Here is a 56608-nt window from a genome sequence, read left to right on the forward strand (position 1 = left end):
GTGCCTCGTCGAGCCAGAAGTCGTCGAACGCCAAGAAGGCCAGCGAAGTTGCCAAGGAAATCGAAGAGGTCGGCAAGGACGCGCCGTGGTACATCCAGACGCTCGACATGCTGTTTGGTTTTAACGGCGTCGAGGGCCAGACAGTTGTGTCCAATGGCGAGTAGCGCCCGGAGGGGGGCCGCAATGACGAATTGCAAACGATATAAGGTGGCGGCGATTGACCTGGGAACGGTGTCGTCGCGACTGGTGCTGGCCCAGGTCGAGGACGGGGCGATCGTGGAATCGTCCAAGCATACCGAGATTACCGACTTGGGCGAGGGCGTGGACGCAACGGGGCGCTTTTGTGAGGCGGCCGTTGGGCGCGTGCTCGCTGCGTGCCGAATGTTTGTGGACGAGGCCCGTGCCTTTGGGGCCGCGTGCATCTGCACCACGTGCACGAGCGCCGCGCGCGATGCGTCCAATGCCGCGCTGCTGCTGGACGGCCTGCGCGAGCTGGGGCTCGAGCCGCAGGTGATTCCGGGCGAGGTCGAGGCGCGCCTGACGTTTTTTGGCGTGGCGCACGACTTTACCGGCGAGCGCATCATTGTTACCGATTCGGGTGGCGGATCCACGGAGCTCGCGACGGGCGTCTATGCGCCGGAGCGTGGGGTCTTTGCGCTGGAGGGAACGCGCTCGCTGGACATCGGCTGTCGCCGCGTGACGGAGCGGTTTTTCTCGGCGCTGCCGCCAACGGGCAGCGAGCTTGCCGCCGCTGGCGCGTGGGCAAACGAGCAGTTTGCGGGCTACTTTAAGAGCTTGCCGGTCGACTTTGAGCGAGCCGAGCGCCTGGTCGCGGTGGGTGGCACCGTCACCACGCTCGTTGCGCTCGTTCACGAGCTGGAGCCGTATGATTCGAGTTTTGTGCACCTGCGCGAGCTTTCGCTGGACCAGGTTTCGGCCGCTATCGAGCGCATGTCCTCGCTGGATGTCGCGGGCATCGCCGCGTTGCCAGGCGTGCAACCCAAGCGTGCGGGCGTGATCCTGGCTGGTGCTGTGGTGATTCGCGAGCTCATGCGAGCCGGCGGCTACGACGCGCTCACTGTAAGCGAGAACAGTCTGCTCGCCGGAATGGCTGCCACCATCAACGAGGTTCTCGACGGCGCGACCCCCACCATCGCCTGGACCCCCAGCCTCAGCGTCCTTTAACCATCCCCTCATAAGTTGCGGTGAAATAGTTCCTAAATGGGCTGATAAACTGCCAAAACAGGAACTATTCCACCGCAACTTAGAGGCTTGACGGTGTCCAAAAGAAACGAGCTCGCATTCCAAAGGGACACGGGCTCGTAAACAATACGTGGTAGGGGCGGTGGGACTCGAACCCACAATCCTTGCGGCGAGAGATTTTAAGTCTCCTGCGTATGCCAATTCCGCCACGCCCCCGTAAGACTAGAAGTCTAGCACAAGCCGTTCGTTACGCGTTGACGGCCATCGAGTGTTGGCCCGACTTCTCGAGGAACTCTTGGAACTTTGCCTCGTCGCCCTTGTTTTGGTACTGCAGGGCCAGCAGGTACTCCAGTCGGCAGCGCTTGACCGGGTCGTTGCCGACATCCTCGAGCATGCGCTCCAGCTCGGGAATGTCGTTGTGGCGCTTGAGGATCATCGTGTCGTACATCAGCTGGCATTCGTGCGCGACTGCCTCGGCTTGGCCACCCTCAAAGCCCTTGATCTCGTGCAGCAGCTCCTTGGACTTTTTGCGGTTCTCCTGGCCAACGTAGTAGTTAAAGGCCTTGATCACCAGATCGACGCGCTGCATCTTGGGCAGGTTGAGCCCCAGCAGCAGGTCAAACATCTCGTCGGCGCGCTCGTGGTCCTCGCGCAGCAGATAGGAGTTCAGGCGCAGGTAGTCGCGGTTGTAGCGCGGGTACAGCATGCTGGTGAGTTTGCCGTCGAGCAAACGATCGAACTCGTCCCACTGTTTGGCGGCCATGAGCCGCTGCAGGCGTTTAAACGTGGTGCGTTTTTTGATGCTAAAGAGCAGCGACACGACGATACAGATGACAACGACGACGGTCCAGAGTGTGCGGGAATCGGGCATATTGAGCTCCTCGGTCGCTCGTAAAACAAGCGGTATGACAAAACGTACTAGATGTATTATACGCAGCGTGCAAGCAAACTGGCACAAAAGTGCATCGAGGCCGAGCGCCATCGCTCGCTGCGGTACACTTACCTAAAGTAAACCATGAAGGGAGACATTACCTATGAAGAAGATCGTTTTGGCTTGCGGTGCTGGCGCTGCTACTTCCACGCTCGTTGCCCAGAAGGTCGCCACCATGCTCGACGCCAACGGTTACGCCGGCAAGTATGAGATCGTGCAGTGCGCCATTTCCGAGGCCAAGGACGCTTGCGACGAGGGCGCCGACCTGCTGATCGCCACCACCGTTGCCCCCGAGGGCCTCACCTGCCCGTACGTGAGCGGCGTGCCCTTTATGACCGGCATGAACCGCGTCGCTGCCGAGAAGGCCGTTCTCGACGTCATGGCTCAGTAGGCGCTGCCTGTATGAACGAGCAGAACGCCAACCCGGTCGAGCTCTTTGGCATGCGCGTTGCCCATGTGGGCATTAACGCCACCGACCCGGCAGACGCCCTGGAGATCGCGGAGCTGTTCTCGACGATGATGGGCCTGCCCGTCAGCGAGACCCCGATTTCGTACTTTAACGACTCGCTGGTCGAGATCATGAAGCAGAACGGTCGTGGCGCCAAGGGCCACATAGGCTTTGCCGTCAACGACATCGATGCTGCCGAGAAGTGGTTTGCCGAGCACGGGCTCGAGGTCAACGAGGAGTCGCGCGTGCTGCTGCCCGACGGCGGCACCAAGCTTGTGTACTTTAAGCGCGAGTTCGCCGGCTTTGCCGTGCACCTGTGTCGCGAGTAGCGCACAATCTGCTATAACGAAAAAAAGGGATAGGGCCGCATGGCCCTATCCCTTTTTTATGCCGAGGGGTCGACCTTTTGAGGGGGCATGAAATCGGGGTCTAATACTTTTCCCGAGAAGTGAACGAGCAGAATTGGACCCCCGAAGCATCGACACTTTGAGGGTACCGTTTCCTGCGGTTTTGATGCTGGAATCCTGCGATTATCCCGTCGAAAAATGTGGATGCTTCAGGGGTCCAAATACGCTCGTTCACTTCTCTGGAAAAGTATTAGACCTCGATTCACGAGGGGGCTTCCTACCGTGGCAGGCGAATCGTAAAGCGGCTACCGACGCCCTCGACCGAGGTCACGCCAATGGCGCCGCCATGGCTATCGACAATCCACTTAGCAATGGCAAGCCCCAGGCCCGAGCCCTGCGCGCCGGCATCGCGTGCGTTGTCGGCGCGGTAGAACCGTTCAAACGCGTGAGCTGCGGACTCCTGGTTCATACCGATACCCTCGTCCTCAACACTTATGTCGATCGCGCCCGTGCCCGTATCGGGAGTTATGGCAAACGTGACGGTCGTTCCCGCGTTCGAATACTTGGCGGCGTTCTGCACGATCACGCGCAGAGCCTGCTTCACAAGCGCCACGTCGACAGGTGCGTCGCAGCGCGGATCGTTGGCAAATGCAGCGTCAAAAGTCAGCCGATATGTGTGCCCGGCATCAATCATCTGCGATTCCTCGCACACTTCGCCGGCCAGTGCGGCCAGGTTGGTATGCGCACGCCGCAGGACCGTGCGCCCGGCATCGCCGCGTGCCAAAAACAGCAGCTGCTCCACGAGCTCCTGCATATGCTCGCTTTCGGCCTTGAGGGACGCGATGGATTCCGCCAGCACGTCCGGGTCGTCTTTGCCCCAGCGGTCGAGCATGTTTACGTAGCCCTGAATCACCGCGATGGGCGTGCGCAGCTCGTGGCTTGCATCGTTGACAAAGCGCATCTGCTGCAGCTTGGCCTCTTGCATCTGGCGCAGCAGCCGGTTGAGCGCGACCTCGATGCTTGCCAGGTCGGCGTCGCCGGTGGTGACGCTCGGCGAGTCGACACTCGCGCGCTCGATGGCCTGCTCCAGTGTTTCCATCTTGCCGCCGGAGAGTTGCATGCGGCCGAGTTCGTCCACGCGCAGGGCCAAGTCGTTGAGCGGCGCCATGGTGCGACGCACGTGCCTCGCGCCGCCGAGCATGTTGAGCACGCTGATGACCTGCCAACCCACAACGACAAAGTAGAGAGGCCATAGCGCGACGAGGTCCTGCGCGAGGGGGAAGGTCTTGGTGGTACGCGCAAGTTCGACGGTATAGGTGAGCGTTGTCAGGTCCCAGTCGCGCGCGGGCTTCAGCGACATGCCGTGAACGGCGGCGCTGGGGATCCATCCTGCGGTAAACGCGCCTTCGGGCAGCGTCTGGTTGTATCCATAGACGAGGATCGCCGCCGCAATCACCATCAGCAGCAGATCGAGCCAGACGTAGCTCATCAGGCGGCGCCATATATAGCTCCAGTTGATGGCGCGGGCGATGGAGGTGACACGCTTGGCCTCGGCGTTACGCACGGCAGACATAGCCCACCCCGCGCACGGTCTGGATGATGCGGGCGCCGCCGGCGTCCTCGATCTTGGCACGCAGGTGCGCGATGTGCACGTCGACGTTGTTGGTGTCGCCCACGTATTCGTAGCCCAGCGCCTCGTGCGCGATGCGCTCGCGTGTGAGCACGGTTTCGGCATGTGTCATAAGCAGGGCGAGAACGTCGAACTCGCGGGCCGTGAGCGCGATGGGCGAGCCGCCGACCGTGACTTCGCGGCGGTCGGGGTCGAGCACGACCGAGCCCACGGTGAGCGCGGCGGGGGAGGGCGCGACGGAAGCCTTGGTCGACTTGCTGACCGGGGGCACCGCAGCGGCGTCGCCGCCCGCGCCGCCCGCCATGCCCGCCCCAGCGCCGGCGCCACCAACGCCCGAAGCCGCCCGCACGGCCTCCGCGCGCTTCAGCGCCACGCGAATCCGTGCGAACAGCTCCTCAATCGCAAACGGCTTGGTCAGGTAATCGTCGGCACCGGCATCGAGGCCGGCCACCTTGTCCATCACGGCATCGCGCGCGGTGACCATAATCACCGGCACATCCTTGTGCTTGCGGACACGCCGCAAGACCTCCATGCCGTTGAGCTGCGGCAACAGCACATCGAGCAGAATCAGATCGTAGTCGTGCTCCAGCGCCAGGTCCACGGCGGTGCGGCCGTCGGCGGCGTGCTCCACCTGGTAGCCCTCGTGCTCCAGCTCGAGCGTCACAAAGCGGGCGATTTTCTCCTCGTCCTCTACAATCAGGATCTGTGTCATGCGTGTCCCCGTCTGCGATTACTTGTCGTCGTTCAGGTTTTGCTTGATGTCGTCCGCGGCGTCAGCGGCGTGATTCATAAGGTTGTTGATGCTGCCGGGCACGTCGCCGTCGCTATCGATGCGGTAGCGCATGCCAAAGAACAGGCCAATCAGCATGAGCCATATCGTGGCGCCCCAGGCAAACAGGGCGACGATGGGGATCAGGATGGGGATGTTGAGGATGATGGCGTCGCGGCGCGTGGCGATAAACTTGGTGTCCAGGCTCAGGCGGAAGAGCTTTTTGAGGTACTCCCACACGCTGTCCATCTTCTTGGAAAAGTCAGTCTTTTCGCTCGACTTCTCGTAGGCTGCCTGCGCGGCGACCATCTCGGCCGAGGGTTCATCGGCCGGCTCGGATTCGGTGGCGGCGTGCGCCGATGTGGTCTGGGTCTTGCCTTGCGACTCGAGCCAAATGATGGCATCCAGAACGTTGCCGTCGGTGGCGTCGAGCGCGGCCTTGGCATCGGTGTAGCTCACGTTGCACTTGGTGCGGATGGTTTCAACTTTTTCGAGGTCGTCCATGACCTGTCCTTTCGTTCGATGGGCACGACGCCAGGCGATCTGCCCGGGCGCGAGCGTTGCGTTCGGCGATCTGCGTTGCGCGGCGCCGCCCCGCCCTTGGTCGAACTTTATAGTGCAGGTTATAGATTAAGCGATTCTTGAGCCAAGATTAATGTTGGATGAGTTTTTGGGTGGTGTGAGGGAGGAGCGGAATGTGTCCATTGGGTTGCGCGGGGGAGAAACGACTCGCCTTTTGGACTGCTGCCGACGAGGTCTAATACTTTTCCGAGAAGTGAACGAGCTAAATCGGACCCCCGAAGCATCGACACTTTAGAGGTGCCGTTTCCTGGGGTTTCGGTGCTGGAATCCTGCGATTTTGCCGACGAAAAATGTGGATGCTTCAGGGGTCCAAAAACAGACGTTCACTTCGCGGAAAAGTATTAGACCTCGATAGCGGGGGATGGGGTGCCGGTGCAAAACGGCGTTAAGGGTTGGTCGAGCAGGTGGTTTTCAGGCGACTGGGACATGGCGGGCGGTTGATCACCTATACTGGTTGGGCTCAACTGGAGAGGTGATAACTAGTTATGAAATCAATCAATGTTGCAGCAGCGGTTATTCAGAAGGACGGAAAAATTCTGAGCTGCCAGCGCAGCTATGGCGAGTTTAAAGACGGCTGGGAATTTCCGGGCGGCAAGCTCGAGCCGGGCGAGACCGGCGAGCAGGCAATTGTGCGCGAGATTCAAGAAGAGCTCGAGGTCACGATCGGTAACCTCGACTATCTTTGCACGGTCGAACACGATTACGAGACGTTCCACCTGTCGATGCAGTGCTACCTAGCTACCATTCTTTCGGGGGAGTTCAAAGAGCATGCTCACGAGGATATGAAATGGCTTGATACCAATAACCTGTGGGATGTCGATTGGCTTCCGGCAGACGTTAAAGTCGTTAAGGAGCTCGAAAAGAAACTCGGGCTTATGTAAGAAAGGGGCGGGCGCCACATGGCGGCCCGCTCTTTTTTACTCGGCCTCGCTCAAATCGCTGAGCATAAACTCGTAGATGTCCTGTCGTACAGGCACATTGAGCTCATATTCGATTTCAACGGCGTTGTCGCCGCTCTTAGTTTTAATAGCTTCGAACTCACCGGTCGGATGCATTTCGCCTAAGAAATAGAACTCCTTGCCACCCTTATCGTCCTTATTCTTTCGCATAAACAAATACGTTTTCAGGCCGTTTTCCGGCCATACCTGCAGTCGCAGAATCTCGGGAGAGTTGAGCGTACGGTTGCCCTTGGAGATTGCGATAAGCTTGCTCGGCGAAACAAAGCGATCTTCATACTGAATTGACTCACTAATGTCGGGCGCCTTGTCATAGTTAATAAACACAGGGAATGTATTGGTCTTTTCGTCGTAAAAATAGCCGCCAAGATTTTGGCCGTTGATGTTCTTTTCCCAGTTCATCAAGCGGCAAACCTCTTCGTACGTGTACTTGGCGTTGAGAACGAAATTTGTGTTTTCGTACGTCTCGGCATAGTCGAGTCGGTTGCGCGCGATACCAAAATCCAGCACCTCAAGAATCTGACGTTTGAACTCTGCGTTGCGCAGAGCGGTCGCAAACACTTCGGTCAGACGAGGTCCGGTTCCATCGTCAATGAGCAGGGAAACGAAATCCTTAGGAGTGGCAAAGTCGCCCTTAAGGACTGCGATTGCCGACCTAACGGCGCTGTCCTTAAGCTGTGCGCGGTAGTTCCTAAGCGCAGCCTCGCGCATATGCCGGTAGCCCTCGTGTCCGGCTTCGACGAGCGTTTGAAGTAAATAGAGGTCTTCGAATCGCTTGCCCGCGGCAAGTTTTTGAGAAATAAATTTGAGAATCTTGGTTTGATCAGAGGAAAATTGAACCGTGTAGTCCGGCTCGTATTTGGAAAGAAATACGTGGTAGGAGCCCAGGCCGCTATTCTTGAAGATAAGCAGCGGATCGATGGAGCCGTTACGATCAAATTCGAGCAGCGAGGGAATCTTGCCGAGTTTTTGGCGCAAGTCGAGATATTCGTTTTTCAAAAACCTGACGGAGGTGAAATCGCCGCCGTCGATGGCCTTGTAAATGCGTGCCTCGGAAATACGATCGAAGCTCACGGTCGAGCATCCGGGGATCGCCGAATCGCCCTCTTGAACAAGACGGCGCAGGCGGTCTTTGTTATATGTCTTGTCACCCGAAAGCGCGATGGGCACCAGGAAGTTGCTCTGGTAGTTGCCAATAAAGTCGAGCACCAGTGCGTATTCCTTACCATCATTCAAGCGCAAACCTCGTCCGAGCTGCTGAATAAAGATGATTGCGGAGTCGGTGCGTCGAAGCATGATGATTTGATTGAGCGAGGGTATGTCGACGCCTTCGTTCATGATATCGACCGAGAAAATGTATTCGAGCTCGCCGGCTTCAAGTCGGCTGATCGCGGCATCGCGGACCTCATCGGGATCTTGACCGCTAATCGCAACCGTTCGATATCCGAGAGCGTTGAATTTGCGTGACAGTTCCTTGGCCTCGGCGTTTCGATTGCAAAAAATTAAGCCCCTGCGATTGCTTTTGGTGACGCTATATTCTTCGATCTTCTCGGTGATATGACGCACGCGCTCGTCGGACGTCAAGCGCCCGAACAGGGCGATATCTTCGACCGTTTCGTCGTCAATCTCCAGATCGTGAATGCCAAAATAATGGAAGGGGGCAAGCATCTCCTCGGCCAAAGCGTCCTGCAGCGTGATCTGGAACGCGATGACGTGATTGAAAAGAGCAAAGACGTCATAGCCGTCGGTGCGATTGGGTGTAGCGGTCATGCCCAGATAAAACCGAGGCGTAAAGTGCGACATGATGGATTGGTAACCCTGGGATCCCGTGCGGTGGGCCTCGTCGATGACGATGTAGTCGAACTCATCGGGACGGAAATCGCTCAGATGTTTGGCGACCGAAGAACACATGGCAAACACGCAGGTAGCATTGCTTATATTCTTGCCAGTTTGATAGGTGTCGAACGTATAGGTACTACCTAAGAGGCGTTCGTAGCTTGCGCGGGAGGCGTCGATAATGCGCCGGCGGTGCGCAAGAAAGAGGACGCGCCGGGGTTTAGTTGCGAGCACGTCGAACGCCGAAAGGAAGGTCTTGCCGGTGCCGGTTGCCGAGACCAGCAGGGCGCGGGTCTCGCCCTTGCGGTGGATTACGCCGAGCGCCTCAAGGGCGCGCTGCTGCATTTTATTGGGCTTGATTTCTTCGAGGTCATTCTGCGCCGGCGTTTCCGCAGATCTGAATGTCGGTTTCGATTTGGGCTTTGGCGGACGTGCCGATCGATATGCGGCATAGTTCTCAATCCAGTCTTGGGAAAGCAAAACGGTTGAGGTGTCGTTCCACAACGAATTGAACTCGCCCCTCAGTTCGCCGAGCAGGCGACTGTTCTCGACAGTCTGGTACAGCACGTTCCACTCTTTATTGCAGGTGAGGGCAGCCTGCGTCATGTTGGAGCTGCCGATGATAACCATGCTGGTCTCGCCCTTATCAAAAATGTATCCCTTGGCATGCAAATTACCCTGGAATACGCGAACTTCCATGTTGTCGTATTCCAGGAGTTTGCGAAATACATCGGGTGAGTTGAAGTTGAGATAGGTGGACGTGAGCAGCCTGCCCTTAATGCCACGCTGTTTGAGCTCCTGGAACGCCTCGACCAGGATTTGAAGACCGCCGTCTGCAACAAACGCTACGCAAAAGTCAAAGGAGCTGCAGGTTGAGAGCTGCTCTTTGATAACGGATAGTAGTGTTCCGCCTGTCGCCTTCGAGTTGGCGATGAGCTTGGGTGAATCGTTCTCGCGTGCAAGCGAGTCGAATTCAATATCAATCTGCTGCTGCGTAGTCATCCCGGCCAAACCTTTCGAAAGACTATGTTGGCGCCAGGATAACAGATCGATCGTTCGTGTTTTGGGCATATGACGGTATTGATTGCCGGCTTTGGTCTGAGGGGCGCGGTTTCTCCATTGATGTCCGCACGGCATGTGACACTTACCCTGCCGCCCTGCTCTGCCGCGGCGGCATGTGCCCAAACAACGGCCCTCTAAGGAGTCCGATATTGATGAGTGATAACACCAAGCATCTCGCAAAGAAGTGCGTTAAGGACGCGGGGCCGTGCCTCGCGCTGTGCGTGGTCGGCGCAGCGGTCGCGCTGTTGGCTGTTCTGGGACCATTCGACGTGCTCCGAAGTGCCGGTTCTCTGCGCGTTTGCATGGCCCTTGCCGGCGCTATGATGACCGGCGGCGTGCTCGATCTGATTTTTTGGGTGCTTGATCCGTTTGGATGGAAGAACGAGGGGTAAGCCCTAAGGGATGGAAGGGCTGGAACGGTTGGCTTAGTGATCGTGCAGAATGTGGGCTATCTATTTACGGGGAAGTGGTAATCCGATGACGGTCTATGTGACGGGCGATATTCACGGCGGCGTCGACATGCAAAAGCTGCGCGACTGGGATCTTGGGGATAGTCTGACGAGCGATGACTATCTGATTGTCGCGGGCGACTTTGGCTTTCCGTGGGATTTCTCTGCCGAGGAATGCATCGATATCGCCTGGCTGGAATCGCGTCCCTATACCGTGCTGTTCGTCGACGGCAATCACGAGCGTTTCGATCACTGGGCGGAGCGTCCCATGGAGCTGTGGCACGGTGGGCTAACGCAACGCCTGTCGGATACCTCTCCCATACGGCGCCTGACGCGCGGCGAGGTTTTTGAGCTCGACGGCTCAACGATCTTTACCATGGGCGGCGCCACGAGCGTGGATAAGGAATACCGCATTCCCTATTCCAGCTGGTGGCCACAGGAGCTGCCGGACGAGCGCAACTTTGAGGAGGCGCGGACAAAGCTCGACAGCGTGGGCTGGAAGGTTGACTACGTGGTCACCCATACCTGCTCTACGCGCATGCTTTCGCCCACGCTCTATCCGGGGCCTGGCTGGAATTACCCCGCCGTTGATCGGCTTACGGCATTTTTCGATGAGCTGGAAGACCGCTTGGACTACAAGCGCTGGTACTACGGGCATTTTCATCGGGATGCCAACCCTGCCGAGCGCCATACCGTGCTCTACGACTGCATCGTTCGCTTGGGCGACGAACTCCAGCCCTGGGACGTTGCGTAGGGGCGAGGTATTTGGCTACTCGGCCGTTACAGCGATGTTCTCGCGGTGCGCGCGGATGACATTCCAGCTAAAGTGCTCGATCAGCTGCTCGGCAGAGCGCGGCGTGGTGTCCGGCGCGATGCCCGTTTGCCCGGCGAGCCATCCCAGCAGTGCCTCGGGCGTGCCAAAGCGTGCGCGTAGCTCGCCCAGGTCCAGATCGCGGTCGCGCTTGGAAAGGCGGCGGCCGTCCGGCGACATGAGCAGCGGAATGTGCGCGTAGTGCGGCGTGGGAAGCCCCAGCAGATGTTGCAGGTAGATTTGGCGGGGCGTAGAGCCCAGCAGGTCGCATCCGCGCACGACCTCGGTGACGCCCATGGCAGCGTCGTCGACCACCACGGCTAGTTGGTAGGCAAAAACGCCGTCGCTGCGGCGCACCAAAAAGTCGCCGCACTCGGTGGCGAGTGCCTCGCATTGGGCGCCGTACGTACGGTCCACAAATTCGATCACGTCGCCGGTGAGGTCATCGACGGTAGGCACGCGCAGACGCGTGGCCGGGGCGCGCAGAACGCTGCGGCGGGCGATCTCTTCGACAGAAAGGTTTCGACAGGCGCCGCGGTAGATGGGCGTGCCGTCGCTGGCATGCGGCGCGCTCGCGGCGTGGAGCTCGGCACGCGTACAAAAGCAGGGATAGGTGAGGTCGGCGTCATTCAGCCGGCGCAAGGCGCTTTCGTACAGGTCCAGACGATCGTGCTGGTAGTAGGGGCCTTCGTCCCACTCAAGCCCTAGCCAGGCCAGGTCGTCAATCAATTGAGCGGCAAGTTCCGGGCGCTTGCAGCGATCGTCCAGGTCCTCGATGCGCAACACGATGCTGCCGCCTTGGCTGCGGGCCGAAAGCCACGAGCACAGGCAGCTGAACACGTTGCCCAGATGCATGCGGCCCGAGGGCGACGGGGCAAAGCGACCCACGACAGGTACGGGAACGGAGGCGGGCGGCGTTGTTGGCGCGTTCGCGGCGGGCGTTGCTATGTTGCGTGCGTTGATATCCATGCGGACGAGTATAGCGCGGGGCGCGATGGGGAGGCGTCACTGTGGTCCGCAAGTTGTCGAGGCCCCGCATTGCGTATGGTGGGCCGCAGGCTCGGTGCTTTGATTCCTGTCGATCAACTCAGTACCTTAGACAACAGAAACCCCGGCAGCTCTTCGCAACTGCCGGGGTTTCCGCGGAAAAGGGGGACATGATCCTCGAGCGAACGGCAAAGGGGCAAACCGGTTTCGCTCAACTGCTTTATGCCCCTCGGCTGGCGGCTCAATCAGCGCGTGCCGCGCCCACACAAAGCTGCTACACCTGTGACGGAGCTGTGAAGTGGTATCTATTGCTGGCGCGGGCCATGCCAAGGGTGTCCCTCATGACTAGTCATTTAAGAACGTCCCCAATGACTACCCAATGATTAGCTGCTGGCGGCAGGCATGACTTTCATCCCGTTTGGCGCTCCGGTCGCCTAGATGTTCGTCATGTGTACCCGCAAACGTGGGACAATGGCGCTGTTGGTTTTACAGACAAAGGATGTGCCTATGAACGCCCCCGTTGCCAATGCTTGTCGGCAGCGCTGCCCGTTTGCGCGATTTGCTTCCATTTGCGCACTCGTCGCGTGCGTGCTGCTGCTGTTGCCCGCCGTTGCACGTGCCGACGGGTATTCCATGACCCAAACCTATATCGGTGCCACGGTTGAGGCCGATGGATCGCTGACCGTTGTCGAGGGGCGCCAGTTTGATTTCGACGACGACATCAACGGCGTGTATTGGGATATCAATACGGGCACCAACCAGCAGGGTGGTACGGCGGGTGTCGATGTGCTGAGCGTCGAGGAAGATGATGCCGCGTTTAGCAGGGTTGACTATGCAAACAAAGGCGACAACGGCGTCTATACGGTTGAGCAGTCCGACGGCGGCGTAAAGATCAAGGTGTTCAGCCCCCACGAGAGCGGTGACAGCGCGATCTATTACGTGAGCTACACCATGACCGGTGCGGTTATGAACTGGTCCGATACCGCCGAGCTCTACTGGAAGTTTGTGGGTGACGGCTGGTCTGCGGACTCCGATGACGTCGAGATGGAAGTTTACTTCGCAAATGCCGCTGCCGGAACGGCGGCCGTCAAGGGCGATAACTTCCGTGCATGGGGCCACGGTCCGCTCACGGGCGACGTGTCGCTCGACGCGGACGAGCCCATGGTCACCTATACCATACCCTGCGTGCATCAGGGCGAATTCGCCGAGGCACGCATCGCCTTCCCCAGCGATTGGGTGCCGCAGCTCGCCGCCTCGGGCAAGGAACGCATGTCGACAATTCTGAGCGAGGAGAAGGCGTGGGCCGAGGAGGCCAACGCCCGCCGCGCTCACGCCCGCATGATCGCCAATGCACTTGCCGTGGTTAGCGTTGTCGCGGCGGTGGCCTTTACCGGCACGATCGTCGTGCTCAAGTTGCGCAAGCGCAAGCCCAAACCGCTGTTCCAGGACGAATACTTCCGCGACGTGCCCTCGGCCGACCATCCCGCCGTGCTTTCGGCCCTCATGAGCTGGAACGAGGTGCCCGATCAGGCATATATCGCCACACTCATGAAGCTCACCGACGATCGCGTGATCAAGTTAGAGGAGGCAATCGCGACCAAGGGCAAGAAGGGCCTGCTCCGTCGCGAAAAAGAGGAGCAGACGTATCGTGTGACGGTGAGCGATGCGGGCTGGAAGTCGGCCAAGGGCATTGACCGCATGGTGCTCAAGGTCTTCTTTGCCGGTGCTAAGCCCGACGAGAACGGCGATCGCTCGCGCACGTTTGACGAGCTGCAACACTATGTTAAGCAGCACGCTACGCCCGTGGGCGACAAGCTCAAGGACTATCAGAGCACCGTTAAGGGCAAACTGGCCGATAGCGAGTACGTTGCCTCGGACGGCATTGTCGCAATGGTGTTTTGCCTGGTGCTTGGTACTCTGATCGCCTTTGTTCCCGTGGGATCCATCTTCTTTACCGACGGCGCACAGGTGAACATTGTCGCCGCGGTTATCTCGGTGCCGATTGTGCTGGTGGGTATTGGCGTGGGCCTTACGTTCCGCCGCCTTACGCCGGAGGGCGCCGAGGTGGCGGCTCGCTGCAAGGCGCTCAAGCATTGGCTCGAGGACTTCACGCGTCTAAAGGAAGCCGTCCCCGGCGATCTGGTGCTGTGGAATAAACTTCTGGTGATGGGTGCGGCGCTGGGCGTTTCCAAGGAAGTTCTGCGTCAGCTTGCCGAGGCCGTGCCGCCCGAGGTGCGCGAGGCCGACGGCTTCTACGACAATTACCCCTGCTACTGGTGGTACTACCATCACTACGGAAACCAGTCTCCGCTCGATTCGTTCGATGGCGTGTATCACGAGAGCATCCGTGAGCTGGCTTCGAGTTCCGATAGCTCGAGCGGCGGCGGCGGTGGTGGCTTCTCGGGCGGCGGGGGCGGCGGCGTCGGCGGAGGCGGCGGCGGAACGTTCTAGCGGTCCTAAATTATGGGATGGGCTTTTCTCGGCAGCCGTCGGGGAAAGCCCATCCCCTTTTTATGCACCAAAATGCGCCGATCTTTTACTTTTGCCCACCGCTATTTGCAGACTCCTCTATAGGGTGATGCCAGCGAGGGTTTCGGCGACTCTTTTGTTCAAGACTGTCCCCGGCGACTAGTCATTTAAGAACGTCCCCAACGACTAGGTGTGGTTGCTGCCAAGGAGTGTCCCGGGGTGCCGGCACAAAGGGGACGTCCCTAACTGCCGGTTTTAGGCTGTTAGGTCGAGTTCGTAGAGGAAGCTTTCGCGCGGCATGTCGTGGCGGCGCTCTTCGCGGCTGGCGTGGTGCGTGGCCGTGCGCTTAAAGCCGTGCAGCTCGTAGAACTTCCACGAGCAGTTGGAGTCGGTATACAGGTGCGCTCTCGACGCTCCGCGCGAGGACAGGTGCGAGACCGCGGCATCGAGCAGAACCGAGCCAACGCCCAGGCCGTGGACATCGCGATCCACGGCAAGCAACGTGACCTCGTTGTCATGCGGCAGCGGGCTGCTCTCGAGCAGGCGGTTGTTGGTCCGAATGGTGGCGCGCACAAACGAGAGATACTCGGCACAGGCATCGGGCTCCAGCTCACGCATCTGCGACAGCAATGCGCGTTCGGTATCCATCCAATGCTCCTTAACGGTGGCGCCGCTGCTTTGCCCCGCACGTGCGAGTGCAATGCCGCGCGCCTGGCCGTCGATTACGGCGACCTGCGAAAACGTCGAGGAAGAAAGGCAATAGGCGAGGTCGCACGCGGCCTCAAGGCGGTTGTACTCTTCGTTATCCGAATTGTTATGCCAAAGCTGCTGCAAGATCAGCGCGATGGCGTCGAAGTCTTCGGTATCAAACGGTCGGTAGAGAACCCGCGAGACCATAGTGCCTCTTTCTATTGCGGATGCATATCGAGCACAGTTCTACCATGCCATTGGCATCTAATTATGGTGCCCCTGTGTTCCATCAACTCACCGTGCCTAGTGGCGCTCCTGCAACCCCCGCTCGCAAGCTTTTTCTGCACATGCGCCCGTTACGGGGTGCATCGATGCGCTCGATGCGCTACATTGAATCAGTATTTTCAATGCCGCTGCGCGAGCGCTGCAGATCGACGTATCACCGACTCACAGAGCACGGCGGCGTACCAGACAGGAGGACTGCATGGGATCTGATGTGAAGATCGCACGCGCGTTGATCTCGGTTACCGATAAGACGGGCGTCGTCGATTTCGCACGGACGCTGGTTGACGACTTTGGCGTCGAGATCATCTCTACGGGCGGCACGGCTCGTGCCATCGAGGACGCGGGCGTTCCCGTAACCCCCATCGAGGAGTTCACGGGCTATCCCGAGATGATGGACGGCCGCGTCAAGACGCTGCACCCCAAGGTTCACGGCGCGCTGCTGGCTCGCCGCGATTCCGAGCAGCACATGCAGGAGGCAGCTCAGCACGGCATTAAGCTGATCGACCTGGTCGTCGTCAACCTGTACGAGTTCGAGAAGACCGTCGCCAACCCCGAGGTCACCTTCGCGGATGCCATCGAGCACATCGATATCGGTGGCCCCTCCATGCTTCGCTCTGCCGCCAAGAACGCCGCGAGCGTTACCGTCATCTCCGACCCGGCCGACTATGATGCCGTCCTGGCCGAGATGCGCGAGACCGGTGGCTGCACCACGCTTTCCACCCGTCGTCGCCTGCAGGTGAAGGTCTACCAGACCACCGCCGCCTACGACACGGCTATCTCCCGTTGGCTTGCTGCCCAGGCAAGCGACGTGGCGGACACCTCTGCCAAACTCGAGGTCTCGCTGGAGAAGGTCGACGACCTGCGCTATGGCGAGAATCCTCAGCAGAAGGCTACGGTCTACCGCTTTGCCGATGGCTGCGAGAACTCCGCGAGCTCGCAGTTCCCGCTCGTGGGCTCCGAGCAGATTCAGGGCAAGCCGCTCAGCTACAACAACTATTTGGACGCCGATGCCGCTTGGAACCTGGTTCGCGAGTTCGACGAGCCTGCCTGCGTGATCCTCAAGCATCAGAACCCCTGCGGCTCCGCCGTTGCCGAGGACATCACGGCTGCCTATGACCGCGCCTTTGCCTGCGATCCCAAGAGCGCTTTCGGCGGCATCATCGCCTGCAACCGCGAGGTTCCCTTTGAGCTGGTTGAGCACTTTGCCGATCAGAACAAGCAGTTCGTCGAGGTCATCATCGCCCCGAGCTACACCGCCGAGGCGCTCGAGCGCATGGCCAAGCGCCCCAACCTGCGCGTGCTGGCTACCGGCGGCGTGGACCACGGCGCCGAGGTGGAGCTGCGCTCCATCGACGGCGGCATGCTGGTGCAGGAGGTCGACCACGTGATCGAGGATCCCGCGACCTTTACGTTCCCCACCGACCGCAAGCCCACCGATGCCGAGATGGCCGAGCTTGAGTTTGCCTGGAAGGTCTGCAAGGGCGTCAAGTCCAACGCCATCCTGGTCTCCAAGGGTAAGGCCGGCATTGGCATGGGCCCGGGCCAGCCCAACCGCGTTGACTCCGCACTGCTTGCCTGCGAGCGCGCCGAGGACTTCTGCGAGCGCGAGGGCGTGGAGAAGGGCGGCTTTGCCTGCGCAAGCGACGCGTTCTTCCCGTTCCGCGACAACGTCGACGTGCTTGCTGAGCACGGCGTGACCTGCATCATCCAGCCCGGCGGCTCCAAGCGCGACGACGAGAGCATCCAGGCCTGCAACGAGCATGGCATCGCAATGGTCTTCACGGGCGCCCGCCACTTCCGCCACTAATGATCGTTACGCGGTTTTACCAAACCGCGTAACTGCTCGACGCTGCGCCGGCCCCAAGCACCTCATCTCGCCGCTCAAACCGTCGCTCGCGTACAGAAGTACGCATCGCTCCTCTTTCGCGGCGACCTGAGGCACTTGGGTCCGGCTCGCTGGCTTATGCTCCACCAGCGGTATTGGCTCGCCCCGAACTAAAGCTATCTATTGCCGCCTGTGCCGGTTGGTGCAGGCGGCTTTTTTGGGTATAACGGTGCGGTGTATGTTTTTGAGAAAGGTTGGATATGGCCGTTGTGGATGATGCCGAGCTGTTTGGCAATGCCGAGGACCAGCGTGCGTACGAGGACTTTTGCGCCAATCAGGAGGCGGTCGAGAAGTTTACGCTCGACAAGCCCGCGCTTGTCTGCCGTTGGCGCATGTCCAACAAAAAGGTGCCCATGCTCAACCGCCACATTCGTGCGCTGTCCGAGCGCCTGGTGCAGGGCGAGCCGCTCACCCATAACATGCTCAGCTGGGCCAAGCAGCACGTTGAGTGGTCGCTTGCCGAGGGCGATTACACCGCGCGCGACGGCGTGCTCATGCTGGTGATCGACGTTAACGGCAATGCCGCCATGACGGTGGGGGAGTACGAGCCGCTGGCCGATACTTCGGCCAAGGCGCTGCGTGCCCGCTCCGCCGAGGCCCGCTCCGAGGCCGACGAAACCGGCGTGGCGCCCGAGCTGCTCGCCGCCGTCAACAACGGCGAGCTGGTCTTTGTGGCACCGGCGGACGAGTGCCTGTGTGGCACGGCGACGCTTATCGAGCAGCTGGCCCAGACCAAGGGCATCCCGGTCACGCGCGTGGACATTCCCGCGCAGCTCAAGGGCGCGCTGTTCCTGGTGAGTGACGAGCACGGCGTGGTCCCTGCCGCCGAGACGGACGCCGCCGAGTCCGACGCCGCTACGGTTGCCTTCTTTGCCGAAGGCTACGAAAAGCTCCGTGCCCACCGCTAAATGATTTTCCTGGGACGGGGATTTAATAATCATTTGATCCTCGCTCCCGTTGCGAGCGAGGGGCGAGCCAAACGCTTTCGTTCGCGAACAGTTCTGTCACCTTGGTGCCTCGCGAGGCACGCACCTGCGGCTCCGCGGTCATAATGGGGCAAGACAACCAAGAGGGGAGCGGAATCCATGGCGCTGATCTATGTCGTTGAGGACGACGAGCGCATTCGTCGTGAGATTGTCGACATCCTTGCCCGCGCCGGGTTTGAAATCGAGGCCTGCGAATCGTTTGAGCATGTCTCGCGCGATATCCTTGCCGCCGCGCCCGACCTGGTGTTGCTCGACCTCACGCTTCCCGTCAAGGACGGCCAACATATCTGCCACGAGGTTCGCCGCGAATCCGAGGTTCCTATCATCGTCCTCACGTCGCGCACGACCGAGATCGACGAGGTCATGGCCATGACGCTTGGCGCGGACGACTTTGTTCCCAAGCCTTACAGCGCCCGTGTGCTCGTGGCGCACATCAATGCGTTGCTGCGCCGCACCGCGGCGGCGGGCGATCGCAGCACGCTCGTCCACAAGGGGCTGGAGCTCGACCTCGCCCGCTCCATGGTCACCAATACGGCAACCGGCGACAGTACCGAGCTCACCAAAAACGAGCTGCGTATCCTCTCGCTGCTCTTGGGCCGCGCGGGCAAGATTGTCTCGCGCTCGGCTATCATGCAGGACCTGTGGGACTCCGACGCCTTCGTGGACGACAATACGCTCACCGTCAATATCAACCGCCTGCGCACCACGCTCGAAAAAATCGGCATCAAGGGGTATTTGACGACGCATCGCGGCCAAGGCTATTCGGTCTAGGGGCCGGTTATGTCGTTTGCCAAGTTCTTTAAAGATGCACTGCTTCCCGTTGCCGTGTGGATCTGCGGCGTGCTGCTGAGCTGTTTTGTACTGACGGTCGCCGGCGCCCCGGCATCCATCGTGGTCGTGGCGGTCGGTGTGTCCTTTATCTTTGGCATGCTGGGCATCGTGATCGAGTACGTGCGCCGTCGTCGTTTTCTGTGCCAGCTGGAGTGCGCGGCAGAGGAGCTGGGGAGCCCCGCATGGGTGCAGGAGATGGTGCAATGCCCGACCTATGCCGAGGGCGAGCTCGAATATGAGGTCTTGCGCCGGGTGGGCAAAGCCGCTTGCGACGAGGTGGCGGAAGGCCGGCGCCAGACCGATGACTACCGCGACTATATCGAGAGCTGGGTCCACGAGGCCAAGCTGCCCCTGGCGGCGGCTCATCTGATTTTAGAAAACCTGGACGGCAGCGAAGACGACCTGTCGCGCGTGGATGACCTGGGTCGCGAGCTGGCTCGCGTGGAGCGCTATATCGATCAGGCGCTGTACTATGCGCGCTCGGAAGTCGTAGAGCGCGACTACCTAATTCGCCGCTGGGGTCTCAAGAGCTTGGTGACGGGCGCGATTAAAGCCAACGCGCGCGAGCTCATTGCGGCGCACGTGGCTCCGGTGTGCGAGAACCTCGACTTTGAGGTGTTCACCGACGAGAAATGGCTCGAGTTTATTCTGGGCCAGCTCATTCAGAACAGCATTAAATATGCGCGTGAGGACGGCGCGAAGATTGTGTTTTCGGGTGCGTTGCTGGACGAGGGCCTGGCAAACGAGCGCATCGAGCTTACCGTCGCGGACAACGGCTGCGGCGTGAGCGCGGCTGACCTGCCGCGCGTGTTCGAGAAGGGCTTTACCGGCGATAACGGCCGCACCACCAAACGCGCAACGGGCATCGGCCTCTACCTGGTGGCGCGCCTGTGTTCCAAGATGGGCATCGACGTCACCGCGGCATCGGAGCCGGGCGAAGGCTTTGTCGTAACATCCGCTTTCTCGACCAACAAGTTTCAATACTTCGAGTAGTCGGGCCGTCTTGTGGTGCGGACGGCTATGTTCCCGAGCGTGAACATGGCTATGAGGCTCTAAAAAAATCACCCAAACAAAACGTGCCGCCCCGAACAAAACGTGCCGCCCCGTTTGGGGCGCCACGCCATTTTTTATCAGCCAACTCGTTGAAGTAAGGTTGCGAAGGCCGCGGGGCCGGGAGGGGTTTCCTAAGGGCACATCCCGCAGCCGCAACGCGGCGAGGACGTGCCCTTAGGAAACCCCGCAGGCCCCGCGGCCGGTGGGAGCAACGCTACTTCACGACCAGAATGTCGCAGTCGGTGTTGCGCAGCAGGAATGTCGAAATCGAACCCAGGAGCGCATACTTGATCGAGGAAAGGCCACGAGCGCCGCAGAGCACCAGATCGGGCTTGACCACGTCGAGCATCTCGTCCTTGAGCGTCTCGCGAATACGGCCGGCGCGAATCATGACTTCGACCTCGGGAATGTTGGGATTAGCCTTGGCCTCTTCGAGCTGCTTGGCGATGGAGTTCTTAAAGGCCTCCTCCAGGCCGTTGACCAGATCGACCGGATAGGAACCGGCGCTCTCGAGCGCCGTGGAATCGATGACGTGACCGATGATCAGCTTGGCGCCATTGTTTGCGGCGACCTTGATAGCGCGTGTGAGCACAAAATCCTGCTGCTCAGTACCGTCGAGTGAAACAAATACCTTGGTATAGCCCTCGTTCATGGTTTCCTCCTTGGTCTATCGCACGGGCGCGGGGCTCGTGCATCGGACGACGTGTTGGCCGCCGGACACTTTAGCTTGTTGCAGTTATACCCAAGGATTTCGGTTTGACCGCTCGCAATTCTGTGAACGGGCGAGATTTTTGGTAAGGGTGGGCGCGGCCGCGGCCGAACGGTTGATAATGGGACATCGCCCGCAACCGTCCGCAGAACAACTATCGGCGGGTGACAAACGAGGGGGTCCCTTTGGATATCATCGAGCTTCTAAAATCTGCCTTCATGGGCCTGGTCGAGGGCATCACCGAATGGCTGCCCGTTTCGTCGACGGGCCACATGATCTTGGTGGACGAGTTCGTCAAGATGAATGTGAGCGAGACATTCTGGAATATGTTCCTGGTCGTGATTCAGCTTGGCGCCATTTTGGCCGTTTGCGTTCTGTTCTTCTACGACTTAAATCCGTTCTCGCCCAGCAAGGGCAAGGAGGGTCGTCGCGACACCTGGGTGCTGTGGGGCAAGATTGTGCTTGGCTGTATTCCCGCCGCGGCGATCGGTCTGCCGCTCAACGACTGGATGGAGGAGCATTTCTATAACGCTCCCGTCGTGGCGCTGGCGCTCATCGTGTACGGCGTGTTGTTTATCGTGATTGAGAACTGGCGTGCAAGTAAGCGCGAGAACGCCGCTCTTGCCGATTCGTTTGGTTCGCGTGCTGTGGTGGCGGGCGGGCGTCCCGCCGGTGCACACTTCGCGTCGCCTGCGGCGGATATTGCCGAAGACAATGACAATGACGAGGATTTGGATTTTGGATCCATCGCCACGCTCGAGGACCTGAGCTGGAAGACCGCATTGGGTATCGGTTGCTTCCAGGTGCTTTCGCTGATTCCGGGCACATCACGCTCCGGCTCTACCATTATCGGCGGCCTGCTGCTGGGCTGCACGCGCTCGGTGGCGTCCAAGTTCACGTTTTTCCTGGCCATTCCCGTTATGTTTGGCGCGAGCGCGCTCAAGCTGGTCAAGTACTTCGTTAAGGGCGGTGCGTTTGGCACCAACGAGATTGCCATTCTGGGCGTGGGCTGCGTCGTGGCCTTTGTGGTTTCGCTTATTGCCATCAAGTGGCTCATGGGCTTCGTTCGCCGTCACGACTTTAAGTGCTTTGGCGTCTACCGCATTATTCTGGGCATCGTGGTGCTCGCGTACTTCTTTGTTCTGGAGCCTATGCTCGGCCTGTAACTTAGTCGACGCTGCGCGGCGGCCAGAGCGCGGCGCACGGAGTCGTGGTGTGATTTGCGTCGGTGTCCACGCGGCTCGGTATACTGGTACGGCTCAAACTATGGCGCCGCCCGCAGGCGCGCCGTCCGTCAGATGAGGAGTCGCCCATGACCCAGCCCTTGCCCTGGGAAAAGAACGCCGCGGTACCCGTGCCGCCCGCGCCGGAATCCGTGCCGCTCGATGCATACACCGCCCCCGCTGCGCCGGAGCCCGAGCTCGTTCCGCTCGACATCTACGATGCTCCCGCGCCGGCACCCAAGCCCGTCAAGCCGCTCGTCGACATCGACAGCCTTAATCCCGCCCAGCGCGAGGCCGTCCTGACCACCGAGGGCCCGTTGCTGGTCCTCGCCGGCGCAGGCTCGGGCAAGACTCGCGTCCTGACCTTCCGCATCGCGCATATGCTCGGCGACCTGGGTGTTAAGCCTTGGCAGGTTCTTGCCATCACGTTTACCAACAAAGCCGCGGCCGAGATGCGCGAGCGTTTGACGGCGCTCATTCCCAGCGGTACCCGCGGCATGTGGGTGTGCACCTTCCACGCCATGTGCGTGCGCATGCTGCGCGAGGACGCCGACCTGCTGGGTTACACCGGTCAGTTCACCATCTACGATGACGATGACTCAAAGCGCATGGTGCGTGACATTATGCAGGCGCTCGGCATCGAGCAAAAGCAGTTCCCCATCAACATGATTCGCAGCAAGATCAGTTCGGCCAAAAACGCCATGATCGGCCCCGAGGACATGCTCAAATCCGCCGATAGCCCCAACGACAAAAAGGCCGCGCAGGTCTACCTGGAGCTGGAGCGCCGCCTGCGCGCCGCCAACGCGATGGACTTCGACGATTTGCTCGTGCGCACACTCGAACTGCTGCGCACCCGCCCCGAGGTGCTCGACAAGTACCAGGAACGCTTCCGCTACATTAGCGTCGACGAGTATCAGGACACCAACCACGTCCAGTACGAAATCGCCAACCTTCTGGCCGCCAAGTACCAAAACCTCATGGTTGTGGGCGACGATGACCAGTCCATTTACAGCTGGCGTGGCGCCGACATCACCAACATCTTGGACTTTGAGCAGGACTTTAAAAACTGCAAGACTGTTAAGCTCGAGCAGAACTACCGCTCTACGGGCCATATCCTAAACGCCGCCAACGCCGTGGTGCGCCACAACTCGCAGCGCAAGGACAAGCGCCTGTTTACGGCCGAGGGCGATGGCGAGAAGATTCAGGCCTTCCAGGCGAGCGACGAGCGCGACGAGGGCCGCTGGATTGCCGGTGAGATCGAGAAACTGCATGCCAAAGGCACGAGCTACGACGACATCGCCGTGTTTTATCGCACCAACGCCCAGTCGCGTATTCTCGAAGATATGTTTCTGCGCGCGGGCGTGCCCTATAAGATCGTGGGCGGCACTCGATTCTTCGACCGTGCCGAGATTCGCGACGTCATGGCCTACCTCAAGATGATCGTGAACCCGGCCGACGAGATGAGCGTCAAGCGCGTCATCAACACACCGCGCCGCGGCATTGGCTCCACCTCAATCCAAAAGATCGAGCAGCTGGCACGCGACAACCGTTGCTCGTTCTTCCAGGCTTGCGAGATCGCGTGCGCCGAAACCGGCATGTTTAGCGCCAAGGTGCGCAACGGCCTGTCGAGCTTTGTCTCGCTGGTGCGCGAGGGCCGCCGCATGGACGGCGAGCTCAAGGACGTTGTCGAGATGATCGTCGATAAGACGGGCCTGCTGCAGGCGTTTCGCGCCGAGGGCACCATGGAATCTGAGAGCCGCGCCGAGAACATCCAGGAATTTCTGGGCGTTGCGGCGGAATTTGAGGAGACGCACGAGGATATCGAGGGTACGCTCGAGAGCCTAGAAGAGCTGCGCGCAGCCGGTGTTGCCGACGTGCCTGCCGGCGCCGAGCCCGAGCCCGTCGTGGTGAGCGTGTCTGCGCCCGAACCGGGGCCATCTGTCCCGGCATCCTCGTTTGAGGCGCTCGTCGGCGCCCGTGACGCCGCGGGCTCCAATCCGCTCGATGGCTTGGCCGCTCCGGCGCTGTCTCCGCAGGATGCCCTGGCCGCCGCCATCGCAGGCAACGCGTATGCCGCGCCGACGGAGCTGTCGGCGGGTGCCGTGCATGCCGGCGAGATCGAGCGTACCTACGGTCCGCTCACCTGCAAGGCGCTGCCGGCACTCATGGAGTGGCTGGCCTTGCGCTCCGACTTGGATTCCCTGGCCGGCGAGACGCATGCCATTACCATGATGACCATCCACTCCGCCAAGGGCCTGGAGTTTCCGGCGGTGTTCGTGGCCGGCATGGAGGAGGGTATCTTTCCGCACGTGCACGACTTTGGCGGCAGCGATGATCCGGGCAAGCTCGAGGAGGAGCGTCGCCTGGCCTACGTCGCCATCACGCGTGCCCGCAAGCGCCTGTTCTTGACCTATGCGGCCACGCGTCGCACCTACGGTTCGACCTCCGCCAACCCGCGTTCTCGCTTTCTCAACGAGATTCCGTTTGAGGATATCGAGTTTAGCGGTATCGGTTCTGCCGGTTTTGAGGGCACGGGCTGGGAGAAGCGCGGCGACCGTCGCGGCACCTTTGGCTCGGGCACGGGTTCGGATATGTATGGCGGCAAGGTGTTTGGTTCGCATACGCGCTCGACCGGCGGTTCCGGTTCGCGCGGCGGATCGAGCTTCGACGATTTCTTTGGCGGCAGCAGCTACGGGATCGAGCGCCATCGTGGGGTCTCGCCCGACGCCGGTCGCGTTGCCTCGACCTTTGGCTCGGGCGCACCGCGAGCCAAAAAGCCGTCGTCCAAGGTGTCCCCGACAGTGGAGCGCAAGGTCGATCGCGCCAGCGCGTCGCAGGACTTTGCCGCGGGCGATACCGTGAGTCATAAGACCTTTGGCACGGGTACCGTGATCTCGGTCGCTGGAGACATGATCGAGGTCCAATTCGAAAAGACCGGCCAGACCAAAAAGCTTATGAAGGGCTTTGCGCCGATCGTCAAGCTGAATGCCTAACTGCGAGGTTGACCGGGCGCGCCGGGGGCTTTGGTCGCCTGCTCGGACAGTCCTGCTCGCACGGAGAGCACATTAAGTGCTCTCCGGCTCGTGCGGAACTCGCGATCGACCAAAGCCCCCGACGCGCCCTCTTCCTTGTGGCGTTTTGGCCTGCAGCTTGCGAACGTCGCTCTGCTCGTTCGCTTTTTGATCTGGAGAGCCGGGTGGGCTGATAGATAGATACGAGTAGGGGCTCTTCCGTACATGGTCGGGAGAGCCCCTTGTTGCGTTTTGGTTGTTGGCGCGACCTAGAGGTGGCTGATAATCAGTTCCATCTGGCCTTCGAGGTCAATGGAGCTGACGGTGCTGGGTGCCAGCAGGTGACTTCCCTTGTGGACGGGGTCGCCGCAGACGGTGCCTTCGCCGTCGATGACCGACAGGCACATGAAGGGCCAGCGCTGCTCCAAGGTCTTGCTGCCGTCGACGCGTACGCGATCGACAGTGTAGCAGGAGCAAGACTCGAGCTCGGTTACGCCGTTCACCTCGGGCGCGGCCACCGTGCCGTCGGTCGGAGCCTGAGCATCAAAGTCGATGCAGTCGAGGCTCTGCTCAATGTGCAGCGGACGCAGCTTGCCGTCGGTGCCGGGACGGTCGTAGTCGTACAGGCGATATGTCACGTCGCTTGACTGCTGCGTCTCCAAAATGAGCGTGCCGGTCTTGATGGCGTGTACGGTACCGGAATCAATCTGGAAAAAGTCGCCCTTGTGGATCGGCAGCACGTTGAGCATGTCGTCCCAACGGCCGTCCTCGATCATCTGCGCGGCCTCGGCGCGGTCATGCGCGCGCTGGCCGACGATGATCGTGGCGCCGGGCTCGCAGTCCAGCACATACCAGCACTCGGTTTTGCCCAGGCTGCCGTTCTCGTGCTTGGCGGCGTACTCGTCGTTGGGATGAATCTGGATCGAAAGGTCGTCCTTGGCGTCCAGAATCTTAACGAGCAGCGGGAACTCCTTGCCCTCGCACCTGCCAAAGAGCTCGCGGTGCTCGGCCCACAGCCACGACAGCGTGTGGCCGGCATACGGGCCCTCCGCAATCTGGCAGTCGCCGTTGGGGTGGGCCGAGATGGCCCAACACTCACCGATGGGACCCTCGGGAATGTCGTAGCCAAATACGGTTTCGAGCTGGCGGCCGCCCCAGATCTTCTCGTGGAAGATCGGCGTCAGTTTAATCAAATCGGACATATTCATACCCCATTGTGTTGCGCGGGCGTTGCACAAACAGCTCAAAACGAGCGCCCGCATGACTACAAAAACCTATGCCAACGTTACGTTGTGCAACTCAAAGCGGTCGCCAACGTTGCGCGAGACCGAATACTCAAAGGCCGCGCCGCTGTCCAAAAAGCCAATCTGGTTGAGCTCGAGTAGGGGAGAGCCAGGTTTGGTGTCCAGGCGCTCGGCTTCTTCCTCGGTTGCTGCCACGGCGCGAATGGTACGGTGGAAGCTCGAGATCTTCAGCCCACATTGCTCGCGGACAAAGCGGTAGACCGATCCGTACAGGTCCTTCTTTTTAAGGCCCGGAATCAGCTCGAGGGGCATGTAGGTGTACTCGATAACGATGGGCTTCTCATCGGCCTGACGCACGCGCACGATGTGATAGGCAAAGTCATCCTCGGCAATTCCCAGCTGGGCTGCGATGTCCGCTGGTGGATTAACAATCGAGAAATCGTAGACCACCGAGGTCACCTTCTCCCCGCGGTGCTCATACGAAAAGCCCTGGGCACGGTCGTTTTTGCCCTGGAAAAACGCTTGGCCGGGAAGCCCCGCCGTGTCCTTAACGTAGGTACCCGATCCACGACGGCTGGTAACAAGACCTTCCTCGGTGATTTGCTCGATAGCTCGTTTGACGGTGATTTTGGAAACGCTATAGAGCTCGCAGAACTCAACGACGGTGGGAAGCTTGTCGCCTGGTTTAAGAGCGCCATCCTCAATACTTCGACGAATATCTGCAGCTATCGCCTCGTATTTGGGAATCATGGAACCTCCTTTCCAACTTGATTGAGTATAAAAGAAAGTATACTCAACACCTAAGTATCCCTATTGAGTCATTGAAAAGTTCGATAGATATATTACTAAAAGTCGCTTTGCGCTAAAAATAAAAGCGCTCTAAATAAATATACATTCGAATAATGTCGTGTTGAGAAATCTAATCGGTCCGAGGACGGGGCCGAACCGATTTAGCACCCAGCGAACCGAATCCTGTATTCTGCATTTCCTCAGATAAAACCTACCAAAACAAACCTGTCCCTTTTTGGTATGTTTTTGCCTTGGGAGCGGTACCATACAGACAATGTTTAAACGAGAAAGGCGGGCCCCTATGGAACCTAAGCAGTACTACATCGGCATCGACGTCGGCGGCACTTCGGTTAAGGAGGGCCTGTTCGACGGGGATGGCAACCTGCTTGCGAAGGTCAGCGTGCCCACGCCTCCCATCGTTGACGCTGCGGGCTTTGCCGCGGTGACCGAGGCTATCGACCAGGTGGTCGCCAAGGCACAGATTCCGCGCGCCTTTGTGGCGGGCATTGGCCTTGCTGTTCCGTGCCCCATTCCGGCAGCGGGCGATGCCAAGGTCAAGGCCAACATTGCCATTAACCTGCCCGAGTTGAAGATCGCCATTCAGGAGCACTGCCCCGATGCGGTCGTTAAGTACGAGAACGATGCCAACGCCGCTGCCATGGGCGAGGCTTGGCTCGGTTCTGCCAAGGACGTGCAGAATGTGGTGATGGTCACCATCGGTACCGGCGTGGGCGGCGGCGTTATCGTCAACGGCGATGTGGTGTCGGGTGTTGTGGGCGCCGGCGGCGAGATTGGCCATATGTGCCTGAATCCGGCTGAGGAGCGCACTTGCGGCTGCGGCGGCCATGGCCACCTGGAGCAGTATTCCAGCGCCACCGGCGTGGTGAGCAACTACCTTGCCGAGTGCAAGAAGGCGGGCGTCGAGCCCATCGAGCTCACCGGCCCCTCCGATTCCAAGGACGTGTTCCAAGCCTGCCGCGAGGGTGACAAGCTCGCGCTGGCCGCGGCCGATACCATGGCCGACTATCTCGGCCGCGCCCTGGCGCTTATTGCCAACGTGGTCGATCCCGAGATGTTCCTGATCGGCGGCGGCGCCTCCGCCTCGGCCGATGTCTACCTCGATAAGGTTCGCGAGTACTTCCAGCGCTACGCGCTATCCGCCTCGCGCGAGACGCCCATTAAGGTTGCCTCGCTCGGAAACGACGCCGGCATCATCGGTTCTGCCTACGTAGCCCTGCGCGCTGCCGGCAAATAGCTGGTGCAAGGGGGCCAGGTTACTTTGCACCAACATGGTGCAAAAGGGACAGCCTTGGCCCCCATACCTGCCACAAAATATGCCGTGGCCCTTCCGTCCCCAAAGGCCAGCTGCCAGCGTGCTACCATAGCTACGTCTAAGTACACATACCAAGTGGAGGATACCCATGGCAAACGTTCTTGTCTTTGGTCACCAGAACCCCGATAACGACGCCATCATGAGCGCCGTCGTTCTGTCTCAGCTGCTCAACCAGGTTGAGTATGCCGGCAACACCTATGAGGTCTGCGCTCTTGGTCAGCTTCCGGCAGAGTCCGCCAAGCTGCTCGCAGACGCCGGCATTGCCGAGCCCCGCGTGATTGAGTCCGTCGAGGCCGGCCAGCTTGTCGTTCTCACCGACCACAACGAGTCCGCCCAGTCCGTCGCCGGCCTTAAGGACGCCACGGTCTTTGGCGTCGTTGACCATCACCGCATCGGCGACTTTGAGAGCGCCGGCCCGCTGCACTACATCTGCCTGCCCTGGGGTTCCAGCTGCACCATCGTCACTAAGCTTGCCGGCGTGCTCGGCGTTGAACTTTCCGACGTTCAGGCCAAGCTGCTGCTCTCGGCCATGATGACCGACACGCTCATGCTCAAGAGCCCCACCACCACCGATGTCGACCGCGCCGTCGCCGCCAAGCTCGGCGAGCAGGTGGGCGTCGACCCGGTCAAGTTTGGCATGGAGGTCTTCCTCACCCGTCCGTCCGGCTCCTTCACCGCAGCCGAGATGGTCGGCAACGACATCAAGATGTTCGAGCCCGCCGGCAAGAAGCTGCTCATCGGCCAGTACGAGACCGTCGACAAGAGCCGTGCGCTCGGCATGATCGACGAGATCCGCGAGGCCATGCGCGCCTACGCCGCCGAGAAGGGTGCCGACGGCATCGTCCTGTGCATCACCGACATCATGGAGGAGGGCTCGCAGGTCCTGCTCGAGGGCGAGACCGAGGCCGCTCAGAAGGGCCTGGGCATTGCCGACGAGCACGACGGCGTCTGGATGCCGGGCGTCCTCTCCCGTAAGAAGCAGGTCGCTGCCCCCATCATGGCCGCCTGCTAGGTTTTGTAGCCTGCTACGACCGGACCGCGGACGCCCCGCGCTCCGGTCGTTTTTTGTGCGCGGGACCGCGTCCTCTATTGGACAGGGGCGCCCGTACCGTTGGGCAAATAATGTTCAACCTGTGGTTCCGCTTTTCGGCCACGCCTGCGTGCTTGTCGTGCAGGGTAGGCTAGATGCAAGCGTAATACGTTGGAGCGCGGTGCCGCCACTTGGGCGGGCCGTGCTTTTTTAAGACGGGAGCTTTCCCGTGAAAGGAGCCGCCCATGGCAGCAACTGAGCAGCTGTTCAACGTTCGTGAGCGCAAGCGCTTTGAACGTCATGACATCTGGGAGCGCATCGCCGAGAACGGTACGATTTCCGCCGCCGTCATGGTCATCGCCGCCATCGCCGCCGTTATCTGCGCCAACACCGATGTCTACGAGGCTATCCATCACTTTTTGGAGACCCCGCTGTATGTGGGTCTGGGCAACCTTACGGCTGGCCTTACCGTCGAGCTTTTCGTCAACGACTTTCTCATGGCGATCTTCTTTTTGTTGGTGGGCATTGAGCTTAAGTACGAGATGACGGTCGGCGAGCTCAAGAATCCGCGTCAGGCCATGCTTCCCATGCTGGCAGCCGTGGGCGGCGTCGTCGTTCCCGCCTGCATCTACCTGATCTTTAACCATGCCGGCGCCCGCAACGGTTGGGCCATCCCCATGGCAACCGATATTGCCTTTGCGCTGGGCGTGCTGTCGCTTTTGGGCAATCGCGTGCCCAACGGCGTGCGCGTGTTCTTCTCGACGCTCGCCATCGCCGACGACCTCATCTCCATCGCCGCCATCGCCATTTTCTACGGCCAGAGCCCCAGTCCGTTTTGGCTGGGTGCCGCTGCAGTTGTGACCTGCGCACTTGTGTGGCTCAACAAGACTCAGCATTATCGCCTTGCCCCGTACTCGGTGCTTGGTCTGCTGCTGTGGTTTTGCATGTTTAAGAGCGGCGTGCACGCCACGCTTGCCGGTGTCATCCTGGCCTTCACCATCCCGGCCAAGTGCGGTGTTAAGCTCGATAGCCTTACCGATTGGCTTGGCGAGTACCTGCCGTTGCTCGACGACCGTTACGACGACGAGGCGCACATCCTGGGCCAGCACGACTTTACCCTTTCGACTACCAAGGTCGAGCGTGTCATGCACCGTGTGACCCCGCCGCTCATCCGCATGGAGCGCCTGATCTCCACGCCGGTCAACTTTGTGATCCTGCCGATCTTTGCGTTTGTCAACGCGCAGGTTCGCCTGGTGGGCGTGGACATGAGCGTGCTGCTTACCGACCCGGTGACCCTCGGCGTGTACTTTGGCATGCTGCTGGGTAAGCCGATCGGTATCTTTGGCGTGACGTTTGCCCTGGTCAAGCTTAAGGCTTGCGAGCTGCCTCATAACGTTAACTGGCATATGATCGCCGGCGTGGGCATTTTTGGTGGCATCGGCTTTACCATGTCGATCCTCATCAGCGGTCTCGCCTTCCCGACGGCCCAGTTCGAGGTTCTGGCCGCCAAGGCCGCCATTCTTGCCGGTTCTGTTACCGCGGCCGTGCTGGGCATGATCTACATGAGCGTGGTCTGCAAGCACCCTTCGCCCAAGGACGAGTAGGAGCGCGAAAACCGGGCCGGACATGCCCCGGATGCCCTCGTGTGAAAAAATGCCGTTTGTGAGCACTGTCACAAACGGCATTTCATTTATTTGCCATTTTTATTCCACGGTGCCGTAGACGGCGCCCCAGCCGTGGGCGGCAAGGGCCGAGTTAAGCTGGTCGCAAAGCGATTGGCGGTCGTAGTAGCCGGGCGGCAAAAGATTCACGATTTCCATGAGATCGGGCGCCAGGTCCAAGATCTCCGCCTGAACGATTAGATCCAGGCGGTCAATGGCCTTACGGTCATAAAACAAGCCGTCGACCAGACGCTGCAGGTCTCCGAACTCCTCGGCTTGAAAAGAGCCGTATTCCATACTGCCTCCTTGGATGTGCCATGCGGCTATACGGGTCATACGGTGGATATCGCATTCATTGCGATGGTCTTAATCTATCACGGCTTCATACCGTTGCGGCGGTAGCGGTCTATACTTAGACAAACTGCAACGTCCCGCTTTGCGAAAGGTCGCACCCATGCAGACGATCTACCAGAAGATGGAAACCACCGAACTCGATGCCGCCATCGAGGCGCTCAAAGCCGAGGTTGCCGAGGTCAAGGCCAAGGGCCTGGCGCTCGACATGGCGCGCGGCAAGCCGTCGCCCTCCCAGGTGGACATCTCGCGCCCCATGCTCAATATCCTCAATGCCGACGCCGATCTGCACGACGGTAACGTCGACTGCTCCAACTACGGCTGCTTTGAGGGCATTCCCTCGGCACGCAAGCTGGCGGGGGAGTTCCTGGGTTGCCCCGCCGATCAGACGCTCGTACTGGGTTCGTCGAGCCTTTTGATCGAGCACGATATCGCCGGTATGTTCTGGCGCTGCGGCTCGTGCGGCAGCGAGCCTTGGGAGGCTTATGAGGCCGCGCACGACGGCAAGAAGGTCAAGTTCCTGTGCCCGGTTCCCGGCTACGACCGTCATTTTGGCATCACCGCCGACCTGGGTATCGAGAACGTCCCCGTCGCGATGACCGGCAGCGGCCCCGACATGGACGAGGTAGAGCGCCTGGTTGCCGCCGACGACTCCATCAAGGGCATCTGGTGCGTGCCCAAGTATTCCAACCCCACGGGCATCACCTTTAGCGAGGACACCGTGCGCCGCTTGGTCGAGATGCCCACCGCCGCGCCCGATTTTCGCATCTTTTGGGACAACGCCTACTGCGTGCACGACCTGTACGACGAGACCGACGAGCTCGCCAACATCTTCGATCTTGCCCGCGCGGCGGGTACCGAGGACCGCGTGGTGGCATTCGCCTCGACGTCCAAGATCACCTTCCCGGGCGCGGGCATCGGCTTTATCGGTGCGAGTCCCGCGGTCATCGCGGAGTTCTCCAAGCGCCTGAAGGCCGGTCTTATCAGCGCCGACAAGCTCAACCAGCTACGCCACGTGCGCTTCCTTCCCACCATCGAGGCGGTCAAGGAGCACATGAAAAAGCATGCCGAGTTCTTGCGTCCGCGCTTTGAGGCCGTCGAGCGCAAGCTCACTGAGGGCCTGGGCGATACGGGTTGCGCTACTTGGACGCATCCCCGCGGCGGCTACTTTGTGAGCTTTGATGGCCCCGAGGGCTCGGCCCAAAAGGTCGCCGCGCTTTGCGCCGACCTGGGTGTCAAGCTCACGCCGGCAGGTGCCACCTGGCCTTATGGCAAGGACCCGCGCGACACCAACATCCGCATCGCGCCGAGTTATCCCACGGTCGAGGACCTGGAGGCCGCACTCGACGTGCTGGTGCTGGCCGTCAAGCTCGTCGCTGCCGAGCTTGCTCGTGCCGAGCGCGCCTAACGCGTAGGGCCCCGTAAATCCGCATCCAGTACCATCCGCACTCTCGATACGCAAAGGAGCGTATACATGGATTTGGGTATTTCCACCAACCCCACGCCGGAGCTCTACACCATCAGGGTGACCGGTGAGATTGATATCTCTAACGCCGACAGCTTGCGTAACGCCATCGACTTGGCGCTCGAGCAGCCAACCGAGGCCGTTGAGCTCGACTTTGCCCAGGTAAGCTATATCGACTCGACAGGTATTGGCGTACTTGTGGGCGCCGCGCACCACGCAGCCGATCACGACAAGCGGTTTGGCTGCGTCAACGTGCAGCCCCCGGTGATGCGCGTGGTTCAGTTGTTGGGTGTCGACCAGGAGATTTCAATTACGGCGGCATAAGCCCTGCCCCAAAAAGGGCGTGCCGTTTGGTATATGTTTGTGATGCGCTCGGATGTTTTGACGTCCGGGCGCTATACTTGACCGAATGAATAGACGAGTTCCGGCCGAATGGCGCGGTGCGGGCTCGACTCACATCGAGCCTTGGAGGTATGTGTGTTTGGTATTGGAGAGGGTGAGCTCGCGATCATCGTGGTCTTCGGCTTTTTGCTGTTTGGCCCGGATAAGCTCCCGCAGATGGGCCGCACGATCGGCCGTGCCATCCGTCAGTTCCGCGAGACGCAGGAAAAGATGACGGCTGTTGTTCAGTCCGAGATTATCGATCCGGTAAGCGAGGCCGCTTCGGCTCCGGTCAAGCCCAAGAAGGCTGCCGTCGATGACGATTCCGATGCGGACGAGGACGCCGTCGAGACGGCCGCGCCCGCAAAGAAGGAGACCTTTGCCGAGCGCCGTGCCCGCCTTGCCGCCGAGAAGGCCGCGAGTGAGGGTGCTGCCGAGGACGAAGGTGCTGCTGGTGAGGCTGAGGGCGCCGAGTCTGCCGCTGCCGCCGTCGAGCCCGAGCCTGCTGCAGAGCCGGAGCCCGAGCCCGAGCCGGCAGAGCCCACGACGGCTGACCTCTACGCCCGTCGTCCCCGCAAGCGCAAGGCCGTCGTCGACCAGCTCGCTCGCGAGCTCGAGGCCGAGGACGACGCCGCTGCCGCCCATGCCCCGAAGGGAGGCGATGAGTAATGCCTATCGGACCTGCGCGCATGCCGCTCTTCGATCATCTGGGTGAGCTCCGTCGTCGCCTGACCATCGTGGTCGTGTCAGTCTTTGCCGCCGCCATCGTGCTGTATTTCGCCACGCCCGTGGTGCTCGACATCCTGGAAGACCCCATCCGCTCCTTTGTGCCGGACGGTAAGTTCTACATCACCACCACGCTCGGCGGCTTTGGTCTGCGCTTTTCGCTGGCTCTCAAGATGGCCGTTGTCATGTGCACGCCTATGATCATTTGGCAGATTCTGGCGTTTTTCCTGCCGGCGCTTCGCCCCAATGAGCGCAAGTGGGTTGTGCCCACGGTGCTCGCCTCGACGGTGCTGTTCTTCCTGGGCGCAATCTTTTGCTACTTCATCATCATCCCTGCGGGCTTTGAGTGGCTCATCGGCGAAACCTCGGCCGTCGCTACGGCGCTGCCCGATCTGGAGAACTACGTCAACATGGAGCTGCTCTTTATGATCGGCTTTGGTGTGGCGTTTGAGCTGCCGCTCATCATCTTCTACCTGTCTGTCTTCCATATCGTGTCCTATGCGGCCTTCCGCGGTGCCTGGCGTTACGTATACGTTGGCCTGCTTGCGGGCTCGGCTGTGATTACGCCCGACGGCTCGCCCGTTACACTGGGTCTCATGTATGGCGCCCTGCTCTCGCTCTACGAGATTTCGCTCGCCATCGCCCGCGTGGTCATTACCGCGCGCGATGGCAAGGAAGGCTTGTTTGTGAGCCGTCTGGATCTGTTCTCGAACGACGACGAGGACGACGAGGAGTAAATCCGTATGCACGAGGTTGGCATTGTCAACGGCATACTCGATACAGTGATTCGCGCGGCGCGTGGGGCGGGGGCCTCGCGCGCTGTTTTGGTAACGCTGCGCATTGGGGATATGACCGAAGTTGTGCGTGAGGCGCTCGACTTTGCGTGGGAGACGTTTCGCGACGAGGACATGCTCACGCGCGGCTGCGAGCTTGCCGTGGAGGAAGTCCATCCACAAAGCGAGTGCCTGGACTGCGGCGAGGCCTTTGAGCACGACCGCTTCCATTGCCGCTGTCCTCAGTGTGGCGGCACCAACGTGCGCCTGCTGCACGGACGCGAGCTCGACATCGCCAGCATCGAGATTGAAACCCCCGACAATTAACCAGCCTGCCATTTGGGGACGGGGTATAAATGGTAGAAGTAAGGAGTGCCGAGTATGGCCGAGAAAACTATTGATATCGCATCGCCAATTCTGTCGCGCAATGAGCGCCTGGCAGATCAGCTGCGTCAGCGATTCAAAGAGACAGGCACCTATGTGATCAATGTGCTGTCGAGTCCCGGCTCTGGTAAGACCACCACGATTCTGGGCACCAACGAGCGTCTGCGCGACAAAGCCGGCCTGCGCTGTGCCGTCATCGAGGGCGATATCGCCTCGGATGTCGACGCCATCACCATGAAGGAAGCCGGCATGCCCGCCATTCAGATCAACACGGGCGGTCTGTGCCACCTCGAGGGCAACATGATCATGGAGGCCGTTGATGCGTTCGACCAGGCAGTGGGCCTTCAAAACATCGATGTTATCTTTATCGAAAACGTGGGCAATCTGGTCTGTCCGGTCGACTTTGACCTGGGCGAGAACCTGTCCATCATGATTCTCTCGGTGCCCGAGGGCGACGACAAGCCCATTAAGTACCCGGGCATCTTCCAGCACGCTGGCGCACAGCTGCTCAACAAGGTCGATGTGGCCCCGGCTTTCGATTTTGACATGGATAGGTATACTAAGACACTCGATGACCTCAATCCGCAGGCGCCGCGGTTTGCCGTGAGCGCACGCAAGGGCGAGGGCATGGATGCCTGGTGCGATTGGCTCATCGGGCAGATCGAACAAACAAGGGCGTAAGTCGGCCGTCGTACGTGCGGGCGCAGCCGCAGACACACGAGATAGGAGCCTCTTTTGAAGCTCATCATCGCCGAGAAAAACGACGCCGCGCGTCAGATTGCCGAGCGTCTTTCCACGGGCAAGCCCAAAAAGGACAAGGTGTATAACACCGCCATCTATCGTTTTGAGTGGAAGGGCGAGGAGTGCGTGACAATCGGCCTTGCCGGTCACATCCTTGCGCCCGATTTTTGCGACAGCGTGCTGTTCGATAAAAAGCTGGGTTGGTACTCGGTCACCGAGGACGGCGAGATGCTGCCGGCCGATATACCCGATGGCCTGGCGCGTCCGCCCTATGACACCAAGCGCAAACCGTTCCTTGCCGACGGTATCTCCATCAAAGGCTGGAAGCTCGAGAGCCTGCCCTACCTTACCTGGGCGCCCGTTATCAAGCTGCCGGCCGAGAAAGAACTCATTCGCTCGCTCAAGAACCTTGCCAAGAAGTCCGACAGCGTCATCATCGCCACGGACTTCGATCGCGAGGGCGAGCTGATTGGTTCGGACGCCCTCAACAAGGTGCGCGAGGTTGCGCCCGACTTACCGGTTGCCCGCGCCCAGTATTCTTCGTTTACCAAGGCCGAGATCACGCAGGCCTTTGATAACCTCGTCTCGCTCGACCAGAACCTGGCCGATGCCGGCGAGAGCCGTCAGCACATCGACCTCATTTGGGGTGCGGTGCTCACGCGCTACCTGACGCTCGCCAAGTTTGGCGGCTTTGGCAACGTTCGTTCTGCCGGCCGCGTGCAGACCCCGACGCTCGCCTTGGTGGTCGAGCGCGAGCGCGAGCGCATGGCGTTTGTGCCCGAGGACTACTGGCAGATCCGCGGCATGGCTGCCGCGCAGGCTGCTGCCGAGGACGACCGCTTTAAGATCGCGCACAAGACGGGGCGTTTTACCGACAAGGATGCTGCCGAGATGGCGTACGGCCATGTCGACGGCGTTGCGACGGCAACCGTTGCCGCGGTGACCAAGCGCTCGCGCAAGCAGCAGCCGCCCACGCCGTTTGCGACCACCTCGCTGCAGGCTGCCGCTGCGGCCGAGGGCATCTCGCCCGCACGCACCATGCGCATCGCCGAGTCCCTTTACATGGCGGGTCTTATCAGCTATCCGCGTGTCGACAACACCGTGTACCCCGCGACGCTCGATCTGGGCGCCGTGGTGAGTGACCTGGCAAAGATCAACCCGGCGCTGGCGCCCGTATGCAAAAAGGTGCTCGCCGGTCCCATGAAGCCCACGCGCGGCAAGGTCGAGACCACCGACCACCCGCCTATCTACCCCACGGGCGAGGGCGATCCGTCCACGCTCGACGGTGGCCAGCGCAAGCTCTACGACCTCATCGCTCGCCGCTTCCTGGCGACGCTTATGGGCCCCGCCACCATCGAGAACACCAAGCTCGAGCTCGACGTGAACGGCGAGCCGTTCGTGGCTTCGGGCGATGTGCTCGTGACCCCGGGTTTCCGCGAGGCATACCCGTACGGACTCAAGCGCGACGAGCAGATGCCGCCGCTGGAGCAGGGCGACACGGTCGACGTATTCGACATTAAGCTCGAGGCCAAGCAGACCGAGCCGCCCGCACGCTACAGCCAGGGCAAGCTCGTGCAGGAGATGGAAAAGCGCGGCCTGGGCACCAAGTCCACGCGCGCGAGCATCATCGAGCGCCTGTACGCCGTGCGCTACCTCAAAAACGATCCCGTGGAGCCGAGTCAGCTGGGTATCGCCATCATCGATGCACTGTCGCAGTTTGCCCCGCGCATCACGAGCCCCGATATGACCAGCGAGCTCGACGGCGACATGACCCGCGTGGAGCGCGGCGAAGATACCGAAGAGCATGTCGTGACGCACTCGCGCGCGCTGCTGGCCGGCGTGCTCGATGAGCTGCTCAAGCATACGCAGGAGCTGGGCGACGCCATCAGCGATGCCGTCACGGCCGATGCGCGCGTGGGCGCCTGCCCCAAGTGCGGCAAGGATCTGGTCATGAAGACGAGCGCCAAGACCCGCGGCAGCTTTATCGGCTGCATGGGCTGGCCCGACTGCGACGTGACCTATCCGGTGCCGAGCGGCGTCAAGGTGAGCCCGCTCGAGGGCGAAGCTGCCGTGTGTCCCGAATGCGGCGCACCGCGCATTAAGTGCCAGCCGTTCCGCCAGAAGGCTTTCGAGATCTGCGTGAACCCCACGTGTCCCACCAATTACGAGCCCGACCTTAAGGTGGGAGAGTGCAAGGTGTGCGCCGAGGCCGGACGCCATGGCGATCTGATTGCGCACAAGAGCGAGAAGAGCGGCAAGCGCTTTATCCGCTGCACCAACTATGACGATTGCGGCGTGAGCTATCCGCTGCCGGCGCGTGGCAAACTCGAGGCGACGGGCGAGACCTGTCCCGAGTGCGGCGCTCCCATCGTGGTGGTCAACACGGCGCGCGGTCCGTGGCGCATCTGCGTCAACATGGACTGCCCGACCAAGGAGAAGAAGCCCGCCCGCGGCCGCAAGACGACGACCAAGGCGAGCACGGCAAAGAAGACGACGACTGCGAAGAAGACCACGGCGAAAAAGACGACTGCCAAGAAGGCTGCCGCGAAAAAGACGACCACAAAGAAGGCGGCCGCCAGCAAGTAGCGGCGCAGCCGAAACATTGCCCAAAACAAAAACGGGCGAGGGTCCCATGGTCCTCGCCCGTTTTTTGTTCGGCAGTTCGGCAGTTGGGGACGTTCCTTTTCTGCCGGCAGTTTAGGAACGTCCCTAACTGCCAGCTCGGGAACGACAAAACGCTAGTTCACCTCGACGGGTTTAGCGCTGGGATAGCGGTCCTCAAAGTCCAAGCGATACTTGTTGCTGCTGGTTCCCGGCTCGTTGTCGCGTGCCAGCGGCGCCACGATTTCGTCCTTATGGTCCGAGGGCTTTGCGTACTTTAGGCTGATCTCCCAGGCATCGCAGATCGCGTCGATGCGGTGATCAAGGTCGTCATACAGGGCAATGATGTCTTTCCAGGAGTGGTAGTTCTTGGAGCTCATGGGGACGTCCAGGTCCTCGACGATATCGTAATACTGCTCGATGGTCTCCTCCGTGCGCTCGGCGACGTCGGCGAGATTTTGACGGGTGGTGCGATCTTCTTCCAGATAGCTACCATTGAAGGCCTGCGCGCAGGCGCGGACCTGGCTATCGAGGTCCTCGAGCAGGTCGTAGTATTCGCTCAGGCGACGGTAGAGGTTCTGCTCGGAGAGGGTTGCTTCGCCGCCAGCCTCGTCCTCGTCGTCATCGTCATCGTCGTAAAGGCTATTGGGGTCGCCGAGAGGCTTGAGGTCATCATCGTCAACATCGTGGTGCAGCTTGGTAACCTCGGCAGTCGTCTGCGTGGCGGAGTTGTCGAACGGTTTGATCACAAAGAAGATGACCAGGGCGATGATGATTGCCACCAGCGCAACGATAACGGCGACAAGCGCCCCGGTGCCGCTCTTTTTGGGAGCGGGGGTCTGTGGCGAAGCAGGCGCGTATGCGGGAGCCGGCTGCTGTTGGGGCGAGCCGCTCGCGACGGGTATGCACTGCGTGGTCTCGACGGCCGCGGGGCTTGCGGCGGGGTCGGGGCGATAAGCGAGGGGATCGTCCGCCTTGGCTTGCGGCGTATCAAGGGGCCCGGTCTGCTCAAAAGCGGGCTGGCTATCGCTCGCGGCTGTTTGCTCAACGGGTGCACCGCACGAGGTGCAGAACTTGGCATTATCTGCAAGAAGCTTGCCGCACGAGGCGCAATACCGAGACATTGCCACTCCTTTCGCCACATTTCAATGCCATACGACGATTATACCAAGCATCCAAAATTCCCCATCATAAGTTGCGGTGAAATAGGGACTGTTTGGCGGTCTTAGAGCTTCAGTCAGTCCCTATTTCACCGCAACTTTGGAAAGGCACCTTTAGTCATTGGGTAGTCATTGGGGACGTTCTTAAACGACCAGTCAATTAAGAACGTCCCCAATGACTAGGTTGGATTTGGGGTGCGCCTGCCCCTGGGGTATCATGATTTGGTTGATATATCTGCATTTACGCGCCTTGTAGGAAGGGACTGCGCCCATGGCTTTTGAGCCCGCTCAACATAGCTTTATCACGCTCGAGGGCGTCGATGGTGCCGGTAAGTCCACGCAGGCGCGCCTGCTGGCCCGTGCGCTCGAGCTCGCTGGCTACCAGGTCGTGACCCTGCGTGAGCCGGGTGGTACCGCCATTAGTGAAAAGATCCGTACCCTGTTGCTCGACCCCGCCAATACGGCGATGGGGGATACCTGCGAGCTGCTGCTCTACGAGGCCGCACGCGCCCAGCTGGTGCACGAGGTCATAGCTCCCGCCCTTGCGGCCGGCAAGGTGGTCCTGTGTGACCGCTTCTATGATTCCACGACCTGCTACCAGGCGTTTGCCGACGGTCTCGATCGCCAGATGGTACGCGACGCCAACAACCTTGCTGTCGCGGGGACGCACCCGGCGCTCACGCTCGTCTATCACATCACGCCCGAGCAGGCGGCGCTGCGCATGTCCGCCCGTGGTGCGGTCGACCGCATGGAGGCCAAGGGCATGGCGTTCCAGGAGCGCGTTTACCAGGGATTTAGTGCCATTGCCGCCGAGGAGCCAGATCGCGTGAAGCTCATCGACGCCACCGCTTCCATCGAGGACGTCTTCACGCAGACGGTCGAGCAGGTTCGCGCGTACGGTCTCGACATTTCCCAGGACGCCGTCACCGCCACGCTTGCCCAGGAGGTCGAGTAACATGGCCCCCGCTCAGGCAAGCCTGCTGGCCAAGCTCGACACCCAAGAGCGCGTACGCGATTTTTTGACCAACGCCGTCGCCAGCGGCCGCGCATCGCACGCCTACCTGTTTTTGGGCGCTCCCGGTGCCGGCAAGCTCGATGCCGCCTGGGCGCTCGCCCAAGCCTTCCTGTGCGAGCAGGACGGCTGCGGCTCATGCGATAGCTGTGTGCGTGTCGCCCGCCATACGCACCCCGACGTGCACTATTACACGCCCGAGAGCGCCACGGGCTACCTCATCGCCCAGACCCGCAAGCTGCTCGACGACGTGCCGCTGGCGCCCATCCGTGCCAAGGCCAAGGTCTACATCATCGACCGTGCCGAGCAGCTGCGCGCCAACACCGCCAACGCACTGCTCAAGACGCTCGAGGAGCCGCCCGAGGGCGTTATGTTTATCTTGCTGGGCACCTCGGCAGACGTGATGTTGCCCACCATCGTGAGCCGCTGCCAGTGCGTGCCGTTTCGGCTGGTGTCGCCCGCCGTGGCCACGAAGGCCGTGAGCCGCGCGACGGGCCAGGATCTCGCACGCTGTCGCATGGCGGTCGCCGTGGCGGGGAGCCCCACGCGCGGCATCGAGTTCCTTAAGAGCGCCGAGCGTCAGGATGCTCGCCGCCAGATGATCCGCGCCATCGATTCGCTCATCGCCGCCGACGAGGCCGATGTACTCAGCCGCGCCAAGTCGCTCATCGTCGCCGTTAAGGCTCCGCTCGCCGAGGTCAAGTCCACGCAGGAAAAGGTGCTCGAGCAAAACGCCGATTATCTGTCGCGTGGAGCATTGAAGCAGCTTGAGGACCGCAACAAGCGCGAACTCAATGCGCGCGAGCGTTCGGGTATCATGGAAGCGCTGGCGAGCGCGCGGACGCTCATGCGCGACGTGCTGCTGACGCTTCAGGATGAGGCGGCAGACATTGTGAACGAGGATGTGCGCGACGCGATCGGGCGGCTTGCCGCCGCGACGAATGTTGCGGGTGCCACCCGGGCGCTCGAGGCGGTCGCGACCGCCGAGCGCAACATTGCCAGAAACGTTACTCCCCAGCTGGCCATCGAGGTCATGCTGTTCGATATCAGGAAGGCACTGAAATGCCGTTAGTCGTACCCGTTAAGTTTACCTACGCCTCGCGCGACCTGTGGTTTGACCCGCAGGATCTGGATATCCTCGAGGCCGATTATGCCATTTGCTCCACCGAGCGCGGAACCGAGATCGGCCTGGTCACGGCCGATCCCTTCGAGGTGCCGCAAGACGAGATCGGTCAGCCGCTCAAGCCCGTGCTGCGTGTGGCGAGCGATATCGACCTGCAGCTTGCCGACGACCTGGCCATCCAGGGCGATGAGGCCATGGTCGATTTCCGCCGTCTGGTCAAAGATCTCGATCTCGAGATGAAGCCGGTGGGTGTCGAATACCTGTTTGGCGGCGAGAAAGCCGTGTTCTACTTTGCGGCCGAGGAGCGCGTCGATTTTCGTCAGCTCGTCAAGGACCTGTCCTCGACGCTGCACATTCGCGTTGACATGCGCCAGATTGGCGTGCGCGACGAGACCCGCTTGGTGGGCGGCTATGCCCAATGCGGACAGGAGCTCTGCTGCACGCGCTTTGGCGGACAGTTTGAGCCCGTCTCGATTCGCATGGCAAAGGAGCAGGACCTGCCGCTCAATTCGTCTAAGATCAGCGGCGTGTGCGGCCGCCTGATGTGCTGCCTGCGCTATGAGTTCGAGGCGTACAAGGACTTTAAGAGCCGTGCGCCCAAAAAGAAGACGCTCATCGATACGCCGCTCGGCAAGGCGCGTATCCAGGAATATGACACGCCACGTGAGCAGCTGGTGCTGCGCCTGGAGAACGGTAAAGTCTTTAAGGTCAACCTGGCCGATATGACGTGCTCGGAGGGCTGCAAAAAGAAGGCCGCCGAGCAGGGCTGCAGCTGCCGCCCCGACTGCGTGACGCGCGATGTGCTCGAGCGCATCGAGTCGCCCGAGATGCGCCTGGCGCTCATGGAGCTCGATCGCGAGAACGGCGTCGACGTGGGCGATGGCCTGTCGAGTGCCGACCGTCTGGCCGGCACGTCGATGCCCAAGCGCCGTCGTCGCGATGCCGAATCCGATGCTTGTGTCGGTCAGGGCCAGGGCGAGGGTCGTGGCCGCGGAAAGGGCCGCGGCAAGGCCGAGGCTTCCGAGGCCGAGGAGGCGGCCGGCGGCCGTCGTCGCCGCAAGCGCGCGGCGTCCGTCGACAACGGCGAGACCGCGGGCAAGAACGCCTCTCGCGAGCGCGAGGCTCAGCAGCCCCAGCAGCAAAACCGCGGCGGCGGCATGAACCCCACGCGCCGTCGTCGCCGCCACCTGTCGAGCGAGGAGCGCGAGGACGCCTTCCGCGCCGCAGCCGCTCGCGAGGCCGGTGCCGCTCCCAAGGGCGCCTCGGCCTCCGACGCGCCTGCCGACAAGGCTGGCAGGCCACGTGGCGAGGAGGAGCGCGCGCCGCGTCCTCGCCGTCGCCATTCCTCGGGCACGCAGCAGAAACCCTCGGTTCCTTCTGTGGCCGATCAGGTTTCGGATGGTGAAGTCAAGGTCACGCGCCGTCGCCCCGGCGATGGCGGAGGAGCTGCCGCCAAGGCTTCGCGCGGCGGTGCTCGCGACGAGCGCGAACCGCGTGAGGATCGCAGTGGCGAGGGCTCGGCCGACCAGAGTCAGAAGCGCCGCCGCCGTCGCCGTTCCCGCAAGCCGCGCCAGGATGGTGGCGAAGGCTCGACCCACACCTCGTCCGCACCGCAACCGCCTGCCGGCGAATAGCGCCCGCAAGCGGATTCGACTTGTCTGACCCCAAGTGCAACGGGGTATCATGGCACTGAATCGACAACCCTCCCTTCGCCCAAGCGTAGGGAGGGTTTTGTCATAAATAACTGTCTGAATGGTTTGAGCCGCTTACGGAGTGCCGGCATCTTGCCGTTTGCGGATGAATTGCTACCGTTTGCCGAGCGCGCGGCGCATGAGGCACTCGAGGTTCTTTCGCCCACGCGATGCGCCGGTTGCGAGCGTGCCGGTGCGCTTATTTGTCGGGAGTGCCTGGCGTCGCTCACGCTTGTCGATCCGCGCCACAGCTGCACGAGGTGCGGCGCTCCGTTTGGAGACCTGCTGTGTACCGAGTGCTCGGTCGAGGGTGCGTCTTCGGCGGTGGCTAAGGCCCTCGATCGCTGCCTGGCGTGCGCTGTCTATGCACATCCGTTGCCGCGCATCATCAAGGCATACAAGGATGCGGGCGAGCGCCGTCTGGCACCGTATCTGGCAGAGCTGCTCTACGACACCGCCCTGCATGCCCAGGTAGCAGTCCCCGACCGTTACGGCGGCGTGCTGTCCGGTGTCGACGCGGTGGTATTTGTTCCCGCGACTGCGGCGGCGTTTCGGCGGCGTGGATTTGATCACATGGAAGCAATCGCGCGCTCGTTTTGCGATCTTTCGGGCGTGCCATTGCTGGACGCCTTGGTCAAATACGGTCATGGCGACCAGCGCGAACTCGGTCGCGCCGAGCGCCGGGAACATGCCCGGGACATGTACGAGACGGTCGAGGATGTACGTGGCTGTCGTCTGCTGCTCATCGACGATGTCATTACCACGGGCGCAACAATGGCAGCGGCCTCGGCGGAGCTTAAGCGCGCCGGCGCCAAAGCCGTCGATGGCCTCGCTATCGCACGCGTTTGGTAGGGGTGGTTCGTGTGGCGGTAACAATCAGGCAGTGTGACAAACCGACAAAAGAGCAGCTAGCGGCTTCCGTGATCCTGATGGGCGCCTCGGCGTTGCGTATGATTCGAGCCGAGCGCCGGCAGATGGGCTACATCGGCTGGAAGGACCTTGAGCCCGAGGAGGAGCGCCGCGTGCTGTGTACGTCATCGCCTTCGACCGAGGATATCTATCTTCCCGACCTGGTGCGAATTGGAGCCAAAAGCGGCGAGGTGCAAGAAGATCTGTGCTTGCTGGTGGGATCTGCGGCGCAGCGCCGCCGCATGCCTGGCGTGGGCTGGTCCGTGTGCTCCGGGTTGCCTGTCGGCTCGATTCTAGAGGTGGAACCGGGGGTGTACAGCCTATCTCCCGAGGCCCTTTGTGTTGCCGTCGCCCGCGAGGTCGGCTGTATCCAGGCGTTTGCCCTGGCCCAGGAACTGTGTTCCAAGATTTCACTAAGCGATCGCGGGAAGTATCTACCTCCCTATACTTCGCCTGTTGCGAATAGACTTGCAAAGGACAAGGACCAACCGGCAGACGTGGGCTACTTTGAAGTCGAGCCGGTGTTGACGCCCGATCGCCTGGCAGATTACCTTGCGGCATGCAAGGGGAGTGCGGCCAAACAACTGCTACGCCTGTGTCCCTACCTGTCAGAAAACCTGCGCTCACCCCTGGAGTGCATCATGCTTGCCATGTTTTCGCTTCCGTTTTCCTATGGCGGATTTGCCTGCGGTCCCTTTAAGACCGACTACAAGATCGAGTTCGATGACCGCGCGCAGGCAATCTCGGGGATGCCGTATGCAGTTTGCGATGCGTATCAGGAAACAGCCCGGTTTGACCTGGAATACAACGGTGAGCTTGGTCATTCCTCTCGAAGGGGACGTGTCCATGATGAAAAACGCAACACGGGCTTGATTACTATGGGAGTCGAGGTCGCGACGGTCAATAACGAGATACTTTGCGACATGGAGGCAATGGAGGCACTCGCATGGCGCATCCACCAGCGTATGCGAAAGCGGTACCGGAATCGTGTCGATGCCCGCAGGAAGAAGCAAGAGGCGTTGCTTAACACGCTGCGGGCGTGTTTTGGGCTTAAGCCGGTATAATTCGCGTTGAAAATAGGGGGTTAATCATATGCCCTGGCCAAAATATGGCAAATATGAGTAATGTCACTAAATCAGTAACAGCAAAATCAAGGAATTTAGGACTCGGAGGCATCGTAAAGTAAAAAGATAATAAACAAATGTAGAATAACTAAGCATCAGGTTGGCGACACTGAGCGCAAAATCTGTCCGAGAGGCCAAAATTGCCTGTTACAAAATTGGTAACAGTACTCATATTTGCCATTTTTTGGCCACGGCACCCCGAGGCGGGCGCCCCGGAGCTCCCCGTAGGGGAGCTCCGGGCTTCATGGGAACACGCACGGTCCGCTCCGACCTGCAAAATCTGTGCTCACGGTGCGAATGACGACCTAACCTTAAACTTTAGCTTGAACTTAGCTATAATGCGCTACGTTCCCGCCAGGCTGTGGTTGCGGACGGGCAATGCGCCCATCCAAGTCCAAGACAGACGCGGTCAAAGGGATCCACGTAAGCGACCGCGTGCGCGCGGCGCGATCATGGCGCGTCCTAGATGTAAGCCGTACCGTCCGTTCTACTTTCTTTGGGGCAATACCGCCTCGCGGGCGAGCGGGCCAGTCGTGAAGGTGGCTGCGGCCTCCCGAGCAAACGCCCCGGTGCGCAAGTGTGGGGTCAAATACCAGGTCAGCTGGTGGGAACAACCCGATATTCCGTGCAGGGCACGGATCGTATACGACACAGAAGGCAGGGTAGCGGACATGGTGAGGGGCAGCTTGATGCATGCAGCTCGGTTGGGTGCTGGGACCGCGGCGGTCATTGCCGTTTTGGGCCTGAGTGGATGCGCGTTCAATCCACTGTCCACGTTCACGACGCCCACGATCGACCAGATCGAGCGCGAGACCGTTACCCCCACGGTATCGGACGATGCCCTGGTCACGCCGGGAACCCTGACGGTCGCCCTCGATACTTCCGATGCCCCGCAAGCCATGCAGGATGCCGACGGAAACCTCACGGGCTATGCGGTCGATGCCGCTCGTGCCCTCGCATGCCGCATGGGTCTCAAGGTCGCCTTTGTCGATGCGTCCTCGGCCGATTCCGCGCTCAGCGATAAAAAGGCCGATATCTTCATTGGCGACGTCAGCTCTACGGACGGCGATATCAGCTCGCTTGGCACCTGTCTGTACGACGCCCCCGCCGTATTCGGCAAGAGCACTGACGGCGAGTCGCCGAGCGTTTCCACCGAAACCCTTAACGCCGCTACCCTGGGCGTTCAGACCTTCTCGGCCTCGCAGGAAGCGCTCGCCAAGCAGGGCATCACGGCCAACCAAAAGACCTTCTCCAACATCAACGAGTGCTTCGAGGCACTCGAGTCGGGCGAGGTCGATTACGTGGTCTGTGATTCCACGGCCGGTGGTTACCTCGCGCGCCTGATGAGCCAGATCTCCTGTGTCGGCACGCTCGAGACGCCCTCCACGCTTGGCGTCGCAGGCCTTAGCTCTAACGATGAGCTGTGCCGTGCCGTGGGCGATGCCCTCGACGACATCACGGTCGACGGCACGCTCGAGGCGGTCCACTGCGTCTGGTACGGCCAAATGCCCTATGACCTTACCGCCAAGACTGTTTCGGGGGCCAATGTGCAGGCATCCGAATCTACGTCCAACGAGACCGAGTCCTCCGATGGCGACACCTCCGATAACAACGGCGACAGCCCGTCGTCTAGCCAGGAGGGCGCCATCACCGACGATGACATCAACAAGCTCAATAGCTAGTTATTGGTAGGGGTGGCGCCTGCCATACATTGAACAAGGTGCTTCTTCACGGTTTCAACACGCATGGCCGGGTCTCCCCCATAGGGGAGCCCGGCTTTTCAATTTTGATAAAACCAGCAGCTCAAGGGCAATTTCCAGGAGAAAAACCAACTCCGCCGACGCCCTCATATAGCGCACTTTGCCGCGGAAAAGTGCGAGACTTCGGTATGCGGTATCAAGCAGTCGTTATTCGGGCCTTTGGGAATTCGGGTGATTAAATGCACGGCAATGGGTACATAGCCAGTACAGTAAGTCCCCGAGGCAGATTGGAGCCACGTATGGATATCAAGGTTTCTGGACGCAAGACGACGGTAACCGATGCTCTGCGTGCGCATGTGGACGAGAAGATCGGCGAGGCGCTCAAGGTTTTCGATATCGAGCCCATGACAGTCGACGTCGTGCTTCGTTATGAGAAGAACCCCTCGAACCCCAACCCGGCAATCGTCGAGGTCACGGTTCGTGCCCGCGGCTCTGTGATTCGCGTCGCCGAGCACGGCGCAGATATGTATGCCGCCATCGATCTCTCCGCCGATAAGGTCACCCGCCAGCTGCGCAAGTTCAAGACCAAGGTTGTGGACAACCGCCAGGGCGGTGCCAGCGCCGCGGATGTCGCACCGGTCGAGCGCGTCGAGGATCTGGCCGACCTGCTGCTGCCCGAGGAGGACGACGACCTGCTCGTCCGCGAGAAGGTCATCGATGTCACCCCGATGACTGAGGAGCAGGCGCTGGTGCAGACCGATCTGCTCGGCCACGACTTCTACGTGTTCGAGAACGCGACGACTGGCCTCATCAATGTGGTGTATCACCGTAAGAATGGTGGATATGGCATCATCAAGCCCCGCATCGAAACACTTGACGAGTAAAATACGTTAACTTGCATGAGTTAACGGTTGGCGGCCATCCCATGCGGGTGGCCGCCTTTTTTACGTAAGGAGTCGCTTTGATGGACAAGGCCGCATCCGCCGGTCATTCGGACCGTTGCCGTATCGTCGTCGATACCTGCTGCGACTTTAACCCCGAGGTCGCCGCGAACCTCGATGTCGATATCTTGGGCTTCCCTTTCATTATCGATGGCGAGGAGCGCACGGACGACATCTGGTCGAGCATGAGCCCTAAGGAGTTCTACGACCGTATGCGCGCCGGTGCCCGCGTGTCCACCTCGGCTGTGTCGCTCGGTCGCTATATCGAGTTCTTTACCGAGTGCGCCAAAGAGGGCACGCCCACGGTTTACCTGTGCTTTACCTCGGCGCTGTCGTCGAGCTACAACTCCGCGTGCCAGGCGGCAGATGCCGTGCGCGCCGAGTATCCCAACTTTGAGCTCTACGTGGTCGACAACGCCCTGCCCTGCGCGACCGGCGAGCTCCTGGCGCTTGAGGCCGTGCGCCAGCGTTCGGCGGGACTGACTGCCAAGCAGTTGGTCGATTGGGCAAACGAGGCCAAGACCTACGTGCACGGCTACTTTACGCTCGAGAGCTTCGATGCGCTGGCTGCCGGCGGCCGCATTCCGCCCGCGGCGGCGCAGCTCACGGCAAAGCTCGACGTCAAGCCCGAGCTCTCCTACGACCTTGCCGGCTCGCTGTCGCTGATCGGCGTCAACCGCGGCCGCAAGAAGGCGCTCAAGTCCATCCTCAAGTCGTTCCGCGAGAACTACGTGCCCGATCGCACCATGCCCATCGCCATCATGACGGCCGATGCCGAAAAGGACGGTGACTGGCTCGAAGCCGCCATCCGCAAGGAGGAGGGCTGCGCCGACGTCACGATCATTCGCAGCTCCGTGGGCCCCACCATCGGCTCGCACGTGGGCCCCGGCATGGTGGCCTGCGCGTTTTGGGGCAAGAACCGCACCGACAAGGCGTCGCTTTCCGACCGCATCGCCCGCCGCGTGCGCGGCCAGTAGGCAAGCGCTGCGTCCGTAATCGCCCTCGACTCACAGCTCAAACGCTGGCAACGAGTATTCAACCTGGTAATAACACCCAACCCAAAAGGAAAGGTTTCATGGCAAACAAGCTCTCTGTCGCATTTATCGGCACCGGAATCATGGGTGCCCCTATCGCCGGCCACATTCTGGACGCTGGCTATCCCGTCACGGTCAACAACCGCACCAAGTCCAAGGCTAGAGCGCTTGTTGAGCGCGGTGCCGTCTGGGCCGATACGCCGGCAGATGCCGCGGCGAACGCCGACGTCGTCTTTACCATGGTGGGCTATCCCTCCGAGGTCGAGGAGCTCTACCTGGCGGGCGACGGTCTGCTCGCGTGCACTAAGCCCGGTGCGGTCCTAATCGACCTCACCACAAGCTCGCCCGAGCTGGCGCGCGACATTGCCGAGGCCGCCCAGGTTTCCGGCCGCATGGCGTTTGACTGCCCCGTCACCGGCGGCGAGTCGGGTGCTATCGCCGGCACGCTTACGGCTATCGTGGGCGCTACCGAGAACGACATTGCCCCGGTCCGCGATATCCTTTCCACCTTTGCGGCAACCATCTGCTGCTTCGACGGCGCCGGCAAGGGCCAGGCTGCCAAGCTCGCTAACCAGGTGTCGCTGGGCGCCTGCATGGTCGGCATGGCCGATGCGCTGGCGTTTGCCGAGCTGAGCGGCCTTGATATGGAGAAGACCCGTCAGATGATCCTGGGCGGCACCGGCAAGTCCGGTGCCATGGAGAGCCTGGCGCCTAAGGCGCTCGACGGCGACTACAAGCCCGGTTTTATGGTGGAGCACTTCATCAAGGACCTGCGCTTGGCGCTCGCCTATGCCGACGACCGCGAGCTTGCGCTGCCCGGCGCCGACGTGGCCTTTACGCTCTATGACATGCTCGACGCCATCGGTGGTGCCAAGCTGGGTACCCAGGCCATCAATGTCCTCTATAAGGAGGAGGCCGACGCCATTGCCGCCGGTCTGGACTGGTCGCAGTATCGTCCCGAGGAGCATGGTGCTCACGAGGAAGGCTGTGGTTGCGGCGAGCATGGCGACGACCACGAGTGCGGTTGTGGCCACCACCATGGCGAGGACCACGAGTGCTGCGGCGGCCACGGCCATGACGACGGCCACGAGTGCTGCTGCGGCCACCATCACGAGGAGTAGCGCCCATGAGCTGGACGTTCGTGGTGCTTGCACTAGTGCTCTTTCTCTTTGCGATCTACATTGGCTTTTTGTGCGGCCAGTGGGCGTGCGAAAAGCGCGTCGTCACCAAGCGCGACTACTGGATTGCCAACTTTGCAGGAGCGGCGGCAGTCGTCCTGCTGACCTGGGTGTTCTCGCTGTTCCCGCTGGTGCAGTTTGCGCCGATCGGCTGGCTTGGCGGCTTTATCGCCGGCCTTAAGATGAGCTTTGGCGAGTCCGTTGGTCCGTGGCGCAAGCACGATGAGGTCTTTAACGTCAACCAGGCTCATCGCGCCGCCGCCGACGCAGGAGACGCCGAGGAGCGCCGCCGCGCGCGTCGCAATGGCGCGGCTGACCGACAGCTCATCTCGGTCACCGATGACAGCAAGGGTGCTGGCAGGCACACTAAGAAATAGTAAGAAGAGGTAACTATGGCAGAAAACAAAGACGAACAGCTCACCGACGAGGAGCTGGCACAGCTTCAGCTGGCAGAGGAGAACGAGAACACCGTCGACCGCTTGGTCCAGGAGCTCGGCTGCCCCACGCGCCGTATCCGCCAGTTTGCCGCCCGCGTGCTGCACCTGCTTGCCGAGCGCGACCCGCAGCGCGTCGTGCCCTGCGTGCCCGCGCTGATCGAGGCGCTCGACCGGCCCGAGGCTCAGACTCGCTGGGAGGCCCTCGATGCCCTGGCGGCGCTCGCCACCACCTGCCCCGACCAGCTGGGTGATGCCTTTGAGGGCGCCGAGACCGCACTGTTTGACGAGATTTCCTCCACGCTGCGCTATGCCGCCTTCCGCCTGCTGTGCGTGTGGGGTGCCACGAGCGTCGAGCGTTCGCGCGAGGCTTGGCCCATCCTGGACGAGGCCATCCAGTGCTACCACGGTGACCTCGAGTATCGCGATATGCTCGGCTGCCTGTACGAGTTTGGCAAAGGCGAGATCGATGCCGAGATCGCCGAGAAGCTTGCGCTGCGCCTTAAGTTCGATGCCGAGAACGGCAAGGGCAGCTATCTCAAGGCCCGTTCGAGCGAAATTTGCGAAATGCTTGTTAAACGTTTTGGCCTGGATCTCTCCAAAAAGAAGAAGCGTGCTAGCGTTAAAAAATCTGACGACGCCGAAGACGAGGAGTAACAGATTATGGCGCACGATGTAGTCCTGATTCCCGGTGACGGGATCGGTCCCGAGATTACGCAGGCCATGCGCCGCGTGGTCGAGGCCGCCGGTGTCCAGATCAATTGGAACGTCCAGGAGGCCGGTGCCGGCGTCATGGACGAGTTTGGCACGCCGCTGCCCCAGCATGTGCTCGATGCCGTCGCCCAGACCAAAGTTGCCATCAAGGGCCCCATCACCACGCCGGTCGGTACGGGGTTCCGCAGCGTCAACGTTGCCCTGCGTAAGTACTTCGACCTGTACGCCTGCGTGCGCCCCTGCCTGTCGCAACCGGGCGATGGCTCGCGCTTCCGCGATGTCGACCTGGTTATCGTGCGCGAGAACACCGAGGACCTCTACGCTGGTATTGAGTTCGACGAAGGCGCTGCCGAGGTCGAGGAGCTTTCACAGCTTGTCGAGCGCTCGGGTCAGAAAACCTTCGCCGCGGATTCCGCCATCTCGATCAAGCCCATCTCCATCGCCAAGAGCCGCCGTATTGTGGAGTACGCCTTTGAGTATGCTCGCCGCTGCGGTCGCAAAAAGGTGACGGCCGTGCATAAGGCCAACATCATGAAGGCGACTGACGGCCTGTTCCTGCGCGTGGCTCGCGAGGTGGCTGCCAACTATCCCGATATCGAGTTCAACGACAAGATCGTCGACGCCACCTGCATGGGTCTGGTTCAGAACCCCAACGACTTCGATGTTCTAGTCCTGCCCAATTTGTATGGCGATATCGTCAGCGACTTGTGCGCCGGTCTTGTGGGCGGCCTTGGCATGGCCCCCGGCTCCAATATCGGAGCCGACTGCGCCATCTTTGAGGCCACGCATGGCTCCGCGCCCGATATCGCTGGCCAGGATATCGCTAACCCCACGGCCGAGATTCTGTCTGCCGCCATGATGCTCGATCACCTGGGCGAGAACGATGCTGCCAATCGCATTCGCGCCGCCGTATCTGCCACGCTCGATGAGGGCGAGCAGGTTACCGGTGACGTGCGTCGTGCCCAGACCGGCTCCATTGAGGGCGCCGTGGGCACGCAGGCCTTTGCCGATGCCGTTATCGCGCATCTTGCCTAAGGGGATACGGCTTCAAACGCCTAAGCGGTACTTATACGTTTGCGGATAACCTGAGAATGAATACGCCCGGCGCTCTGTCGGGCGTATTCTATTGAGGACTATGTTTCTTAACAAGGAGTAACTGATATGGGTCTGATTCAAAAGAAGGACGAGAAGGACGAGATCGACGGCATCCAGATCATCGAGCGCGGCGAAGGCCCCGACGGTGACGAGGACGAGAAGATCGATCTGGTCGCAGGTACGTCTGCCGAGCACATTGCTGCCGGCACGACCGCCGAGGAGGAGGACGCCCGCCTGGAGGCTCAGATTGCCGCGGATGCCGCCGACGAGAACCTCATGCCTGAGGAGCAGGACGAGGACGAGGACGATGACTCCGACGTGGTCGACAGCGCATCCAAGCACAAGAAGACGATGATTGCCGCCTTTGTGGTCGCCATCGTGATTGCTGCTGTGGTCGGCTTCTTTATCGGCAACGGTGGTTTTGGCGGCAAGGGCGTCGGCTCGGCGACCCTCACCGAGGACCAGCTCGATTCGACCGTGGCAAGCTACAGCTACAACGGCAAGAAGAGCAACATCACCGCGCGCGAGGCCATCGAGAGCCAGTACAGCCTTGATACCGTCAAGGATAGCGATGGCAACTACACCGCTCCCTCTGCCGATGTCATCCTGTCCTACGTGCGCAACCAGATTCTGCTGGACGCTGCCGAGGATGAGGGCATCACCGTCTCTTCTAAGGAGATGAAGGAGTACGCCGAGGATTCTATCGGCACTTCGGACTACAAGACCATGGCCACGCAGTATGGCGTGTCCAAGGACCAGGCCAAGCAGATCGTCCGTCAGTCCGCGACGCTGCAGAAGCTCTACAAGAAGAAGGTGGGCGATAGCTCCGCAAGCATGCCGATCGCTCCGACCGAGCCTTCTGACGGCAACGAGGACACCGCGAGCAAGGACTACGCCGACTACATCATCAACCTTGCCGGTGACGAGTGGGATAGCAAGAAGGGTACCTGGAAGGACGCCGATAGCACCTACGCTAAGGCTTTTGCCGACGATGCCTTTACGGCCGATAGCGCTACCTATAAGCAGGCCATGACCGCCTATTACACCGCCTACCAGCAGTACTCTTCACAGGCCTCGAACGCCAGCTCCAAGTGGACCGAGTACGCCAACGGCCTCTACGCCAAGGCCAATATCAGCATCTACGGCTTGTTTGCGTAAAGATTACCTGAGCCTTCGAGTACGAAGCCGAAATATTTGCTGAAGCCCCCTAGAGCGGACATCGTTCTAGGGGGCTTTTTGCGTTGGAGGAAAGGGCGGGGAAGAGAGAGTAGGAGGGGTTTAATATACAAATTCTTGGAGACTTTATTCATGTAAAGTGAAAACGATTTCGGCCAAACTGGTAGTAACAATGTGGTACCACTGTTCATCTGGTAGTAACCAATTTTGATTCGAAATCGAATGGAAATTGCTAAGAATTAGTTTGGTAATGAAAGAAACGCAGCACTTCTACCTGCGTAAATTACCGTTTACGGGCCAAAAATAACCGTTTGGCAACGAAATAGTAATTTGAACGAAATGTGGTGGACGTTTGAATTGAGTGTGTGCTACCGTACATACCAGCAACCCCAAATAGGGACTGGGTTGTCTAAGTTTGCGCGCCAATGCCGGCAAGCGGAGAAGCCGGTATGCACAAGGCGCGGACATGGAACTCGTTGGTGAACAACGAAAGAAAGGTTGGAGGAGATGCCATATGATGAAGTACCTCCAGAAGCTCGGCAAAGCGCTGATGCTTCCCGTCGCGGCTCTTCCCGTCGCAGGTATTCTTATGGGCGTGGGCTACCTGCTCGCTCCCGCAGTCATGGGTGCTGCCGGTGACACTACCGGTTTTGCCTATACCGCCGGTTTCCTGCTCATCAAGGCAGGCGGCGCTCTTATCGATAACATGGCCTGGCTGTTCGCAGTCGGCGCCGCTGTCGGCCTTGCCGACGATCACGATGGCACCGCTGGCCTCGCTGGCCTCGTCGCCTTCCTGATGATTCAGCAGCTCCTGAACCCTGCCGTTGTTGGCACTATCCGTGGTATGGATGCCGACGCCCAGACCGCTTGGCTCGCCACTACCGAGGGCATCGCGTTCTCCAAGATCGCTGGTAACTCCTTCATTGGTATCCTGTCCGCCATCATCGGTGGCACCTGCTACAACAAGTTCAAGGACACCCGTCTTCCCGACTGGCTGGCCTTCTTCTCCGGCAAGCGTTGCGTCGCCATCATGACTGCTGTCATCTGCATCGTCGTTTCCGTCGTCCTGCTCTTCGCTTGGCCCCTCATCTTCGGTGCGCTCGTCGCTCTGGGCGAGGGTATCGCTGCTATGGGTGGCATCGGCGCTGGCATCTACGCCTTCCTCAACCGCCTGCTCATCCCGACTGGTCTCCACCATGCTCTGAACAACGTGTTCTGGTTCGACACCATCGGCCTTGGCGACCTGACCCACTTCTGGGCTGGCGAGACCTCTGCCGACGTCAAGTGGAGCCTCGGCATGTACATGTCTGGCTTCTTCCCCTGCATGATGTTCGGTATCCCGGGCGCTGCCCTGGCTATGGTTCAGACCGCTAAGAACAAGAAGGCTGCTATCGGCCTGGTTGTCTCCGCCGCCATCTGCGCCTTCGTCTGTGGCGTCACCGAGCCCTTCGAGTTCGGCTTCATGTTCCTGTGCTTCCCGCTCTACGTTGTGTACGCTGCCCTGTACGGCATCTTCACCATCATCACCTACTATGTTGGTTTCCGTGCTGGCTTCTGCTTCTCTGCTGGCGCTACCGACCTCCTGTTCTCCGCTAGCCTCCCGGCTGCTGCCAACACCTGGATGATCATCCCGATGGGCATCGCTGCCTTCCTGGTCTTCTACCTCGTGTTCCGCTTCGCCATCACCAAGTTCAACCTCATGACCCCTGGTCGCGAGGATGAGGATGTCGAGGAAACCTCCGCTTCCGCCGCTGCTGGCGACGACAAGTTCGCCGCTCTGGCCGCCGCTGTTCTCGCTGCCGTCGGTGGCAAGGAGAACGTTAAGACCGTTGACTGCTGCGCTACTCGCCTTCGCTTCGAGCTCGGCGATTCCGCTCTGGTCGACGAGGCTGCCTGCAAGAAGGCTGGCGCTCTGGGCGTTATGAAGATGGACAAGGGTGCTACCCAGGTCATCATCGGTACGCAGGTCCAGGCTGTTGCCGAGGAGCTCAAGAAGCTTCTCTAAGCCTTAGAGACGTACGTGTCTTGCAAAGGGTCGTCCCGCTCCGCGGGGGCGGCCCTTTTTGCTACCTCGATACTTGATGAGGCGGTGCGATTGGTATTACAGTACACGGGCAATTAACCGGTAAACAATATTGCAATGTGCTGGTTGACCTGCTGTTATTACGTTAAAACTGCTATAGTACGTGGTGTCTGGTTACAACCAATTTCGAGTCATTTATCCGGCAGGTATCATCATGGCAATGGGAGCGCGCAAACAGCCTCTGTACGATCAGCTCGTCGATTTGCTGACCGATAAAATCGATCACGAACTTCGACCCGGCGACTATTTGCCGTCAGAGCGTGACCTGTCGGAACGCTACGGGCTCTCGCGTACGACGGTTCGCCTTGCCCTGCAGGAGCTTGAGCGCCTGGGCCTGGTGGTTCGTCAGCGCGGCCGTGGAACCATGGTGTGCGACCGCTCTCTGCAAACGGCAAACCTCTCGCAAATCTATAGCTTTACCGAGCAGATGAAGGCGATCGGCCGTGTGCCCAAGACGACGATTCTTGAGTTTACCGAGGTCGAGGCCGACAAGAATATTGCCGTAGAGATGAACGCGCGTCTTGGCGAGCGTCTGTACAAGATCAAGCGCCTGCGTATTGCCGATTGTGTGCCGCTGATGATTGAGTGTACATATCTGCCGA

The 56608-nt window shown here is 60.5% G+C and carries 51 protein-coding genes and 1 tRNA gene (2 of these 52 only partly in view); 39 read left to right on the forward strand and 13 right to left on the reverse strand.

Annotated features, from left to right (window positions below; genetic code table 11):
- On the forward strand, positions 1 to 164 hold the end of the coding sequence (locus ACTQ40_RS02925; protein WP_441563301.1) for a hypothetical protein. Its footprint begins 598 nt before the window's first position; the window shows 164 of its 762 coding nt (coding positions 599–762); the start codon falls outside the window, past its left edge; the stop codon is at positions 162 to 164.
- Positions 165 to 183: 19 nt separating this feature from the next.
- Complete coding sequence (locus tag ACTQ40_RS02930) at positions 184 to 1185, forward strand: Ppx/GppA phosphatase family protein (protein ID WP_441548111.1); 1002 nt, start codon at positions 184 to 186, stop codon at positions 1183 to 1185.
- A 149-nt stretch (positions 1186 to 1334) separates the two neighbouring features.
- Here the strand turns inward: ACTQ40_RS02930 and ACTQ40_RS02935 are convergent.
- Together ACTQ40_RS02935 and ACTQ40_RS02940 are read right to left on the reverse strand one after the other, a co-directional pair.
- A tRNA-Leu gene (locus ACTQ40_RS02935) sits at positions 1335 to 1419 on the reverse strand.
- Between the two features lie 31 nt (positions 1420 to 1450).
- Positions 1451 to 2074, reverse strand: a complete 624-nt coding sequence (locus ACTQ40_RS02940) for a hypothetical protein (RefSeq protein ID WP_441563302.1) — start codon at positions 2072 to 2074, stop codon at positions 1451 to 1453.
- Positions 2075 to 2237: 163 nt separating this feature from the next.
- Here ACTQ40_RS02940 and ACTQ40_RS02945 point away from each other — a divergent pair, with 163 nt between their 5' ends.
- Together ACTQ40_RS02945 and ACTQ40_RS02950 are read left to right on the forward strand one after the other, a co-directional pair.
- Positions 2238 to 2525 (forward strand): PTS sugar transporter subunit IIB, encoded by a 288-nt coding sequence (locus tag ACTQ40_RS02945; RefSeq protein ID WP_055252380.1) that lies wholly within the window; start codon positions 2238 to 2240, stop codon positions 2523 to 2525.
- An 11-nt stretch (positions 2526 to 2536) separates the two neighbouring features.
- Positions 2537 to 2911, forward strand: a complete 375-nt coding sequence (locus ACTQ40_RS02950; RefSeq protein ID WP_427718886.1) for a VOC family protein — start codon at positions 2537 to 2539, stop codon at positions 2909 to 2911.
- Between the two features lie 295 nt (positions 2912 to 3206).
- On the opposite strand, the gene ACTQ40_RS02955 is transcribed toward ACTQ40_RS02950, so the two are convergent.
- The 3 genes from ACTQ40_RS02955 to ACTQ40_RS02965 are packed head-to-tail and all read right to left on the reverse strand — an operon-like array spanning position 3207 to position 5832.
- Positions 3207 to 4502 carry a sensor histidine kinase gene (locus tag ACTQ40_RS02955; protein WP_441563303.1) on the reverse strand — a complete coding sequence of 432 codons (1296 nt, stop codon included), beginning with the start codon at positions 4500 to 4502 and terminating at the stop codon, positions 3207 to 3209.
- Positions 4486 to 5271, reverse strand: a complete 786-nt coding sequence (locus tag ACTQ40_RS02960; protein WP_441563304.1) for a response regulator transcription factor — start codon at positions 5269 to 5271, stop codon at positions 4486 to 4488. The genes ACTQ40_RS02955 and ACTQ40_RS02960 overlap by 17 nt, the downstream gene beginning before the upstream one ends.
- Before the next feature lie 18 nt (positions 5272 to 5289).
- Positions 5290 to 5832 (reverse strand): DUF4342 domain-containing protein, encoded by a 543-nt coding sequence (locus ACTQ40_RS02965; protein ID WP_441540194.1) that lies wholly within the window; start codon positions 5830 to 5832, stop codon positions 5290 to 5292.
- Between the two features lie 563 nt (positions 5833 to 6395).
- Between ACTQ40_RS02965 and ACTQ40_RS02970 the strand changes: the two genes are divergently transcribed.
- Positions 6396 to 6791, forward strand: a complete 396-nt coding sequence (locus ACTQ40_RS02970) for a (deoxy)nucleoside triphosphate pyrophosphohydrolase (RefSeq protein WP_441563305.1) — start codon at positions 6396 to 6398, stop codon at positions 6789 to 6791.
- A gap of 36 nt (positions 6792 to 6827) precedes the next feature.
- Here ACTQ40_RS02970 and ACTQ40_RS02975 read toward each other — a convergent pair whose 3' ends face one another.
- On the reverse strand, positions 6828 to 9704 hold the full coding sequence (locus tag ACTQ40_RS02975) for a DUF3427 domain-containing protein (RefSeq protein ID WP_441563306.1): 2877 nt from the start codon (positions 9702 to 9704) through the stop codon (positions 6828 to 6830).
- 212 nt (positions 9705 to 9916) lie between these two features.
- On the opposite strand from ACTQ40_RS02975, the gene ACTQ40_RS02980 reads away from it, so the two are divergent.
- The gene (locus ACTQ40_RS02980) at positions 9917 to 10156 is read left to right on the forward strand and encodes a hypothetical protein (RefSeq protein WP_427748078.1); all 240 of its coding nucleotides are present in this window, start codon (positions 9917 to 9919) and stop codon (positions 10154 to 10156) included.
- Positions 10157 to 10241: 85 nt separating this feature from the next.
- On the forward strand, positions 10242 to 10967 hold the full coding sequence (locus ACTQ40_RS02985) for a metallophosphoesterase (protein ID WP_441563307.1): 726 nt from the start codon (positions 10242 to 10244) through the stop codon (positions 10965 to 10967).
- A 15-nt stretch (positions 10968 to 10982) separates the two neighbouring features.
- Here ACTQ40_RS02985 and gluQRS read toward each other — a convergent pair whose 3' ends face one another.
- The gene (gene gluQRS, locus ACTQ40_RS02990; RefSeq protein WP_441563333.1) at positions 10983 to 11879 is read right to left on the reverse strand and encodes a tRNA glutamyl-Q(34) synthetase GluQRS; all 897 of its coding nucleotides are present in this window, start codon (positions 11877 to 11879) and stop codon (positions 10983 to 10985) included.
- A gap of 639 nt (positions 11880 to 12518) precedes the next feature.
- Between gluQRS and ACTQ40_RS02995 the strand changes: the two genes are divergently transcribed.
- Positions 12519 to 14462, forward strand: coding sequence for a DUF2207 family protein (locus ACTQ40_RS02995; RefSeq protein ID WP_441547341.1), 1944 nt, complete (start codon positions 12519 to 12521; stop codon positions 14460 to 14462).
- Positions 14463 to 14735: 273 nt separating this feature from the next.
- Here the strand turns inward: ACTQ40_RS02995 and ACTQ40_RS03000 are convergent, their stop codons facing one another.
- Positions 14736 to 15377, reverse strand: a complete 642-nt coding sequence (locus ACTQ40_RS03000) for a GNAT family N-acetyltransferase (RefSeq protein WP_441016056.1) — start codon at positions 15375 to 15377, stop codon at positions 14736 to 14738.
- A 277-nt stretch (positions 15378 to 15654) separates the two neighbouring features.
- Between ACTQ40_RS03000 and purH the strand changes: the two genes are divergently transcribed.
- The 4 genes from purH to ACTQ40_RS03020 all read left to right on the forward strand — a co-directional run bounded on the left by purH (position 15655) and on the right by ACTQ40_RS03020 (position 20150).
- On the forward strand, positions 15655 to 17262 hold the full coding sequence (gene purH, locus ACTQ40_RS03005; RefSeq protein ID WP_441563308.1) for a bifunctional phosphoribosylaminoimidazolecarboxamide formyltransferase/IMP cyclohydrolase: 1608 nt from the start codon (positions 15655 to 15657) through the stop codon (positions 17260 to 17262).
- A 278-nt stretch (positions 17263 to 17540) separates the two neighbouring features.
- A complete protein-coding gene (locus ACTQ40_RS03010; RefSeq protein ID WP_427748083.1) occupies positions 17541 to 18248 on the forward strand; it encodes a hypothetical protein in 708 nt (235 codons plus the stop codon).
- Between the two features lie 177 nt (positions 18249 to 18425).
- Positions 18426 to 19097, forward strand: a complete 672-nt coding sequence (locus tag ACTQ40_RS03015; protein WP_441563309.1) for a response regulator transcription factor — start codon at positions 18426 to 18428, stop codon at positions 19095 to 19097.
- Between the two features lie 9 nt (positions 19098 to 19106).
- Positions 19107 to 20150 (forward strand): sensor histidine kinase, encoded by a 1044-nt coding sequence (locus ACTQ40_RS03020; RefSeq protein ID WP_441563310.1) that lies wholly within the window; start codon positions 19107 to 19109, stop codon positions 20148 to 20150.
- A 274-nt stretch (positions 20151 to 20424) separates the two neighbouring features.
- On the opposite strand, the gene ACTQ40_RS03025 is transcribed toward ACTQ40_RS03020, so the two are convergent.
- On the reverse strand, positions 20425 to 20862 hold the full coding sequence (locus ACTQ40_RS03025) for a universal stress protein (RefSeq protein WP_154515052.1): 438 nt from the start codon (positions 20860 to 20862) through the stop codon (positions 20425 to 20427).
- Between the two features lie 242 nt (positions 20863 to 21104).
- Here ACTQ40_RS03025 and ACTQ40_RS03030 point away from each other — a divergent pair, with 242 nt between their 5' ends.
- The gene (locus ACTQ40_RS03030) at positions 21105 to 22085 is read left to right on the forward strand and encodes an undecaprenyl-diphosphate phosphatase (protein ID WP_441563311.1); all 981 of its coding nucleotides are present in this window, start codon (positions 21105 to 21107) and stop codon (positions 22083 to 22085) included.
- Between the two features lie 146 nt (positions 22086 to 22231).
- Positions 22232 to 25135: an ATP-dependent helicase gene (locus ACTQ40_RS03035; protein WP_441563312.1), complete on the forward strand. Its 2904-nt coding sequence runs from the start codon at positions 22232 to 22234 to the stop codon at positions 25133 to 25135.
- Between the two features lie 287 nt (positions 25136 to 25422).
- Here ACTQ40_RS03035 and ACTQ40_RS03040 read toward each other — a convergent pair whose 3' ends face one another.
- Positions 25423 to 26355, reverse strand: coding sequence for a type I phosphomannose isomerase catalytic subunit (locus ACTQ40_RS03040; RefSeq protein ID WP_441563313.1), 933 nt, complete (start codon positions 26353 to 26355; stop codon positions 25423 to 25425).
- Positions 26356 to 26427: 72 nt separating this feature from the next.
- A complete protein-coding gene (locus tag ACTQ40_RS03045) occupies positions 26428 to 27147 on the reverse strand; it encodes a GntR family transcriptional regulator (protein ID WP_154515044.1) in 720 nt (239 codons plus the stop codon).
- 340 nt (positions 27148 to 27487) lie between these two features.
- On the opposite strand from ACTQ40_RS03045, the gene ACTQ40_RS03050 reads away from it, so the two are divergent.
- The 3 genes from ACTQ40_RS03050 to nhaA all read left to right on the forward strand — a co-directional run bounded on the left by ACTQ40_RS03050 (position 27488) and on the right by nhaA (position 31153).
- Complete coding sequence (locus ACTQ40_RS03050) at positions 27488 to 28441, forward strand: ROK family protein (RefSeq protein WP_427728539.1); 954 nt, start codon at positions 27488 to 27490, stop codon at positions 28439 to 28441.
- Positions 28442 to 28607: 166 nt separating this feature from the next.
- On the forward strand, positions 28608 to 29531 hold the full coding sequence (locus tag ACTQ40_RS03055; protein ID WP_427748089.1) for a manganese-dependent inorganic pyrophosphatase: 924 nt from the start codon (positions 28608 to 28610) through the stop codon (positions 29529 to 29531).
- A gap of 263 nt (positions 29532 to 29794) precedes the next feature.
- Positions 29795 to 31153, forward strand: coding sequence for a Na+/H+ antiporter NhaA (nhaA, locus tag ACTQ40_RS03060; RefSeq protein ID WP_441563314.1), 1359 nt, complete (start codon positions 29795 to 29797; stop codon positions 31151 to 31153).
- Positions 31154 to 31252: 99 nt separating this feature from the next.
- Here nhaA and ACTQ40_RS03065 read toward each other — a convergent pair whose 3' ends face one another.
- Positions 31253 to 31507: a hypothetical protein gene (locus tag ACTQ40_RS03065; RefSeq protein ID WP_152068465.1), complete on the reverse strand. Its 255-nt coding sequence runs from the start codon at positions 31505 to 31507 to the stop codon at positions 31253 to 31255.
- 157 nt (positions 31508 to 31664) lie between these two features.
- Here ACTQ40_RS03065 and ACTQ40_RS03070 point away from each other — a divergent pair, with 157 nt between their 5' ends.
- The 7 genes from ACTQ40_RS03070 to ACTQ40_RS03100 all read left to right on the forward strand — a co-directional run bounded on the left by ACTQ40_RS03070 (position 31665) and on the right by ACTQ40_RS03100 (position 38617).
- Positions 31665 to 32969, forward strand: a complete 1305-nt coding sequence (locus tag ACTQ40_RS03070; protein ID WP_441554705.1) for an aminotransferase class I/II-fold pyridoxal phosphate-dependent enzyme — start codon at positions 31665 to 31667, stop codon at positions 32967 to 32969.
- A 66-nt stretch (positions 32970 to 33035) separates the two neighbouring features.
- Entirely contained in the window at positions 33036 to 33350 is a 315-nt protein-coding gene (locus ACTQ40_RS03075) for an STAS domain-containing protein (RefSeq protein WP_154515032.1), read from the forward strand.
- Between the two features lie 153 nt (positions 33351 to 33503).
- On the forward strand, positions 33504 to 34076 hold the full coding sequence (locus ACTQ40_RS03080; RefSeq protein ID WP_193221503.1) for a twin-arginine translocase TatA/TatE family subunit: 573 nt from the start codon (positions 33504 to 33506) through the stop codon (positions 34074 to 34076).
- Positions 34076 to 34870 (forward strand): twin-arginine translocase subunit TatC, encoded by a 795-nt coding sequence (tatC, locus tag ACTQ40_RS03085; protein WP_193221504.1) that lies wholly within the window; start codon positions 34076 to 34078, stop codon positions 34868 to 34870. Before ACTQ40_RS03080 ends, tatC begins: the two co-directional genes overlap by 1 nt.
- A gap of 6 nt (positions 34871 to 34876) precedes the next feature.
- The gene (hypA, locus tag ACTQ40_RS03090) at positions 34877 to 35233 is read left to right on the forward strand and encodes a hydrogenase maturation nickel metallochaperone HypA (protein ID WP_441563315.1); all 357 of its coding nucleotides are present in this window, start codon (positions 34877 to 34879) and stop codon (positions 35231 to 35233) included.
- A 54-nt stretch (positions 35234 to 35287) separates the two neighbouring features.
- Positions 35288 to 35971: a hydrogenase nickel incorporation protein HypB gene (gene hypB, locus ACTQ40_RS03095; protein WP_152068470.1), complete on the forward strand. Its 684-nt coding sequence runs from the start codon at positions 35288 to 35290 to the stop codon at positions 35969 to 35971.
- Positions 35972 to 36025: 54 nt separating this feature from the next.
- Positions 36026 to 38617 carry a DNA topoisomerase I gene (locus ACTQ40_RS03100; RefSeq protein WP_441563316.1) on the forward strand — a complete coding sequence of 864 codons (2592 nt, stop codon included), beginning with the start codon at positions 36026 to 36028 and terminating at the stop codon, positions 38615 to 38617.
- Positions 38618 to 38769: 152 nt separating this feature from the next.
- Here ACTQ40_RS03100 and ACTQ40_RS03105 read toward each other — a convergent pair whose 3' ends face one another.
- A complete protein-coding gene (locus tag ACTQ40_RS03105; protein ID WP_427794015.1) occupies positions 38770 to 39756 on the reverse strand; it encodes a zinc-ribbon domain-containing protein in 987 nt (328 codons plus the stop codon).
- A 307-nt stretch (positions 39757 to 40063) separates the two neighbouring features.
- On the opposite strand from ACTQ40_RS03105, the gene tmk reads away from it, so the two are divergent.
- The 15 genes from tmk to ACTQ40_RS03180 all read left to right on the forward strand — a co-directional run.
- Complete coding sequence (gene tmk / locus ACTQ40_RS03110) at positions 40064 to 40747, forward strand: dTMP kinase (RefSeq protein WP_441563317.1); 684 nt, start codon at positions 40064 to 40066, stop codon at positions 40745 to 40747.
- Position 40748: 1 nt separating this feature from the next.
- Positions 40749 to 41876, forward strand: a complete 1128-nt coding sequence (locus tag ACTQ40_RS03115; protein WP_441563318.1) for a DNA polymerase III subunit — start codon at positions 40749 to 40751, stop codon at positions 41874 to 41876.
- The gene (locus ACTQ40_RS03120; protein WP_441563319.1) at positions 41867 to 43561 is read left to right on the forward strand and encodes a PSP1 domain-containing protein; all 1695 of its coding nucleotides are present in this window, start codon (positions 41867 to 41869) and stop codon (positions 43559 to 43561) included. The genes ACTQ40_RS03115 and ACTQ40_RS03120 overlap by 10 nt, the downstream gene beginning before the upstream one ends.
- A 123-nt stretch (positions 43562 to 43684) precedes the next feature.
- Positions 43685 to 44470 (forward strand): ComF family protein, encoded by a 786-nt coding sequence (locus ACTQ40_RS03125; protein WP_441563320.1) that lies wholly within the window; start codon positions 43685 to 43687, stop codon positions 44468 to 44470.
- A 68-nt stretch (positions 44471 to 44538) separates the two neighbouring features.
- Positions 44539 to 45591, forward strand: coding sequence for a hypothetical protein (locus tag ACTQ40_RS03130; RefSeq protein WP_441563321.1), 1053 nt, complete (start codon positions 44539 to 44541; stop codon positions 45589 to 45591).
- 749 nt (positions 45592 to 46340) lie between these two features.
- Positions 46341 to 47333 carry a substrate-binding periplasmic protein gene (locus ACTQ40_RS03135; RefSeq protein ID WP_441563334.1) on the forward strand — a complete coding sequence of 331 codons (993 nt, stop codon included), beginning with the start codon at positions 46341 to 46343 and terminating at the stop codon, positions 47331 to 47333.
- 317 nt (positions 47334 to 47650) lie between these two features.
- Positions 47651 to 48235, forward strand: coding sequence for a ribosome hibernation-promoting factor, HPF/YfiA family (hpf, locus tag ACTQ40_RS03140; protein ID WP_055285508.1), 585 nt, complete (start codon positions 47651 to 47653; stop codon positions 48233 to 48235).
- An 80-nt stretch (positions 48236 to 48315) separates the two neighbouring features.
- Complete coding sequence (locus ACTQ40_RS03145; protein WP_427718953.1) at positions 48316 to 49269, forward strand: DegV family protein; 954 nt, start codon at positions 48316 to 48318, stop codon at positions 49267 to 49269.
- A gap of 98 nt (positions 49270 to 49367) precedes the next feature.
- Positions 49368 to 50447, forward strand: a complete 1080-nt coding sequence (locus ACTQ40_RS03150) for an NAD(P)-binding domain-containing protein (protein ID WP_427795479.1) — start codon at positions 49368 to 49370, stop codon at positions 50445 to 50447.
- A gap of 5 nt (positions 50448 to 50452) precedes the next feature.
- The gene (locus ACTQ40_RS03155) at positions 50453 to 50881 is read left to right on the forward strand and encodes a hypothetical protein (RefSeq protein ID WP_427728604.1); all 429 of its coding nucleotides are present in this window, start codon (positions 50453 to 50455) and stop codon (positions 50879 to 50881) included.
- A gap of 15 nt (positions 50882 to 50896) precedes the next feature.
- Positions 50897 to 51595 carry a hypothetical protein gene (locus ACTQ40_RS03160; protein WP_427718960.1) on the forward strand — a complete coding sequence of 233 codons (699 nt, stop codon included), beginning with the start codon at positions 50897 to 50899 and terminating at the stop codon, positions 51593 to 51595.
- 6 nt (positions 51596 to 51601) lie between these two features.
- On the forward strand, positions 51602 to 52687 hold the full coding sequence (locus ACTQ40_RS03165; protein WP_427728602.1) for an isocitrate/isopropylmalate dehydrogenase family protein: 1086 nt from the start codon (positions 51602 to 51604) through the stop codon (positions 52685 to 52687).
- A gap of 126 nt (positions 52688 to 52813) precedes the next feature.
- A complete protein-coding gene (locus ACTQ40_RS03170) occupies positions 52814 to 53905 on the forward strand; it encodes a hypothetical protein (RefSeq protein WP_441563322.1) in 1092 nt (363 codons plus the stop codon).
- Positions 53906 to 54437: 532 nt separating this feature from the next.
- Entirely contained in the window at positions 54438 to 55928 is a 1491-nt protein-coding gene (locus ACTQ40_RS03175) for a PTS transporter subunit EIIC (RefSeq protein ID WP_427728598.1), read from the forward strand.
- Positions 55929 to 56160: 232 nt separating this feature from the next.
- A protein-coding gene (locus tag ACTQ40_RS03180; protein WP_427718969.1) for a GntR family transcriptional regulator crosses the window boundary here: on the forward strand, positions 56161 to 56608 show its 5' portion. It continues 284 nt past the right edge of the window; 448 of the gene's 732 nt are visible here — the first part of the coding sequence; the start codon lies at positions 56161 to 56163; the stop codon falls past the right edge of the window.

Source organism: Collinsella sp. Sow4_D11, assembly GCF_052116465.1.
In the GTDB taxonomy this organism is placed as follows: domain Bacteria; phylum Actinomycetota; class Coriobacteriia; order Coriobacteriales; family Coriobacteriaceae; genus Collinsella.

What these genes read in the sequence shown, in the direction of transcription:
- ACTQ40_RS02930 (WP_441548111.1), top strand. Translation starts at nt 184, where the DNA reads ATGACGAATTGCAAACGATATAAGGTGGCGGCGATTGACCTGGGAACG.
- ACTQ40_RS02940 (WP_441563302.1), bottom strand. Translation starts at nt 2,074, where the DNA reads ATGCCCGATTCCCGCACACTCTGGACCGTCGTCGTTGTCATCTGTATC.
- ACTQ40_RS02945 (WP_055252380.1), top strand. Translation starts at nt 2,238, where the DNA reads ATGAAGAAGATCGTTTTGGCTTGCGGTGCTGGCGCTGCTACTTCCACG.
- ACTQ40_RS02950 (WP_427718886.1), top strand. Translation starts at nt 2,537, where the DNA reads ATGAACGAGCAGAACGCCAACCCGGTCGAGCTCTTTGGCATGCGCGTT.
- ACTQ40_RS02955 (WP_441563303.1), bottom strand. Translation starts at nt 4,502, where the DNA reads ATGTCTGCCGTGCGTAACGCCGAGGCCAAGCGTGTCACCTCCATCGCC.
- ACTQ40_RS02960 (WP_441563304.1), bottom strand. Translation starts at nt 5,271, where the DNA reads ATGACACAGATCCTGATTGTAGAGGACGAGGAGAAAATCGCCCGCTTT.
- ACTQ40_RS02965 (WP_441540194.1), bottom strand. Translation starts at nt 5,832, where the DNA reads ATGGACGACCTCGAAAAAGTTGAAACCATCCGCACCAAGTGCAACGTG.
- ACTQ40_RS02970 (WP_441563305.1), top strand. Translation starts at nt 6,396, where the DNA reads ATGAAATCAATCAATGTTGCAGCAGCGGTTATTCAGAAGGACGGAAAA.
- ACTQ40_RS02975 (WP_441563306.1), bottom strand. Translation starts at nt 9,704, where the DNA reads ATGACTACGCAGCAGCAGATTGATATTGAATTCGACTCGCTTGCACGC.
- ACTQ40_RS02980 (WP_427748078.1), top strand. Translation starts at nt 9,917, where the DNA reads ATGAGTGATAACACCAAGCATCTCGCAAAGAAGTGCGTTAAGGACGCG.
- ACTQ40_RS02985 (WP_441563307.1), top strand. Translation starts at nt 10,242, where the DNA reads ATGACGGTCTATGTGACGGGCGATATTCACGGCGGCGTCGACATGCAA.
- gluQRS (WP_441563333.1), bottom strand. Translation starts at nt 11,879, where the DNA reads ATGCATCTGGGCAACGTGTTCAGCTGCCTGTGCTCGTGGCTTTCGGCC.
- ACTQ40_RS02995 (WP_441547341.1), top strand. Translation starts at nt 12,519, where the DNA reads ATGAACGCCCCCGTTGCCAATGCTTGTCGGCAGCGCTGCCCGTTTGCG.
- ACTQ40_RS03000 (WP_441016056.1), bottom strand. Translation starts at nt 15,377, where the DNA reads ATGGTCTCGCGGGTTCTCTACCGACCGTTTGATACCGAAGACTTCGAC.
- purH (WP_441563308.1), top strand. Translation starts at nt 15,655, where the DNA reads ATGGGATCTGATGTGAAGATCGCACGCGCGTTGATCTCGGTTACCGAT.
- ACTQ40_RS03010 (WP_427748083.1), top strand. Translation starts at nt 17,541, where the DNA reads ATGGCCGTTGTGGATGATGCCGAGCTGTTTGGCAATGCCGAGGACCAG.
- ACTQ40_RS03015 (WP_441563309.1), top strand. Translation starts at nt 18,426, where the DNA reads ATGGCGCTGATCTATGTCGTTGAGGACGACGAGCGCATTCGTCGTGAG.
- ACTQ40_RS03020 (WP_441563310.1), top strand. Translation starts at nt 19,107, where the DNA reads ATGTCGTTTGCCAAGTTCTTTAAAGATGCACTGCTTCCCGTTGCCGTG.
- ACTQ40_RS03025 (WP_154515052.1), bottom strand. Translation starts at nt 20,862, where the DNA reads ATGAACGAGGGCTATACCAAGGTATTTGTTTCACTCGACGGTACTGAG.
- ACTQ40_RS03035 (WP_441563312.1), top strand. Translation starts at nt 22,232, where the DNA reads ATGACCCAGCCCTTGCCCTGGGAAAAGAACGCCGCGGTACCCGTGCCG.
- ACTQ40_RS03040 (WP_441563313.1), bottom strand. Translation starts at nt 26,355, where the DNA reads ATGTCCGATTTGATTAAACTGACGCCGATCTTCCACGAGAAGATCTGG.
- ACTQ40_RS03045 (WP_154515044.1), bottom strand. Translation starts at nt 27,147, where the DNA reads ATGATTCCCAAATACGAGGCGATAGCTGCAGATATTCGTCGAAGTATT.
- ACTQ40_RS03050 (WP_427728539.1), top strand. Translation starts at nt 27,488, where the DNA reads ATGGAACCTAAGCAGTACTACATCGGCATCGACGTCGGCGGCACTTCG.
- ACTQ40_RS03055 (WP_427748089.1), top strand. Translation starts at nt 28,608, where the DNA reads ATGGCAAACGTTCTTGTCTTTGGTCACCAGAACCCCGATAACGACGCC.
- nhaA (WP_441563314.1), top strand. Translation starts at nt 29,795, where the DNA reads ATGGCAGCAACTGAGCAGCTGTTCAACGTTCGTGAGCGCAAGCGCTTT.
- ACTQ40_RS03065 (WP_152068465.1), bottom strand. Translation starts at nt 31,507, where the DNA reads ATGGAATACGGCTCTTTTCAAGCCGAGGAGTTCGGAGACCTGCAGCGT.
- ACTQ40_RS03070 (WP_441554705.1), top strand. Translation starts at nt 31,665, where the DNA reads ATGCAGACGATCTACCAGAAGATGGAAACCACCGAACTCGATGCCGCC.
- ACTQ40_RS03075 (WP_154515032.1), top strand. Translation starts at nt 33,036, where the DNA reads ATGGATTTGGGTATTTCCACCAACCCCACGCCGGAGCTCTACACCATC.
- tatC (WP_193221504.1), top strand. Translation starts at nt 34,076, where the DNA reads ATGCCTATCGGACCTGCGCGCATGCCGCTCTTCGATCATCTGGGTGAG.
- hypA (WP_441563315.1), top strand. Translation starts at nt 34,877, where the DNA reads ATGCACGAGGTTGGCATTGTCAACGGCATACTCGATACAGTGATTCGC.
- hypB (WP_152068470.1), top strand. Translation starts at nt 35,288, where the DNA reads ATGGCCGAGAAAACTATTGATATCGCATCGCCAATTCTGTCGCGCAAT.
- ACTQ40_RS03105 (WP_427794015.1), bottom strand. Translation starts at nt 39,756, where the DNA reads ATGTCTCGGTATTGCGCCTCGTGCGGCAAGCTTCTTGCAGATAATGCC.
- tmk (WP_441563317.1), top strand. Translation starts at nt 40,064, where the DNA reads ATGGCTTTTGAGCCCGCTCAACATAGCTTTATCACGCTCGAGGGCGTC.
- ACTQ40_RS03115 (WP_441563318.1), top strand. Translation starts at nt 40,749, where the DNA reads ATGGCCCCCGCTCAGGCAAGCCTGCTGGCCAAGCTCGACACCCAAGAG.
- ACTQ40_RS03120 (WP_441563319.1), top strand. Translation starts at nt 41,867, where the DNA reads ATGCCGTTAGTCGTACCCGTTAAGTTTACCTACGCCTCGCGCGACCTG.
- ACTQ40_RS03135 (WP_441563334.1), top strand. Translation starts at nt 46,341, where the DNA reads ATGCATGCAGCTCGGTTGGGTGCTGGGACCGCGGCGGTCATTGCCGTT.
- hpf (WP_055285508.1), top strand. Translation starts at nt 47,651, where the DNA reads ATGGATATCAAGGTTTCTGGACGCAAGACGACGGTAACCGATGCTCTG.
- ACTQ40_RS03145 (WP_427718953.1), top strand. Translation starts at nt 48,316, where the DNA reads ATGGACAAGGCCGCATCCGCCGGTCATTCGGACCGTTGCCGTATCGTC.
- ACTQ40_RS03150 (WP_427795479.1), top strand. Translation starts at nt 49,368, where the DNA reads ATGGCAAACAAGCTCTCTGTCGCATTTATCGGCACCGGAATCATGGGT.
- ACTQ40_RS03155 (WP_427728604.1), top strand. Translation starts at nt 50,453, where the DNA reads ATGAGCTGGACGTTCGTGGTGCTTGCACTAGTGCTCTTTCTCTTTGCG.
- ACTQ40_RS03160 (WP_427718960.1), top strand. Translation starts at nt 50,897, where the DNA reads ATGGCAGAAAACAAAGACGAACAGCTCACCGACGAGGAGCTGGCACAG.
- ACTQ40_RS03165 (WP_427728602.1), top strand. Translation starts at nt 51,602, where the DNA reads ATGGCGCACGATGTAGTCCTGATTCCCGGTGACGGGATCGGTCCCGAG.
- ACTQ40_RS03170 (WP_441563322.1), top strand. Translation starts at nt 52,814, where the DNA reads ATGGGTCTGATTCAAAAGAAGGACGAGAAGGACGAGATCGACGGCATC.
- ACTQ40_RS03175 (WP_427728598.1), top strand. Translation starts at nt 54,438, where the DNA reads ATGATGAAGTACCTCCAGAAGCTCGGCAAAGCGCTGATGCTTCCCGTC.